Origin of the sequence: Bradyrhizobium sp., assembly GCF_035309285.1 — a bacterium.
Classification (GTDB): domain Bacteria; phylum Pseudomonadota; class Alphaproteobacteria; order Rhizobiales; family Xanthobacteraceae; genus Bradyrhizobium.
In genome coordinates this window covers 1-57041 of the sequence record NZ_DATGFH010000128.1, presented here as the reverse complement: position 1 = coordinate 57041, position 57041 = coordinate 1, and the positions used below count along the sequence as shown (strand labels likewise).

The window sequence follows — 57041 nt, the reverse complement described above, 5'->3', positions numbered from 1 at the left end:
GTGACGCCGGACATGGGCGCAAGAAGCACCGGGTTGGCGATCTCAATATCGCCTATTTTCAAAGGCTTACGGCAAAACTCGTGCGCGCCTGTCACGAACGTCTCGTCTCCTTGGCAGGCGTTTCATCGCAACTGCCGATGTCCATTTTGAGCACAAATCTTGTGCAGTCAAGTTATATGCCTACACTTTAGACAATTCTTGCAATCTTGCAAGTGCGGTGCAGCAAACTGTGCTTTTCCTCACAGCGGTCGGGACAGGTCTCTTCCTTTATGCATAACGCGTGATATGGCCTCCGGCCGACCGCATCCCTTCAAAACGCCTGAACAGTTATCAAAGTCCCATGAAATCTCCGCGTACTGCAGCCATTCTTGTTGCCGCCGGCCGCGGCCTTCGCGCCGGCGCCGGAGGGCCGAAGCAGTATCGGATGATCGGCGGCCAGACCGTGATATTCCGCGCCATGGCCGCGTTTTGCCGCCATCCTGAGGTGTCAGCGGTGCAGCCGGTGCTGCATCCCGACGACACTGCTGTCTTCAACGCCGCCTGTGACGGCCTCAAGCACCGCGCGCCCACGCCGGGCGGCGCCACGCGCCAGGCGTCCGTGCATGCGGGACTCGAGGCGTTGGCAGGCGAGAGGCCGGATGTCGTGCTGATCCACGACGCCGCGCGACCCTTTGTCTCGCCGGCGCTGATTTCCCGCGCGATCGAAGCGGCTGATCGCACCGGTGCTGCGATCCCCGCGATTGCGGTGACCGACACCATCAAGCAGGTCGATGCCGCCGGCAATATCGCGGCGACCCCGGAGCGGGCGCAGCTTCGGGTAGCCCAGACGCCGCAGGCATTCAAATACGAGGCGATCCTCGAAGCCCATCGCCGCGCCGCGCGCGAGGGACGAGACGATTTCACAGATGATGCGGCGCTTGCCGAGTGGGTGGGATTGACGGTGGCAACCTTTGAAGGCGATGGTGCGAACATGAAGCTCACCACACCCGAAGATTTTGTCCGCGAGGAAGCGCGGCTCGCCGCCCTGCTCGGCGACATCAGGACCGGCACCGGCTATGACGTGCATGCCTTCGGCGAAGGCGATCACGTGATGATCTGCGGCGTGCGCGTGCCGCATACCAAGGGCTTTCTGGCCCATTCCGACGGCGATGTCGGCCTGCATGCGCTGGTCGATGCCATCCTCGGCGCGCTGGCCGACGGCGACATCGGCTCGCACTTCCCGCCGAGCGACATGAAGTGGAAGGGTGCCTCCTCCGACCAGTTCCTGAAATATGCGGTCGAGCGCGTCACCGCGCGCGGCGGCCGCATCGCCAATCTTGAAGTCACGTTGATCTGCGAGCGGCCGAAGATCGGCCCGCTGCGAGACACCATGCGCGCGCGGATCGCGGAGATATCAGGCGTCAACATCTCCCGCGTGGCGGTGAAGGCGACCACCAGCGAGCGGCTCGGCTTCACCGGCCGCGAGGAAGGCATCGCGGCCACCGCGAGCGCCACCATCCGTCTTCCCTGGAGCGAATAGCATGGGGGGCAGCGACGCCCAGTGCCGCCGATTTGAAGTCCCCGCAGCGCCCGCCGCGAGTCCGCCCCGGAGACTTCAAATCGATAAGCGGCACTGGCAAATATATTTATGCTTGTGGAGCTGATTTGACGTTCGCATGAGGGACTCGCAGAGAGATGGCTAGCGAACGTCAAATCAGCTCCACAAGCGCTCTGGCCCGCTCGCTGCTCGACCTCTGCCGCAGCCGCAGGCTGACCATTGCCACGGCTGAATCCTGCACCGGCGGCCTCGTCGCCGGCGCGCTCACGGACATCCCCGGCTCCTCCGACGTCATCGATCGCGGCTTCATCACCTATTCGAATGAAGCCAAGCGCGAGATGCTCGGCGTCGAAGTTTCCACGCTGCAAACCTTCGGCGCCGTCAGCAAGGAGACGGCGACGCAGATGGCGGTCGGCGCGCTCGAGCGCGCCGACGTCGATCTCGCCGTCTCCATCACCGGCATCGCCGGCCCCGGCGGCGCCACGCCCGGCAAGCCGGTTGGCCTCGTGCATTTCGCGGTGGCCGCCCGCGACGGCCGCATCATCCACCGCGAGCATCGCTTCGGCGCCATCGGCCGCACGACGGTGCGTGCCCGCTCTGTCGTCGAAGCCCTGCGCATGCTGATGGAGCTCGCCCGCGGCCCGCAGCAGGTCAAGCCGAAGCGTGCCGCCGTCAGCCGCCTCCGCCCGCGCGTGGTGCGCACGCCGAGGCGGCATGTGGTGAAGCGGCGGAGGCCGCCGCGGGGGTGAGCGATGCAGGGTTGGTCTCGATATGCCACCCATCGTCATTCGTTCCTGAATGCGGCTCTCGCCGCCTCAGGGCTCGGAGAGTTGCGTTTTGCCCAACGGCAATGCCAACCCATAAGGGCTGTGCTCTCTCATGAAATCACGCCAGAAGCGCATCACCGCCTCGAAGATATGCGTTGCCGGCACCATGTGTAGTCGGCCTTCCAGCTCTCCCATGTCGACATACAGAATCGTACGGCTGCCGCCGTGGGGCACCTCGCTATAGGCGGCCCCTCCGAAAGTGCTGGTAATGTGTCGCACCCATGTTCCTTCGGGCTGGAAATGCTTGGAACCGTTAGCGAGACCCTGCATTTGAGCCTGCCAAATGCTTTGTCCGTCAAGCCACTCCCTGAGCCCGTGGATACTCTTCTTCATACCCAATTGCTTCTGTTTGGCTTCGTCCTCCTTGAGAAAGCCCTTCCATACCCAATCAGACATGTGATGCGCGGTGATGACGAAGTTCATGGCGTGACGCGCAGAGCCAGGATCGTCGCAGAAGTCGTCAAACTCCTGCACAAGCTTGCCATAGAATTGCAGAGGCGTGGTGATGCCAAACATGCGCGTAACCCGCTATGGACTGGTCACAAAAATATGAGTCAAGGCCAATTGTGTCTCATTCGCCGACGGCGCCGCCACGATTGGAGCTTCGAAAGCAACGCGGTCTTAATGCTCGACAACGATTCTAGCCAGCGAGTCACTGCGCGCTTGGCGACATACGTCCAAGTGTATCGTCTGTATTTTGAATCTAAGCCAAAGATTTCGGCGCGCTTACGGAGATAGATGGCCGTATCGGCATCTTCGAGCGCCTTCAACTCCAGTAAACTGCTTTGGTCTCGATAGGGCTGCGGGACGTAAAACCGCACAATCAAGATAATGCCAAACAGAAACGTCAAAACGGCATAAGTCAGTATAACCTTGGACCAAACCCCAAGGGTCGGATGTCGGTAGATATCTACAATGAAGTAAACGGTCACGGCTGAAGAGAACAAGAAAATTGCGACCGACAGCAAAATCACCACAGCGAAGAAAGCGCCAAATATTATGGTATTCGCGCGAGTTGGGAATATCCAATCCTCATAGACGCGCGGCATGTAAAATTTGACGCCAAAAGCACTGGGCGCAGCGATCTTGCCAAAATTGCTGAGAGCTTGATTTGGTGAGGAGAGCTCCACTAGGTGCTCAATGACAGTCAATGTGGTTTCCCGTGAAATAGCAACTATCCATGTCGCCACCGCGATAAAGCAATACAAGGTAAGCAGTATCTCTTTTACTCCAACTGCTTCTTTGAGGGTAACGCTAAAAAGCGACACAGTTGCGTCGTTACCGAAAAAGCCAACAACCTGGAATCCGGTTATTGCGAGTTGCAGGGCGAATAACTTTATGAGCCGCTCATCAAGCTGCCTTGCTTCCGTGCTGAGCCGCGTCATGTAATCGGAGGAAAAAAACGAATCTCCCTCGTCCGAAGCGTAGGCGCGGTCGAGGTCGCGCCTTATTCGCGCCTTGTAGGTTAGCCACGTGATCGGAAATCTGACCGGCTTTATCTGGTCCACGTGATCTTCACTAGTCATCCCGCATCCCCCGCGCAATCTAAGCGCGAGGGACGATCTTCGGCAATAGCTGGTGAACGATTAGCTAGTCGCTGGCAGGGACGCGAAATGCAAGCGATAACTGACCTACCTGTGTTGGTCAGTTCAGCGAATTCGTCACTTCCAACAATTTTTCCTTGTCAGCGCTTACTCGGCAGTTGAGAGGTAGCTACCGTGGTGTTCTACAAAATTCAAACGCCGGGGGTCGACCCAAGGCCGCGGCGATGATGGTGCAGCCCCATGCATCAGGGAACCGTTTGCCCGACGGGCAAATAACTTCGCTTTATCGGAATGCATGTCAAGTCCCTCTCACAAAAATATTTCTCTTTATCAGAAGCACAAATCAGTTGCATGGTTCGTCCCGTCTCGCGCCGGCCAGAGGGGCGGATCGCGATCGTCACGAACGTGGCGCGGGATGCGATGGACGCGTGGGCCGGCTTGACGAGCCTGGCCGATGCGGACGGCGAAATCGCGTGGTCCTGGCACCCCGACGCTGGTGTCAAGCTTGCGGGCGACGAACCCGCAGGCGACGGTGGCTAGAAAGCCCGGTACACCGGGGAGATCGCGTATAAGCCGTAAACCATTGCGCGGGGAACGCCGGATTGTTTCGGCTGCCCTGTTGTTGCTTGCGTGCGCAAAGTGCACATTTTTTGCACGCAAGGCTCGCGGGTGCGGCCAGCATCCGGTGTTCCCTGCGCCCTCTGACTTTCGAGGGCGACCGATGATGCAAAGCTCGGGAGCAATTGCGCCGCGGGAACGTGGATTTGCGTCGCTGTTTGACCGGTTAAATCAGAATGTCCAAGGGATCGTCTACCTGCGGGCCCACCCCGCTCCTCCTAATGAGCATGCCCCATTGCCGATGGCTTGTTCATCATGCGCAACATCATTGGGCCTCCCGTTTTCAGGAAGCGCCTGACCAGGAGCCCAGCCAGAACGAGGAAGGCGATGTCGAGCCAGGTCGTGTAATTCCAGGTGATGGACGCTTCGGCCACCAATGCATTGCGCTGAACCGGAACGAGATCAAGCATTCCGAAAATCAGTTCGATGATCAGGGCCGCGCCGGCCATTGCCACGTAGAAGGTGGCGAACAAAAAGCCTGCCATCTTCAGCCCGTAATACTTGCGATAGATGTTGAGGACTGGAAGCACGATCAGATCAGCGAAGATGAATGCGATCACGCCGCCGAAACTGATGCCGCCGTTCCAGAGTACGGCTGCGAGCGGAATGTTTCCGACGGAGCACACGAATGCAATGACGGCCACCAACGGCCCGACGGCCGGACCCCAGATCTTCGCGAGCGCCGAGTGATCCACCAGGAAGAAGGATTGCCAGAACGCGCCCGGCACCCAGGCTGCCAGTGCGCCGGCGATCAACAGCCCGCCGGCGATGTCCATCCAGACAGACGCCCAGTCCATCACGAAATAATGGCTGATCGCGGTGAAACCACGGTCCGATGTTATTCGTTGCCAAAGGCTCCCGCCTTCGGTCACCGACATGTCCATCTCGGCATGACCTTCCATCCGGCCGGCGATGCCCCTGTCCGCCTGCCTCCTCGCTTCGTCGAGAAGTGTCCTGCTGAGAAATCTCCTGAACAGCAGGACCAGCAATGCGACCATGACCGGCGCCCCCAAGAACTCCGCGATGGTCAGTTGCCAACCGAGGAACACCAGCATGATGATGCTGAGCTCGAGAACCAGGTTGGTCGATGCCATCTCGAACGCCATGGCGGCGGTGAAGTCGGCGCCCTTGCGGAACACCGAGCGGGCGATTGCGACGGCGGCATAGGAGCAGGACGAGGACGCGGCGCCGAGTGCGAGAGCCTTCGCAATCGTGCGCGGCCGGTCGTCAGGCAAGAGGTTGGCCATTTCGCGGTGGGACACGACCGCCTGAACGACTCCTGAAAGCGCAAACCCAAGGATCAACGGCCACAGGATGTCCCACCCCATGGCAAAGGCCATGCCGAGCGCGCGCAGAAGGGCTTCAGCCATCTCCATCATATTCGCCGGTCCATTCGTCAGGAACGCAGGTATTTGATGAACGCTGCGATCCCGAGCACCAGGAACGCAAAAACGAGAAGCCAGATGACTCCCATTCCGAACATCATCTCAATCGGCATTCCGATCATATCCATCATCATGCGCTACTCCTCCCGGCCCATCCGGCCGGTCGTCATGCCGCGTGCAATACTGAGCGTTTTTGGGTCCGGAAGGTTCCTGCAGTTCACCCCCTCAATCAGCTTGTAGGCGCCGTGCGGCTTCAACACCGAGCTTCGATCGTGCGGCTGATCTCCTCGGGCGCGGCAAAGATCACGTCGGCCCGATCGCCCATCATGCCTGCCGGAACCAGAGCCGGTGCCCCACTCCGCGGGCCGGCTTTGCTCGAATCCGTCTTGAGCCGCAGATTGCGCTCCCAGAACGCCCGTGTCTTGCCGTCAACTGTGGTTACCCGATAGGTGTCGTGGCAGTAGGTAATTGCTTTCACCTGCGCATTGGGCGTCAGATCCTTGAGGTTTCGTTCGCCTCCGCCGCCCATCATCCCTCCCATCGTGCCGCCCATTCCGTTCATTTGGTTCTTCGCGGTTCGCGCTGGCGCGCCCGACTTGGTAGCCTCCTTCAGGAACGCCAACAGATCGGCGCGAACGCCGGCGTCCTTGATGCCTTGGAAAGGCATCTCATTACCTGGCACCATCTGCTGTGGGTCGGCGAGCCATGCGTCGAGCGAGCGGTCATCCCAGATGATTCCGGACGACCTAAGCGCGTCGGAGTAACGCTCGAAGCTCTGCAGGCTGCCGGCCTTGCGGCCCCAGATATTTCCCAGACTTGGCCCAGTCATGTTGCGGTCGGGTTCGAGCGAATGGCATGGTGCACAGGCTTGAAAATCCTTCTGCCCGCGCATCGGATTGCCGTTCTCCGCAAGCGCAGGCGATGCGAGCACAACGATCGCGAGCGCTGTCACGATACAGCCTTTCATGGCCTCCTCCCTTGCTCTTTGTTCGGATCATTCAGCAGGCTCCGGAATCCGCTGCTTAACCGGCTTTGGTTTCTCGATTGCGGGTCGCGATGGTTTGCCGAGGTCATCGGGAGGCGGCCGGAAGCCCTTGACCAACCCGAAGATCGCCGGAATCACGATCAGCGTGAGCAGGGTCGAGGAAATCATGCCACCGATCATCGGCACGGCAATGCGCTGCATGATCTCGGAGCCGGTGCCCGTGCTCCACATGATCGGCAGCAGTCCCGCCATGATGGCGACCACAGTCATCATCTTCGGCCGAACGCGCTCGACGGCGCCCTCCATGATTGCCGCGCGAAGGTCCTCCCGGCTCAAGGCCCGCCCCTCGGCGGCGCGGCGGTCTCTGATCTCCGCGAGCGCGTGGTTGAGGTAGATCAGCATCACGACGCCAGTCTCGGCCGCGACTCCGGCGAGCGCGATGAAGCCGACGGCCACCGCTACCGATAGATTGAAGCCGAGCCACCACATCAGCCACAATCCGCCGACCAGCGCGAATGGCAGCGACAGCATGACGATCATGGTCTCGGTGACTGACCGGAAATTGAGGTACAGCAGCAGGAAGATGATCAAGAGCGTCGCCGGCACGACAATCTTCAGACGCGCCTCGGCCCGCTGCAGATATTCGTACTGGCCGCTCCAGACTACGTAGTAGCCGGGCGGAAACTGAATGCTTGCCTGCACCGCGCGCTGCGCGTCGGCCACGTAACCGCCGAGATCGCGGTCGCGGATATCGACGTACACATAGGTCGCAAGCTGCCCGTTTTCCGTCCGGATCGTGGTCGGCCCGCGCGTTAAATGGACCGACGCAATCTCTCCGAGCGGCACGGCTCCTCCCGCCGGCATGGGGACGAGGATGTCGCTCGCGATCTTCTTCGGATCATCCCTGAGATCGCGCGGGTAGCGCATGTTCACGGTGAAGCGCTGCCGGCCTTCGACCGTTGTCGTGACCGTCTGTCCTCCGAGTGCGGTCGCAATGGTGTCCTGGACGTCCTGGACCATGATGCCGTAGCGTGCGAGCGCCAAACGATCCGGCGTGATTTCGAGATAGTAGCCGCCGAGACCGCGCTCGGCATAAGCCGACGATGTGCCCGGGACCGCCTTCAGAACCTTCTCGATCTCCTTGGCGAGGCGATCGATCTCGACGAGATCGGTGCCGATGACCTTAACGCCGACCGGCGTCCGGATACCGGTCGAGAGCATGTCGATGCGCGCCTTGATCGGCATCGTCCAGGCGTTGGAGACGCCCGGGAATTGCAGCGCCTTGTCCATCTCCGCGATCAGGCCGTCGATCGTAACACCAGGCCGCCACTGCTCCTTGGGCTTGAGGTTGATGATGGTCTCGAACATCTCCATTGGTGCCGGATCGGTTGCCGTCGAGGCGCGTCCGGCTTTGCCGTAGACGGACGCTACCTCCGGAAACGACTTGATGATCCGGTCCTGCATCTGCATCAGTTCGGCGGCCTTGGTCACTGATATGCCGGGCAGCGTTGTCGGCATGTAGAGCAGCGTCCCTTCATTCAGGTTCGGCATGAACTCGGTGCCGAGCTGCCTGGCCGGCCAGATGGTGGCGGCGAGCGCAGCGATCGCGAGCAGGATGACGAGGGTTTTCGCCCGCAACACGCCATTGATGACAGGGCGGTAGATCCAGATCAGGAATCGGTTGATCCAATTCCGGTGCTCCGCGACGATCCTGCCACGCACGAAGATCACCATCAGCGCTGGCACCAGCGTTACCGACAACAAGGCAGCCGCCGCCATGGAGAAGGTTTTTGTGAACGCGAGTGGGCTGAACAGGCGTCCCTCCTGCGATTCCAGCGTAAAGATCGGCATGAATGAGACGGTGATGATCAAGAGGCTGAAGAACAGCGCCGGTCCGACCTCCGAAGCCGCATCGATCAGGATTGCGACCCGCGACTTATCGGGTTCGGCGCGTTCGAGACGCTTGTGAGCGTTCTCGATCATGACGATGGCAGCGTCCACCATGGCGCCGATGGCAATCGCGATACCGCCAAGGCTCATGATGTTGGAGCCGATCCCGAGCAGCTTCATCCCGCCGAACGCAATCAGGACACCGACCGGCAGCATCAGGATCGCGACCATGGCGCTGCGGACGTGCAGAAGGAAGACGACGCAGACCAGCGCGACGATGAGGCTTTCCTCAACCAGCGTGTGTTTGAGCGTGTCGATGGCGGCATAGATCAGGTTGGAGCGGTCGTAGACCGGCACGATCTCGACCGACTTCGGCAGGCTGGTCGCGATCTCCTTGAACCGCTTTTTGACATTCTCGATGACATCCAGGGCGTTCATCCCGAAACGTTGCAGGACAATGCCGCCGGCGACTTCTCCTTCTCCATTAAGCTCAGTGATGCCGCGCCGCTCGTCTGGGCCTAACTCGACCCGAGCGATATCACGCAGCAGGACCGGCGTCCCGCCGTCGTTCTTGAGCACGATGTTGCCGAGGTCGTTGATGCTCTTCAGATAGCCCTTGCCACGGATCACATATTCGAACTCGGACAGTTCGACTGTCCGCCCGCCGACGTCGGCATTGCTGGCACGGATCGCATCACGAATTTTCTGCATGGTGATACCGAGATCGCGCATCCGCTGCGGATCAAGGATGACGTTGTATTGCTTCACGAAGCCGCCGACACTTGCGACTTCGGCCACGCCCTTGGCCTTCGCCAAAGCGAATTTGAGGTTCCAGTCCTGGATCGTCCGCGTGTCGGCCAGGTTCAATTCCCTGGAGACCACGGCGTACTGGTAAACCCAACCCACGCCGGTAGCGTCGGGGCCAATGGTCGGTGTGACGCCCGCAGGCAGCCGTGACGAAGCGCTGTTGAGGAATTCGAGGACTCGCGAGCGCGCCCAATAGATGTCGGTGCCGTCTTCGAAGATTACGTAGACAAACGACACGCCGAAGAACGAGAAGCCACGTACGACTTTTGATTTCGGGACGGTGAGCATGGCGGTGGCGAGCGGGTACGTGACCTGGTCCTCAACCACCTGTGGCGCCTGCCCCGGGTCCTCAGTGTAGACGATCACCTGCGTATCGGAGAGGTCGGGGATCGCGTCGAGCGGCAGATGGATCAGAGCATAGATTCCGGCGGCAGCCGCAAAGCCGGTGCCGAACAGCACCAGGAGCAGGTTGCGTGCGGACCAGGCAATGACACGGGAAATCATTGGCGCTCTCCCGTGTCCTGCGCATCGCTCGATGTCGCTGACGGCTGCGGCGCGTCCGCGTCCGCAAAGCCCTTCAACGCAGCCTTCAGGTTGCTCTCGGCGTCGATGAGGAAGTTGGCTGACGTGACGACCGCCTCTCCTTCCTTGACACCGTCAGTGATCTCGATGTAGCCGCCACCGCGACGGCCGAGCTTGACCTGGCGCGGCTCGAATCGGCCCTCGCCCTTGTCGATCAGGACCGCTTGATGCGTGCCGTCGTCGAGAACGGCACTCTCTGGCACGGCGAGCACCGGGTCCGGCGTGCCAGTTTCGATCTCCGCGTCGACGTACATCTCCGGACGCAGAACTTCATCCGGATTAGGAAGCTCGACGCGGATGCGTGCGGTGCGCGTCTGGGCGTTCAGGTGCGGATAGATCAGCGCCACGGTCCCCGTGAAGGTCTGGCCGTCCAGCCCGCGCGGCCTGATCGTCACTTTCGCTCCGGCCGAGACCTGACCGAGATCGCGCTCCGCGATATCGATGAGGACCCAGACAACACGGTGATCGGCGATCCTGAACAGCACGTCTCCTGGTGCCGCCCGCATGCCGTTCACTGCGTTGCGTTCGACGATTTCGCCGTCTTGCGGCGCAAGCCAAGGAATGGAGAGTGAAATCTCGCGAGTGCGCTCCAGCTCCTTGATTGCCGGCTCGGGCGTTGCGAGGTTTTCCAGCCTCCGCCTTGCACCCTTCAACTCCTTTCCGGTAGCGCCCGCGTTGATTGCGGAGAGATATTCGGCGGCGGCGCTGGAGAGCGCAGGGCTGTACACGTACAGGAGCGGTTGGCCCTTGTGGACGTGATCGCCTGTCGTGACGTTGGCGACGCTGTCGACAAAACCCTCGAAGCGTAGCGCGACGACCGAGACCCGCCGCTCGTCCTCCTGGACAGTCCCGGGAGCTCGAATGATCGATCTGACTGGTCTGCGTGTGACAGGTTCGGACTTGGCGCCCGTGCGCTGAATCTTGCCAGGCGAGAGCTTAACCGAACCATCGTCGTTGTCCTCGCCCTCGTAGACCGGGATGTAATCCATCCCCATCGAGTCCTTCTTCGGCACCGGCGAGGTGTCTGGCAGGCCCATCGGGTTGCGGTAGTATTTGATCTTTCGCTCGCTCTTCGCCTCGACGCTCCTGTCAGAGCTCTTGGCGTCAGCCGCCGGCTCATCCGGTTCATCAAAGCTGACGTCAGCGCCCACCGGCACGGCGCGCCAGTCGCGGCCGCCCGGCGTTTTCTTCGGCGTCAGCGAATAAAAAGGCTTCCCGTCCGGATCCTGGTAATAGATCGGTACGCCGCCGTCTGCTGCCTTGGCAGCGGACACCGGGCGAGCGGTCGCATCCGGCCGCAGGCTCACGCCTGCGACGAATGCACCGGTCGCCACCGCGATTATCGCAGCGGCGCCGGTCCACGAGGCGCGTTTCATTTTTGCGCCGTGACGACAAGCTTGCTTTCGACGCTACCCGTTTCGCCCTGCACCTTGGCGCCGAGCGACAATTGCCAGCGTCCGGCCATGCTGAAGTTGGCCTTGAACCGATAGGTGCCGGGCTCCGTCGCCGGCATCGGCGTCAGCTTGGTGGCCATTTCCTGCATGCCATCCGGCGCCATGTCGAGCCGCGAGGCAAATATCACGGCGCCCGGCACGGCGTTCCCCGTCTTTTTGTTCAGCAGTTTGACGGTGATGATTTTGTCGGTGCCTGCCTGGACGGTCGGCTCGACGAGTTGGAATTCGTAATCCTTGATATCGGCGAGAGCGAGCTTCGGCGCTCCGATCACGGAAAGGCCGATCAACGCCGCGGCGAACGCGCACGCAGCAGTGGTCATCTTCATGATGTCTGTTCCTCAAAACGTCTGATGAAACCGCCGGAGCGGCATGCGACGACGCGCGCGGCCCATCGTCGGCCCGCGCGTCAATGGTCCGGCGTCGGGACGCCGATCAGACGGTCTTTCGAGGTGGGTGATCGGGTGGATGCTCGCCGAGACCGTCGATCAACTGGTCGTCCGGCAGGGCAAAAGCGTTGCGTGAGAACTGGCGATCAACCAGCCCGGCGGCATCAGGCGCGAGCAACACGAGATTGAACGCGCAGAGGGCGACGAAGGGACAAGAGCCGCAATCCTTGGCCTTTTGATCCTGCTGGTCAGGGCAGCATGGCATGTCAGCGGCCATGTCCGCATCCGCCATCTGCATCGTGTCGGCGGTCATGACCGGCCCGGCCGCCGCCGGCGTAGCCAGTGGCGCAAACGTCAAACCCGCCGTCACGAGGAGGGCGAGCAGAAGTTTGAACAAGCGTCGGGCAATCATGGCGCGACACACTCCCACAGGAAGCCGGGACTGAAAAGGTCTTCTCGTTCACAAATTCGCTGGCCATCGGGTGGCCGCGCCGGGCAACCCGCGACGCCGTCAAAGAGGGCAGACTGATTTGCCCGGCGGGCTGATTTTCCGAAATCGTGTCAAGCCCCTTTGGCAAAAATTTTTCTCTTTATCCGAAGAGCAAATCACTTGTAGGTTTCGCCCCGTCCCGCGCCTTCAAAAGGGGCGGATCGCGATCGTCACGAACGTGGCGCGGGATGCGATGGACGTGACGGCTTCCTGGACGAAGGAAGCGGTTGCGGACGAGCGAAGTCGTGTTGTCCTGATCCCCCGACGCTGGGATCAACCCCCGGGCGTTGACCCGGGGGGACGGTGGCTAGAAAGCCCGGACACCGGGGAGACCACGTATAAGCCGTAAACCATTGCGCAGGGAGTGCCGATGTGTCGGCGTACCTGTGGCGTTTCTTTTTGCATGCGAGCCGCGGGTGCGACTGGTGCATCCGGCGCTCCCTGCGCCCTTGAATTTTCGAGGGGCACGAACGAAGCATCACCCGGGCGAAATCGCGTCGCGGGAATGCTGAAACTCGTCATTGCGAGGAGCGACTTGTCCGCCGTAGCCCGAAGGGCCAAGGCGTCGCAATGACGGCGGAGTAGATGTTTGACAGGTTGAATCAGAAGCGGCTTGTCGCCGGCTATGCAGGGTGCTCGCCGTTGCCGACGCCAACGCAACCGAGGCTCCCTTCGTGAGACGGTCGTGTTGCGATTTGTTGCGGTTGATATTCCGCGGAGCTTCGCCGATAGTTTTGGGGTGATCAAAGCAATCAGATCTTGTGCCGCGCTCGCGGCGCTCGCTCTCCTTTGCTTGGCCGGACCGGCCCGGGCTCAGGAGAAGGAGCCTTTCGCGGTGGTTGAGCTTGGCGCGGCGACTGAGCATAGCTTCGACGACGGCGCCTCCAGCTTTGGGCCGTCGGCGTCGGTGGAATTTCCAATCATCAAGGATTGGCTCGAAATCGAGACCGGCATTTCGCCGCTGTTTCGACCAGGACAAACCGAATGGCAGGGCGATCTTCTGTTCAAAAAGCCTTTCACGCTGAATGAGCAGGTCGAATTCATGATCGGAGCCGGCCCGGAGCTGAGCTACGTAACGGCAGGCGGCGGTAGCAAGGTGGCCGGTGAGATCGCAGCGGAATGGATGGTCTGGCCGTCCACGGAGCACAAGTTCGGTTGGTTCGTAGAACCCACCTATAGCTATTCATTCAGCAAGGGCCACGAGCAATCCATCGGCATTGCCACTGGATTGATGGTCGCCATCCCGTGAAGGGCGTCGAGAGCAAGCTTCGTCGGCTGTTGCCCTGCGATAGCGCTGCGAACTCCCGAGAAACAGGAAATACGATCCTCGGGAAATCGTGCCGCCAGCGTGCTTTTGCGCTAAAATCCCGGGAACGCCCTCGTCAGAAATCAGTTCTATAGACATGGCACTGATGGGGAAACTCCCTCCCCGGTCAGCGTATGCGAATGGAGTTGAAGCATGCCCGGCGCCGCCGCGAGTCCATTTGCGTTCCTGATGATAGCGATCTGGTGGGCCGGTGTCGTTCTGCTCGGACTCGCCCTGGCCTATGCCATGGTGCGAGCCGGTCGCCTGCGTCGCGACGAGCGGGCGCGGCTTGATCAGACCACACAAGCGATGGTCGATGAGGAGACAAGGGCGCGGGTGCTCTCCGAACAGCAGCAAGAGGCGCGTTCGACTCCTCCGAGGTTCGGCCCGCGGCGAGATGTTTCCAACGGCTTCGCGCTGCCCGGCGTGGTCGCGTTCCTTGCGATCCTGCTGATGATCCTGGCGACGGCCCAGAGCCCAAGGCCCGCGAACCAGGTCACGACGACCGGCCGCGCGCCAGGCCAGCCTGCGCAAAACCAGGAACAACCGGTCCGATCACCGGCGACACCCGGAAACCAACCGGGCAGCGACAGCGCGCGCGGCGACAAGGAGCCACTGACCAGGCATCAGTGAGCGTTCGTCACGACGACGAGCTACACCACACGTTTCCCGTAGATCATATCCGCGCGCTTCTCGAACGCTGCGGAAAACCTCGTAAACGCCGCGTCGAACATCGCGCCCATCAGCGTCGCCAGCATCTTGCTCTTGAACTCATAGGCGATGAAGAAGCCGACATCGCAGGCCTCCTCGCCCTTGGCCTCGAAGGTCCAGCGGTTCTCGAGATTCGAGAACGGGCCCTTCAGATAGTGGACCAGGATCTTCAGATTGGCGCGGTCCAGCGTCACCTCGCTGGTAAAGGTTTCCTTCACGAGCTTGAACGACACCGTCATATCGGCGGCGACGGTCTCGGTGCCGTCGGGGTTCTTCCGGCGCTGACGAATTTTCAGCGCCTGGCACAGCGGCACGAACTCAGGATAGCGCTCGACGTCGGCGACGAGGTCGAACATCTGCTCGGCGCGGTGCTGGACGCGCCGCTTGTTGCTGAAACGTTGCATATCGGACGCTAACGGGCGGCCGCTGCGCGAGCCGCCCTCAGTTTGGCAAAATCCTCGCCCGCATGATGCGACGAACGTGTCAACGGGCTCGCCGACACCATCAGGAAGCCCTTGGTGTAGGCGACCTTCTCGAGGCCTGCGAATTCATCCGGCGGGATGTAGCGCATCACCGCATGGTGTTTTCTGGTCGGCTGCAGATATTGGCCGATGGTGAGGAAATCGACGTCCGCCGAGCGCAGATCGTCCATCACCTGCAGCACCTCATGGCGCTCCTCGCCCAGTCCCACCATGATGCCGGATTTGGTGAAGATGGCGGGGTCCATCTCCTTCACCCGCTGCAACAGCCGGATCGAATGGAAATAGCGCGCACCCGGCCGCACCGACAGATAGCGCGACGGCACGGTTTCGAGATTGTGGTTGAACACGTCGGGCTTGGCGTCGACCACCATTTCGAGCGCGCCGTCCTTGCGCAGGAAGTCGGGGGTCAGCACCTCGATCGTGGTTGTCGGGCAGCGGGCGCGGATGGCGCGGATAGTCTTTGCAAAATGCTCCGCACCGCCGTCGGCGAGGTCGTCGCGATCGACGGAGGTGACCACGATATGGTTGAGGCCGAGCTTGAAGGTTGCTTCAGCGACATGCTCGGGCTCGCCAGCATCGAGCGCGCCGGGCATTCCGGTCTTGACGTTGCAGAAGGCGCAGGCGCGGGTGCAGGTGTCGCCCATGATCATGAAGGTCGCGTGCTTCTTGTCCCAGCACTCGCCGATGTTCGGGCAGCCGGCCTCCTCGCACACCGTGTGGAGGCCGTTCTCGCGCACGATGTTGCGCGTGTCGGCATAGCCGCGCGTGTTCGGCGCGCGCACGCGGATCCAATCCGGCTTCGGCGGCGACACGGCGTCCGGCCGGTTCACCTTCTCGGGGTGACGCGGGCGCAAGGGGTTAGGGGAAACGGTGTCGATCAGGGTGACCATGGTCTTGGAAATCTCTGCGAAGCCTCTAGGTATGCCGGGCAGCGGATACTCGCAACCCGGCCCATCATGAGGCTAGCAGAACGGAGCGGATATTGGCAGCATTCGCCCCTGTTTCGTCCCCGATTCCCGCCGCTTGAAGATGCCTCCAGCCACAAGACGGGCCGCCACAGCCCCTGCCCTCGGCAAGCCGCTGAAACGCGCCTTTTTCGGACGCAGCGTGCATGAGGTCGCACCCGACCTGATCGGTGCGACGCTGCTCGTCAATGGTGTCGGCGGCATCATCGTCGAGGTCGAGGCCTATCACCACACGGATCCAGCCGCGCATTCCTATCGTGGGCCTACGCCGCGCAACAAAGTGATGTTTGGCCCGCCGGGTTTTGCCTATGTCTACCGCTCCTACGGCATCCATTGGTGTGTGAATTTCGTCTGCGAAAAGGAAGGCTCCGCGAGCGCGGTCCTGATCCGCGCGCTTGAGCCGACGTATGGGTTAGCGGCCATGCGCCGCCGCCGCGGTCTCGACGATGAGCGCGCGCTCTGCTCAGGTCCGGGCAAATTGACGGAAGCGCTCGGCATCACGCACGCGTATAACGGCCTCGCCCTCGATGCGCCGCCGATCGCGCTCTACGCGCGCAAGGACGACGTCATCGTCGCGTCAGGTGTCCGCATTGGCATCACCAAGGCGATCGATCTGCCCTGGCGCTACGGTCTGAAGGGATCGCGCTACCTGAGCAAACCGTTTCCGGCTGACTGATCAGGCATCGACGTCATGGAGGCGCTGCAGCGCCTCGATGATCTTGGCCTTGCGCGCCAGCGCGGCCTCGCGCTTTTCCTTCTCCTCCTCGACGATCTCTTCGGGAGCGTTGGCCACGAATTTCTCGTTGCCGAGCTTCGCGTCGACGCGCTTGATGTCGGCGTCGGCCTTGGCGATCTCCTTGTCGAGGCGGACCTTCTCGGCCTGAAGATCGATCACGCGCTTGAGCGGCAGCGCCGCGACCTCACCACGTACCAGAAGCTGCACCGCGCCCTCCGGCGCACGATCTGCGAAGGAAATGTCGGCGAGCCGCGCCATCCGCTTGATGACATCGTTCCAGCGCGGCAGCCGTGCCCGCGTCTCGGCAGAGGCGTCGGCCAGCACCAGCGAGGTCAGCGTCGCCGGCGCGATGTTCATCTCCGCGCGCACTGAGCGGATCGAGGTAACGAGATCGACCACCCAGCCGATCTCGGCCTCAGCCGCCGTGTCTGTGAAGTCGACGGTTTCGACCGTGAGCATCGCCGGCGGGATTCCGGGCTCGGTCGGACTCGCCGCGGACATCAGCGCCACTTCCTCGGCCGTCAGCGCCTCGGCCTTGCGCGACCAGGCAGACAGCGCGAGCAATGTCTCGCGGCGGCCGGTCACCTCCCACAGTTCCTCGGTGATGAAGGGCATAAAGGGATGCAGGAGCTTGAGGATCTCGTCGCGCGCCCAGGCGACCATGGCGCGGGTCTCGGACTTCGCGGCCCCCTCCGCGCCGAGCAGCATGGGTTTCGCGAGCTCCAGATACCAGTCGCAGTAGACGTTCCAGACGAAGCGGTAGATCGCGTTCGCCGCATCGTTGAAGCGATAGGCCTCAATCGCCTCGGTCACCTCACGCGTGGCGCGCACGGTCTCATGCGCGATCCAGCGGTTCAGCGTGTCGCTCGCCTTGGTCGGATCAAATCCCTCCGGCACCACGCAGTCGTTCATCTCCGCGAAGCGGCAGGCGTTCCAGAGCTTGGTCGCAAAGTTGCGGTTGGTCTCGACAAGCTGCGACGACAGCTTGATGTCATGGCCCTGCGCCGCGCCGCGCGCCAGCGCAAAGCGCAAGGCATCGGCACCATATTCGTCGATGACCCCGAGGGGATCGATGACGTTGCCTTTCGACTTCGACATCTTCGCACCCTTCTCGTCGCGAACGAGACGGTGGATGTAGACGGTCGAGAACGGCGCCTCCTTCATGAAATGAAGGCCCATCATCATCATCCGCGCCACCCAGAAGAAGATGATGTCGAAGCCGGTGACCAGCACGTCGGTCGGGTAGTAGCGCTTCACCTCCGGGGTGTCGGCGGGCCAGCCCAGCGTCGAGAACGGCCACAGCGCGGATGAGAACCAGGTATCGAGCACGTCCTCGTCGCGGGTGACGAAACCGGCGCGCTTCTCGCGGTCCAGCGCCATCTCGCGGCCCTGCTCGGCAGTGATGACCTCCCGCTCGACATAATAACCGAGCGCGTTGCTCACCGCCTCTTCCTCGGTCTCGGCGACGAACACCTTGCCGTCGGGCCCGTACCAGGCCGGGATCTGATGGCCCCACCAGAGCTGACGCGAGATGCACCAGGGCTGGATGTTCTCCATCCACTCGAAATAGGTCCTCGACCAATTCTCCGGTACGAACCGGGTGCGGCCGGACCGCACGGCCGCGATCGCGGGCTCGGCCAGCGTCTTGGCGTCGACATACCATTGGTCGGTCAGGTATGGCTCGATCACGACGCCGGAACGATCGCCATGCGGGACCATATGCGCATTCGGCTCGATCTTCTCGAGGAAGCCGAAGTCTTCCAGACGCGACACGATCAGCTTCCGCGCGGCGAAGCGATCGACGTTGTGCAGTTCCTGGGCGAACTCCTCCGAGCCTGAGCCTTCGGGAAGGCCGCGCATATAATCCTCGTTGCCGACCAGCGCCATGCAGCCTTCCTGGTCGAACACGTTGATCTGCGGCAGGTTGTGGCGCTTGCCGACCTCGAAGTCGTTGAAATCGTGGGCCGGCGTCACCTTCACCGCGCCCGAGCCCTTCTCCGGATCGGAGTAATCGTCGCCGACGATCGGAATCTTGCGGCCGACCAGCGGCAGGATCACGTGCCTGCCGATCAGGTGCTTGTAGCGCTCGTCGTCGGGATTCACGGCAACGCCGGTATCGCCGAGCATCGTTTCGGGACGCGTGGTGGCGACCACGATAAAGCTTGCGGGATCGTCCGGGCTGAAGGTCCTGCCCTCGATCGGATAGCGCAGATACCAGAGGCTGCCCTTGATCTCGACCTGCTGCACCTCAAGATCGGAGATGGCGGTCAAGAGCTTCGGGTCCCAGTTGACCAGCCGCTTGTCCTTATAGATCAACCCTTCGCGATAGAGCTGCACGAACACTTTCACCACCGCCCGGGACAGGCCTTCATCCATGGTGAAGCGTTCGCGCGACCAGTCGCAAGAGGCGCCGAGACGCTTCAACTGGTTGATGATCGTGCCGCCGCTCTCTTCCTTCCATTGCCAGACGCGTTCAAGGAACTTTTCGCGGCCCATGTCGCGCCGCCCGGGCTGTTGGCGTTCCATCAATTGCCGCTCGACCACCATTTGGGTCGCGATGCCGGCGTGGTCGGTTCCGGGCTGCCAGAGCACGTCGCGGCCGCGCATCCGCTCGAAGCGGCAGAGGATGTCCTGCAGGGTGTTGTTGAGTGCGTGCCCCATGTGCAGCGAGCCCGTCACATTCGGGGGCGGAATCACGATGGTGAAGGGCTTTTCGTCGCGCCGGTCGGGGCGGCCGGCCTTGAAGGCGCGGGCATCCTCCCAAACCACGGACATGCGGCCTTCAATATCGGCGGGCTGATAGTTCTTCTCGATCATGGCTTGCATTCGGACAAAACGACGGGGCTTAGAAAGCCGCCGACGCGGCCCAAGTCAACATGACTGGCACGCCAAAAATGCCATTAAATCGATCCGAAATGGCTTATTCGGGGCTGATATGGTGTCCCGGCGAGCCGACTTCTAGCGGCCGCGCGAGACGCGCTCGATTTCGGCCTTCACGATGCGCTCGACCAGTCCCGGCAGATTGTCGTCAAGCCAGGATTTCAGCATCGGCCGCAGCATTTCCTTGACCAGGTCCTCCAGCGTCCGCGCGTTGTTGCTGAGCACGGTATGCGCCAGCGTGTTGAACGCCGATTCCACCGCTGAAACGGTGCTTTGCGAAAGGATGGGCCCCGACGGAGGCGCTTGCGGCTGGGGATCGAAGGTCGGCGGCTCATAGGCCGGCGGCCGATTGACGGCGCGCGAAGCGGCCGACTCGGCAAATTCGAGATCGTCCTGGGGCTCGACCTTATGGAACGAGGGCTGCGCTGGCGGCGCGACGCTCGGCACAGCCATCTCATCGGTCAATTCGAACACTTCGCCGTCGGGCTGCGCTGGGCGAATTTCGTCCGCGGTGGTCGCTTCATCGAGCCCATTCAGAAGTGCATCGATGTCGTCCTGGCTGTTGGTCGCTCCAGGAGCGGGTGGCGGCGGTGGTGAAGGTGCTGGCGGCGGCGGCACGGACGCCACCGCCTTCTTCTCCGCAGCCGCAACCGCGGCCGGAATCTTCGACGGCGGAATGTCGGCCAACGCAGGCTTGGGCGGCGGTGGAGCCGCGGCGGGCTTCTCCGCCTTTGGCGGTGGAGGCGCAGGCGCCACGGCTGCGGGCGGTGCCTGCTTCTCGCCCGGTGGTTTTGCCTCGTCGTCGGCGATGATGCGCCGGATCGACGCCAGAATCTCCTCCATCGAGGGTTCTTGGACCTTTGCGGGCTGCGTCATCTCCGACTCCAAATCATCAACGCCCTCGCATGCGTTGTCTTACACCAAGCACGACGCGAATCGCCGGTTCCGGTTGCACGGACTTGCGCAATTTCCGCCGCAAGCCAGACTTGTCCCCAGATCACGCGGCGCGAATCATCGCGCGGCTCCGCCCTGCTCGGGGCATCGAAGCGTCGCGGTCATGCGGCCATGATGCCGCATGCGTGCCACGAATCGCTTGGCTGCCTTTCTAAAGGCTATGTCATCGCAATTAACGATTGCAAGCAACGGCCTGTGGAGGGTGTGCGATTCGCAAGAACCCACCGGCATGCGCAAAGCAGCCACGGGCGCCGATGCGCCCGCTTTCGCGTTCTGCAGGAGAGAGCTTGTCGGTCAGCGACCGTCGGGCGTACGAAGGCCGAACCAGCTATCGCGAACCTGCTGATAATGCACGCTCGGATCATAGGTCGTGGTCGGCAGGTTGAGCACCTGCGGCGACAGGCGACCGACCGAGTTCAACACTGAATAGGAGGCGACGACGCGATCGTGCTGGGCGGTGACCAGCGCTACGCGCGCGTTGACCAGCGCCTGCTGGGCGTTCAGCACGTCGAGCGTGGTGCGCTGTCCGGCCTTCGCTTCTTCGCGCACGCCGTTGAGCGCGACTTCGGACGCCGTGACCTGAGCCTGCGCCGAGCGCACCTGTGCCTTGCCGGCCTCAAGCTGACCCCAGGCGGTGACGGTGTTGGCGCGGGTCTGGTCACGCGTCGTTTCCAGGTTGAGGCGCTGCTGCGCCAGGTTTTCCTTGGACTGGCGGATCAGCGAAAATTCGGCGCCGCCCTGATAAATCGGCACCGATGCCTGGACAATAGCGGATGCGCCGAACGAGCGCGGGTTGATCATGGTCTGCTCGTAGGACTGCTGAACCGAGGCCTGCAGGCTGACGGTCGGCAACAGCGCGCCTTCGTTGATCTTGACCTGCAAAAAGTTGACGTCGATGCCGTACATCGCGGCGGTGACGTTCGGATTTTCAACGAGGCTGAGTTCCACGGCGGCGGGCAGCGTGTTCGGCAGGAAACGGTCGACGGGAGAGCCCGGTGCCAGATTTTGCGGCTCGTTGCCGATGATGCGCCGGAAGTTCGAGCGCGTGGTCGTAAGGTTGGATTCGGCGGTCAGTTCCTGCGTCCTGCCGGCGGCAAGCTGCGCTTCGGACTGTGCGACGTCGGTGCGCGTCACCTCGCCGACGTTGAAGCGGTCCTGGGTCTGCTTCAGCGTCTGCTCCAGCACGCGCACGTTGCTCTTGTTGACCTCGACGATGGCGGAATCGCGCAGGTAATCCATGTAGATGGTGGCAGCGCTCAACAGTACCGATTGTTCGAGGACGCGAAGGCCTTCGCGCGCACCGGAAACCTGACTTTCGGCAGCGCGCGTCCTGTTGGCGGTTTGGTGACCATTGAACAAGGTCTCTGTCACCGTCATGCCGACGGCGCGCGGCGGGTTCGCACCGCGCGTTTCTGTGCGCACGATCTGGGTCGGTGAGCCGCCCGCCGTCGTGAGCGTGTCGGTGTATTGATAGCCGGCACTTGCCGTCACCGCGACTTTGGGGCGATAGCCGGAAAGCGCCTGAGGAACGTTTTCGTCGATCGACCTGACTTGGGCGCGTTGTGCATTGAGCTGCGGATTATTCTGATAAGCGCGCACCAACGCGGCCTCGATGGTGTCGGCGAGTGCCGGCGCCGGGCCGATTTGTGCCAACAGAAGCACCACAGCCGAAGCTGCGGTGGCAACCTTCACCCCATACATCCCTGATAATCCATCCATTCTACCGCCAACGCGCGCGCGAGCCAGCGGCCACCTTTCTCAGCTCCCGCTTCACCATAAGCTCTGCGCAACCCGTACGGAACCATTTGCAGGCCACATTAAGCTGAAACTCTGCAAATGAGCCTTCCGGGCCACACTTTTGATCTAGAATGGAATTTTGACAGCTGAAGGCGCTCGCGCGGCGCGAAAATGTCAAGCCGCAGTTGGTTTTGCGGTATTGAGCCGGGGGAACCGAAGGCCGGCGGGAGCCCCGATGTCAAGTGCCGGCCGGCGGCTACCGTCAGAACACGAAGGCGGGAACCCGCTCGAGGCCCGGCAGGACGGGTGCTGCGGCATCGAACAGCACGCGGTGCCCGAAATCGCTCAGCGTATGGGTAACGATTGTGGCCCTCGAGGGCCGCGCGATCGCAAAGACGCCGAGCAGCCGGCCATCCTGCTTGAGCTGACGGCACAGAGCGTCGGGCATGACCTCGGTCGCGCCGTTGAGGAGGATCACGTCGTAGGGCGCGCCGGCGGGATCGCCCGCAGCCGCCTCGGCTGTCTTGAACGTCACATTCGTGAGCCCAAGGCCGGCGAGAATCTCCCTGCCTTTCGCGCACAGCGCCGAATCGCCCTCGGTCGCCGTCACTTTTGCCGCCAGCCGCGCCGCCAGCGCCGCAGCATATCCGGTCGCGGCCCCAACCACGAGCACGCTGTCGGTTTCCTTCAGGTCAGCCGCTTGCAGCAGCTTGGCCGTCAACGCCGGCTTGACCAGGAACCGCCGGGCCGAGCCGCTCTCGGCGACATCGAGGTCCAGATCGAGATAGGCCAGCGCGCGCTTGTCTTCGGGCACGAAATTCTCGCGCGGCAGCGCGAGCATCGCATCAAGGATCCTGGCATCGGTGACGTCGCTGGTGCGTACCTGACCATCGACCATCTTCTGACGCGCGGTCGAAAAACCGGACATTTTGGGCCTAACGTGACGAAGCGGGCAGACCGCGGACAAGGGTGGAAAGCGCGCCATGTTTGGTACAAGGCTTGGCAAAACGCAACATGCGCCTCGCTGCGCGGAGCCTTCTCTGGAAACCCGGATCTACTCTCGAAACCCGGATCTACCTGATCGAAGGCAGGCGCTGGCGTCTTCAGCCTGGATGTCCGCGTCGAATCACTCGGAAATCGCGCGGCAGGGGCGAATCTCCTTGGGCAGCCGGGCGGTTCAGCACCGGAACGGAGCCTCGCATGCCGTTGCCGGGCTTGCATGCAGGGGGGCGCCCCAAAGTCCAGCTTCGGGATTAGAAATGCCGTACAAGGCACTGCCGAACCACGGCTTTCGGTCTCAGGAGATATCGGCGGGCAAGCGGTGATTTCTTCTATGCAAGCGAAAGCGGCTTTGTTATACGCTGCCCGCTCGCGAACAATCGCGTCGCCTATTCCTCGGTAGCTCAGCGGTAGAGCATCCGACTGTTAATCGGATGGTCGCTGGTTCGAATCCAGCCCGGGGAGCCAGCTACGCCCATTCGGGACTTCTCAACGATCTTGTATCGACCGGAGCCGCATCATGCGTCGGCGCCTGGCCATCATGCCCGCAGTTTCCGGAAGAAGCTCCGCACCTCCGCGACGAACAACTCCGGCTGCTCGAACGCCGCGAAATGTCCGCCCTTCGGCATCTCGCTCCAGTGCTGGATGTTCGGAAAGGCGTCCTCCATCCAGCGCCGCACCGGCGGCACGATCTCCTTCGGGAATACCGCGACGCCCGTCGGCACCGTCACCTTGCCGTGCCGGCGCGCGCGGCCGAAACTTTCCCAATAGAGGCGCGCCGACGACGCCGCGGTCGCGGTGACCCAATAGAGCATGACATTGTCGAGCAGCTCGTCGCGGCTCAGGATGTTGTGGGGATCGCCGTCGCAATCGGTCCACGCCCAGAACTTCTCCAGGATCCAGGCCGCCTGCCCCGCTGGCGAATCGGTCAGGCCATAGCCGAGCGTCTGCGGCCGCGTCGATTGCTGCTTGGAATAGCCGGAGTCCCATGCGCGATAATGCTTGAGCCCCGCGAGAGCGCGCGCTTCCTCTTGTGTCGGTTGCTCGCCTGGAATCGGCCGAGAGCCCATTGCCAGCGTGACGTGAATGCCGAGGCAATGGGTAGGATCCTGCGCGCCGAGTGCCGTTGTCACCGCCGAGCCCCAGTCGCCGCCCTGGGCTGCATATCGCTCGTATCCGAGCTTTGCCATCAGCGTCGCCCAGCAAGAAGCGATGCGCTCCACGCCCCACCCCGTGATCTCTGGCTTGTCGGAAAAGCCAAAGCCCGGCAACGAGGGACAGACCAGATGAAACGCGTCGGTGGCATTGCCGCCATGCGCTGTCGGATCGGTCAGCGGCTCGATCACCTTGGTGAACTCGACGATCGAGCCGGGCCAGCCGTGGGTGATGATCAAGGGCATTGCGTCCGCGTGCGGCGAGCGCACGTGGACGAAGTGCACGCCAAGAGCGTCGACTTCGGCCCTGAACTGCGCGAAGCGATTGAGGCGCGCTTCGCGGCTTCGCCAATCATAGTCCTCGGCCCAGTAGCGGCAGATCTCGCGAATCCACTTCAGCGGAATACCCTGACTCCAGTCATCGACCAGCTCGGCTTCCGGCCAACGTGTGTTGCGCAGCCTCGCCTTAAGGTCATCGAGAATCCCGTCTTCGACGGCAATATGGAATGGAAGGGGATCGGTGCGCATGACCCGCACAGTAGTTGGGAGCGCCGCACCCGTCGAATCCCGTGCCGATGAAAAATGGTCGGCAGCGCCCGGCTCAGTCCAACGGTTCTCCGCAGCGTATCCACAGCCGGGGAATCGCAAAACCTGACCTGGCGCGAAGTACTTGCTGCGCACCCATCCACGCCTGTGGATATCGAACGATCAATAGCCGTTCTGATCCATCGCGGCGCGACAGGCCGGGCTCAGATTGCCCTTTTTTCGCTGCAGGCAGGCCGTGATGGCACGCACGTTGGGGATTTCGCCCGCACAGAGTCGATAGACATCAGGTGTGCAGGCCCGCCGCTGTTCGGGGGTGCCCTGATAGGCCGCGGCCGAACCGGCCGAAATCAGTGTGAGAGCGATCCCGAGCGCCAAGGCAGCGCGATGCGAGGCGAAATATGCAACGATCTTTACGCTCATGGGAGCGGTCCCCCTCAATGGTCCAGGCGCGTTTTTGAAAGTCTGCGCGGTGTTCCGGAGATACGCGAAACATTGCTGAGCAAATGTGAGTTTTCTCACACTTGCGGCGGTGCGGAACCGCTTAGGGTCCTGCGCCAGTAACCGGTAGGGATTCGCTAACCAAACGGCCCGCAAAGTCTCGATCGATACAATTTGAACGATCCGGGCAATTAGGCACCAAAACAGTTTTGCGACGTTGCGCTCCCCAACTGAGGGAGGGCGCTGATGAGCGAAGTTGAGTTCGATGTGTTGCTTGATGTCGTGCGGACGGCGATTGCGCCTGCCCAGGGGGAAGAGGACTTCATCATGGCCACGGTTTTCAGGACGCCGCCAAAGGCCGCCAACGACAATGATTCGCCCTGGCCGCTGATCCCGTTTCCGGAAGGCTGGCACGCCGCCTGCTGAGCTTGGCGGTTTACGCTGACGCCCGCACCTCCCTCCAGCCCGCAAGAGTCGCGGACTCTCGATGGCACGGGGTGCGGATGTGGCCGAAACGGATGCGATCGGAATGGAGGCCACGACCAGAATTGAACTGGTGTAAACGGTTTTGCAGACCGCTGCGTAACCACTCCGCCACGTGGCCCCATGGGGCCGCTTCTTATACGGCCTCCCTCATATAGGCAACCGAGACACTTAGCCCCTCTTGCGCCGCCGAAAATCGCGCTTACGACGGGGGTTGGGCCATGGCGCGAGCTCTGGGTTGGTTCCCTGCACCTGCCGAAACCGCGCCAGCATGCGCTCAAAAGCGGCGTTCAGGGTTTCGGCGATGTCGGGCCGCCTTTCGAGACCCGCGAGCAGCATTCCGGCCGCCTCGATAGTGGAGAGGCCGTCGCGGCGCGGCTCGCGCCGGAGCTCGCGGTAGCGCGATGCTCGCTTCGGCCCCAGGATGACCCGCTGGCATTTCAGCATCCACGGATTGCGCCACCACAGCGCCTTGGCCTGGCTCCAGGTGCCGTCGAGCAGCACGATGCCTTCGATACGAGCGAGGATATTGCGTTGATCGAGCTCGACCTCGCCCTTGCGGTCGATCGCGACGATGTCGCGGTCCGTGTCGAGGTTCGCGACCTTCGCCGAGCCCAGATAAAGCACTGCCCAGCGCGAGGCATCGGCAACCGGTCGTCCCAGCGCATTCGACAGGCTCGGCCAGGACAGGCCGACCTTCATCACAGCATGCTTGAAATGCCCCGCCGCGAGGCGGGCGGTGCCGAGCGCCCTGTCCTGCTCCTGCGGATGCTGCAGAATGAGAAGCGCGATGCGGTTATCGATCGGCGTGACGCTGTCGCAGATGCAGAGCGGCATCGGCTTCTGGCAATGCGGACAATCCGCAATCGCCTCTGCGCTCGCGGGTTCGGATCGGTCGGACATCAGCGGGCTATACGCCCCGTGGCTATCCGCTTCAACAAAGCCATCCTGACCACGCTGCTTTGCGCCTTTGTCGCGCTGCCGTAGCTTGCGTGCCGCAGATGCGAAGGCCGACAATACCGGCTTGGCGAGCGGCGAAACCTCCGCTTATATAACGTGAGCGCTGACCGACCGCGGGGGGCGCGCTCTGGTCCGGTGATGGCCGATGGGCCCGGCCATTCACGACACGTGCAAGAAAGGCGGACGCAGAGCCACAGCGGTTGATGGACTGCCATGGGCGACGTGATCCCGGTAACCCCGGAGACTGTGGAAGCGGTGCTGGCCGGCTTGCCGCGCCTCGTGCGGCTCGCACTCGGCTTTGCGGCAAAGCTGAAGCGCGGCACGCTCGACATAACGCTGCTCGACGGCCGCGTGGTCAGCTTCGGCGGCGTCGAGCCGGGACCGGCGGCGAAAATGGTGCTGCATAGTTACGACTTCGCCGGGCGGCTGATCAGAGGCGGCGACCTCGGCATCGCCGAAGCCTATCTCAGGGGCGATTGGGACACACCGGATCTCACGCAATTCCTCTATCTGTTCTGCCTCAATCACGACCTGATCCAGAAGATGCTCGCCGACAAGCCCCTGGTGCGTTTCTTCCAGAAGGTCCGGCACTGGTTCAACCGCAACACCAAGCACCAGGCGCGCCGCAACATCTATGCCCATTACGATATCGGCAACGCCTTCTACTCGGCCTGGCTCGATCCCAGCATGACCTACTCGTCGGCGCTGTATGAGGAGCACACGGCCGACCTCACCGCTGCGCAGCAGAACAAATATCGCAGGCTTGCCGAAGCGATCGATCTGCAGCCAGGCCAAACGCTGCTGGAGATCGGCTGCGGCTGGGGCGGCTTTGCCGAATATGTCGCCAAGACCTTTGGCGCCAGGGTCGTGGGCCTCACCATCAGCAAGGAGCAGCGCGATTTCGCGCAAAAGCGCATTCAGGCGGCCGGCCTCAACGACAAGGTCGAGATCAAGCTGCAGGACTATCGCGACGAGCGCGCGCGCTACGACCGCATCGCCTCGATCGAGATGATCGAGGCGGTCGGCGAGCAGTTCTGGCCAAAATATTTTTCGCAATTGCATGATCGGCTGCTGCCGGGCGGGCTCGCCGGCATTCAGGCCATCACCATCCGCGACTCCAGTTTCCAGCACTACCGGCGCGAGGTTGACTTCATCCAGCGCTACGTCTTTCCCGGCGGCATGCTGCCCTCGCCGCAAATCCTGAAGACGCTTGGCGAGCGGTTCGGTGTGCCTATCATTCGCGAGCGCATCTTCGGGCAAGATTATGCCAAGACGCTTGCGACCTGGCGAAATAACTTCCGCTCGGCCTGGCCAAACCTCAGGCCGCTCGGCTTCGACGAGCGTTTCCGAAGGCTGTGGGAGTATTATCTCGCCTACTGCGAGGCCGGATTCCTCTCCGAAAATATCGACGTGCGTCAGGTGATTTTTGCAAAGCCGCGGTGAAACTTAGCATTTTCGTCGGCTTGTGCTGCCCGCCATCGTTGACTAGGTTCGCCCAAGGCGTTCTAGGAAACCCCGGCGGATCCCTGACATGCAATTCAACAAGGACGTTGTCGAAGCCATCGGCAACACTCCCCTGATCAAGCTGACACGCGCCTCCGAGGCGACCGGTTGCACCATTCTGGGCAAGGCCGAATTCATGAATCCCGGCCAGTCCGTCAAGGACCGCGCCGGCAAATGGATGATCCTGGAGGCCGAAAAGCGCGGCGATCTCAAGCCCGGTGGGCTCGTGGTCGAAGCGACCGCCGGCAACACCGGCATCGGGCTTGCGGTGGTGGCCAGCGCGCGTGGCTATCGCACGCTGATCGTGATCCCGCAGACGCAGAGCCAGGAAAAGAAGGACATGCTGCGGCTGTGCGGCGCCGAGCTCATCGAGGTGCCGGCGCTGCCTTTCGCCAATCCCAACAACTACCAGCACGTCGGGCGGCGGCTTGCCGACCAGCTCCGCAAGACCGAGCCGAACGGCGTGCTGTTCGCCGATCAGTGGAACAATCTCGACAACGCCAAGGCGCATTACGACTCGACCGGGCCTGAGATCTGGCAACAGACCCAGGGGAAAATCGACGGCTTCATCTGCTCAGTGGGCACTGGCGGCACGCTCGCGGGCGCGAGCCGCTACCTGAAGGAAAAGAGCAAGAGCGTCGTGACTGCCTGTGCCGATCCGCACGGTTTTGCCATGTATGAGCTGTTCAAGCACGGCCAGGCCAAGTCGACGCCGGGCGACTCGATCACGGAAGGGATCGGGCTTGGGCGCGTCACACCCGTGATCGAGACGGCGAAGGTCGACGACGCCTTTCTCGTCTCGGATGAGGAAGCGGTGACCGTGATCTATGAGCTGCTCGAGCACGAGGGCCTGTGCCTCGGCGGCTCGACCGGCATCAATGTCGCGGGTGCGATCAAGCTCGCGAAGCAACTCGGCCCCGGCAAGACCATCGTCACGATCCTCGCCGATTCCGGCAATCGCTATCAGTCGAAGCTGTTCAATCCGGACTTCATGCGCTCGAAGAATCTGCCCGTGCCGGAGTGGCTGGAGAAACGCCCCAAGATCGACGTGCCGTTTGTGAAGGTGTGAGGCACCTTCGTCATCGCGATCGGTAGGGTGGGCAAAAGGCGCTTCGCGCCGTGCCCACCATCACTTCCGTGAGAAAATCGCTGGGCACGCTCCGCTTTGCCCATCCTACAAGAGCATCACCTCAATATCTGACTCAAGAACAGCTTTGTCCGCGCGTGCTGCGGGCTGGCGAAGAATTCCTTCGGCGTGTTGGATTCGATGATCTGGCCCGCATCCATGAACACGACGCGATTGGCGACCTCGCGGGCAAATCCCATTTCGTGAGTGACGACCAGCATGGTCATGCCTTCCTTCGCAAGGTCGACCATGGTGTCGAGCACCTCCTTGACCATTTCCGGATCGAGCGCCGAGGTCGGCTCGTCGAACAGCATCACTTTCGGACTCATGGTGAGCGCACGCGCGATGGCAACGCGCTGCTGCTGACCGCCCGACATCTGGCCCGGATATTTGTGGGCCTGATGCGGGATCTTGACCCGCTCCAGAAATTTCATCGCCGTCGCTTCCGCATCCTTCTGCGGGATGTTGCGGACCCAGATCGGCGCCAGCGTGCAGTTCTCCAGAACCGTCAGATGCGGAAACAGGTTGAAGCTCTGGAACACCATGCCGACCTCACGGCGGACCTCGTCGACGCGGCGGAGGTTCGGACCGAGATCGATGCCGTCGACCACGATCTCGCCCTCCTGGAATTCCTCCAGCGCATTGATGCAGCGGATCAGCGTCGACTTGCCCGAGCCGGACGGGCCGCAGATCACGATGCGCTCGCCCCGCCCCACCGCAAGGTCGATATCGCGCAGCACGTGAAAGTCGCCGTACCATTTGTTGAGGTGGGCAATACTGACAATCGACTCTTCCGCCATGGTCGTCCCCCATCAGTTACGTCGGTGCGCGTTCAACCTGTTCTCGGCGAAAAGCCAATAACGCGACATGCCGAAGCAGAGCGCGAAATCGATCATCCCGGTGAGGGAATGATCTGCAGAGTAACGCCGACCCGGCCCGGCCGCCAAGCCCGCGCTTCGGTCGTAACGCGAATTGCGGCGGTGGTAACCGGGATTCGATGCTCATTGCCGAATACCCGCGTAAGGCGGGGGATCAGCGGATCGGCGGTGCATACTGGATGCCGCCCTTGTTCCAGAGGTTGTTCAGCCCGCGCGCGATCTGCAGCTTGGAACCGACGCCGACATTGCGCTCGAAGGATTCGCCATAATTGCCGACCGCCTTGATGATGCGGCTGAACCAGTCCTTGGTGAGGCCGAGCTGTTCGCCGAAATTGCCGTCGACGCCGAAGGCGCGCTTCAGCTCGGGCTTGTCGGATTTGGCCATCTCGTCGACGTTCTTCTGGGTGACGCCCAACTCTTCGGCGTCCAGCATCGCAAACAGCGTCCACTTCACGATGTCGAACCACTGGCTGTCGCCATCGCGTACCATCGGACCCAGCGGCTCCTTGGAAATCACGTCCGGAAGCACGACGTGCTCGGTCGGGTTTGAGAGCTTCAGGCGGTTGGCATAAAGCCCGGACACGTCATCGGTGAAGGCGTCGCAGCGTCCAAACTCATAAGCCTTGACAGCTTCATCGTTGGTGTCGAACGCGATCACCTCATACTTCATGTTGTTGCTCTTGAAATAGTCGGCGAGGTTAAGCTCCGTCGTGGTGCCCGTCTGCACGCAGACGGTGGCGCTGGAGAGCTCGAGCGCGGAGTTCACCTTCAGCGATTTCTTCACCATGAAGCCCTGTTGGTCGTAATACGTCACGCCGGTGAAACTGGCGCCGAGCCCGACGTCGCGCGACAGCGTCCAGGTGGTATTGCGCGACAGCACGTCGATCGCGCCCGATTGCAACGCAGCGAAGCGGTCCTTGGCCGAGAGCGGCACGAATTTGACCTTGGTCGGATCATCGAAGATCTCCGCCGCAATGGCGCGGCAGACGTCGACATCGATACCGCTCCAGTTTCCGTTGTCGTCCGGGGCGGAGAAGCCCTGCAACCCCTTACTCACGCCGCAGGAGAGCTGGCCCCTGTCCTTCACCGCCTTCAGCGTTTGTGCGCCCGCAGGTTGAGCCGCGAGAGAGGCGGCAAAAGCCAGCGTGACTGCGAGGGATACGCATTTCATAAACAAGGCCTTTCAAGGAGTTCTTGGAGGTCGGCTGTAAAGGTCGGCGGTTCGGCGGCATTGTCCGTCTTGAGAACGTTCGCTGTTTGTCTGGCAACGAAAGACGGGCCCACCCCTTAATGATCCACCGAAGCAAGCGCCATACCTAAAAAGGTGGCGCTAACCGGCCAAGTGCGGATCGCAAGGTCGCAGCAAGCCCCTCAACGTGCAGCGACTGATAACTCCTTTCGGCATCACAGAACGACTGGTGACCGGGGTCAAGGGGTTGACGCGCCTGTTCCATGTCCTGTTATTAACAGTCCCGGCCCGAAGCAGCGGCGACGCGACTTGGGGACGGCAAGCGGCAACAAAAATTGGTCGATAGCGGCGCGCGCATGAATTCCTCGCAACGGCCGGGAGCACAAAACCCACAACAAGCCGAAACCAGATTGGTGACGGCGGGCCGCGACACCAAGGCACAGAAGGGCTTTGTCAATCCGCCGGTCTTCCACGGGTCGACCGTGCTTTATCCGACGGCGGAGGATCTGCACGCCCATCGCAGCGAGTTCCAATACGGCCGCCACGGCACCCCGACCACACGCGCGCTGCAGGACGTGCTGATGACCCTCGAAAGCCCACAATGCGCAGGCGTGGGCCTGGCGCCCTCTGGCTTAGCTGCAATCTCCACCACCCTGCTCGCGGTGGCCAAGGCCGGCGACCACATCCTGGTCTGCGACAACGCCTACCGTCCGACCCGCAATTTCTGCAACGGCATGCTCGCCCGCTACGGCGTCGAGACCACCTATTTCGATCCTTTGATCGGCTCAGGCATTGAAGCATTGTTCAAGCCGAACACGCGCGCGGTCCTGGTCGAAGCGCCCGGCTCGCAATCCTTCGAGATGCCCGACATTCCCGCCATTGCTGGCGTCGCGCATGCGCGCGGCGCGCTGGTCATCGACGACAATACCTGGGCGACGCCGCTGTATCATCGCTCGCTCGAGCTCGGCGTCGACATCAGCATGCAGGCTGGCACCAAATATATCGGCGGCCATTCCGACATCATGTTCGGCACCATCTCGGCCAACGCAACGGCTTGGCCGATCATAGCCGAGAACATCCGCCTGCTTGGCGTTTGCGCCGGGCCCGACGATGTCTATCTCGCGCTGCGCGGCATGCGCACGCTGTCGGTGCGGCTGGCGCAGCATTACCGCTCGGGCCTCGAGATGGCCCGGTGGCTGGCGCGGCGTCCGGAGGTGCTGCGCGTGCTGCACCCGGCACTTGAAAGCGATCCGGGGCATGCGATCTGGAAACGCGATTTCACCGGCGCCTCTGGCCTGTTCAGCATCGTGTTGCAGCCCAAGCCGCAAAAGGCCGTCGATGCCATGCTGGACAGCTTAAAGCTGTTCGGGATGGGCTTCTCCTGGGGCGGCTTTGAAAGCCTCGCCATCCCCTTCGATTGCAGCGAGTATCGCACCGCGACCAAATGGGCGCCGGGCGGGCCGACGCTTCGGCTGCACATCGGGCTTGAAAACCTCGACGACCTGAAGGCCGATCTCGATCGCGGCTTTGCCGTGTTCAACGCGGCGTAAGCCGCTCCGGCCGCTTAACTTGCCCCTTTAGTCTCGCCCCAGGGTTCGCCCGCGAGTAGCCGCCGAGCCAGCGCTGCGGCGTACGCCTCGAGCAGGGCCTCCCCTTTTTCTGCCGACGCCTTTCTCGCATCGCCGGCCACGCCGGACGCCGTAAGCTCCGCAAACGAGCGAAACCGCTTGAGTGAGGGTTGCAGCGATCCCGCAATGTCGAATACCGGGCCGTGCGCTTGGCTCAGATGGGTTCGATCGACGAGATCGGGATGCGCAGCCATCATCATGGACGTCTCGGCCTCGCACGCATGCATCACGCCTTTCTGATCCTCGAGAATTTGGGCGGCTTCCTCCACGCCTTCCATGAAATAGGTGGCCGTAGCGATCGGGGCGCCGAGTTCGCGCGTCAATTCGCCCGTGAAGGCGGCCAATGCCTGGATGTTGCCGCCATGTCCGTTGACCAGAACGATGCGCCGAAAGCCCGCCTGCAACACCGAGCGACACAAATCCCGCAGCACCGCGTAGTAGGTTGCAAGGGCAATGGAGAATGTGCCGCCAAACGCCACATGATGATCGGCCAGCCCGAACCAGACAGTGGGCGCGACCACGACCGGCTGCCCGGGAGCGAGCTTGCGCGCCGCGCGAAGGCACACTTCGCTGCACAGAAAGCTGTCCACCCCCGTTGCCAGATGCGGTCCATGTTGTTCGGTCGAGGCGACCGGCAACAACACAATGGCATCACTGGCGGCAAGGGCGCGGAGCGCGGCGGCGGACAATCGGTTCCAGGCTATTTCGGTCACGCCAGGTCTCCCATTGAGGTCCGCAGGTCAGCGATCCAGCGTCTGCGATCCCTTGCCGCGGTTCTTCCAGATCAGCATGATGTTTCTCAGATAGATGACAGTCGCCAACCCCTGTCCGAGAATTATGATCGGCTCGCGCTTTGCGATGCCGTAGGTCAACGTCATCAACCCACCGCCCATCGAGCAGAACCAGAACGCCATCGGCACCACACTATTGCCGGCACGCTCGCTCGCAATCCATTGCACCAGAAAGCGCGCGGTGAAGAACAACTGCGCGACCAGGCCGAAAGCCAGCCAGAAATCGAACTTGGCGACGAAGACGTCGTAGAGATAATCGCTCAACGCCTGGCCATATTGAATGATCATCACTTCACCTCGGTCACGTCGGGCGTCGGCTTTTTGCGACGGATCAGCCACCATACGCCGCAGAGATCCATGATCCCGATCCAGAGCCGGTCAAAGAAGCCGTAGTTGGACACGCCGGAATGGCGCGGCCGGTCAATGACGTCGACATAGTCGATCTCGAAACCTTCCCGGCGCATCAGCGCAGGCAGGAAGCGATGCAGCCCGTCGAAATACGGCATCATCAGGAACACATCGCGCCGGAACGCTTTCAGCCCGCAGCCGGTATCACGGGTGCCATCCTTCAGGATCGCTTTGCGGACCGCGTTGGCGACGCGCGACTGCAGCTTCTTGAAGCCAGTGTCCTTGCGTCCGACGCGCTGGCCGGCGATGAGGCCGACGCGAGCACCGCCTCTTTCGAGAGCCGAGATCAGATCGGGCAGGAAGACGGGATTGTTCTGGCCGTCGCCGTCGAGCGTTGCGACGATCGCACCGCGCGCCGCGCGGACCCCGCTCCGCACCGCGGCCGACTGGCCGGCGGATTTCGCGTGGCGGAGCTGGCGCAGATTGGTGCGCTCCTTCATCGCGCCCGCGAGCCGCTCGGCGGTCGCATCCGTCGAGCCGTCATTGACATAGATGATTTCGTAGGCCCAGCGGCCGTCGAGCGCGGCTGCGATCTCCGCAATCAGCGGCGCGACATTATCCGCCTCGTTCCGCACGGGGACGACGATGGAGACCGCGACTTCGGTGTCGGAGGACGGCAAGTGGAACGCTCAGGCTCATCGAGTGAGTTTGACCGGCGGCAGAGAACAGCCTCGTCCGCGCGCTTATCGCGTCCGGACGAGGCTCGCAACCCCTTGAAAGGCGCTATCGCGGGACAATTTTGCCGTTTTCGCCAATGGTAAAGCCAAGTCCACGCACTGCAAACCAATGGCGCACCGCGAGCGCGCCGACGATACCGATGACCGTGCCGCCAACAACGTCACTCGGATGATGGGCGAGCAGCACGAGACGGCTGGCTGCGATAACGACCGCATAGATAAACAGGGGGATGCGCAACCGCGGCCAGATGGCGGCCGCGCCGACAGCGAGCGCAAACGCCGCCACTGAATGCGCCGAAGGAAAGCTGAAATAAGCCTGGGTTCCCGTGAACGGCGCGAAGTTGAAAGGATTGGCCTTCCCGCCGACAAAAGGCCGGCCGCGCCCGACGATATATTTGATGACCTCTGTCGAGGCGACCGGCAACGCCACCGCGAACAGCAGAAATTCGATACGGCCCGCAAAGTGTAGCAGTTTCGCGCGCGCGTCGCCGCGCACGAATGGAAACGCCAGCGCCAGAACGGCCAGCGCGGCCGCGAGCGCCGCGATCAGGTAGGAGTCCCTACCGAAATCGGTGACGACTCGCGCCGGCCAGACGCTCGGCGCGCCGCGCGGCGGCATCAGGCCGATCTCCGTCGCGTCGAAGCCGAACATCAGCGCCACGACCAGCACGGCGCCGATTCCGATCAGCCACAGCGCCTGCCGGCGCAGGCGCTGGACCGCTTCGGCACGCTGTGGCGCAGCAGGCTTGCGCACAAGCTGCGTCGCCGAACGTCCGATCAACGCGACAAGTTGCGCGGCATAAGGCTCGGTCTCACCGATGCCGGACGGCACGCTCATCTTACTGCGTGCCTTCGGCGCGGAAGATCACGATCGAGACCGAATTGCCCCGCGAGATATTATAGCCCTCGATCCGACGCGCGACATTGTATCGTAACCCGATCGCTTCCGCCCGTTCCACGAAGGCCCGCTCGGAGCGCTGTTCCACCAGCGCGAAGCGGCAGCCTCCCTGGTTCAGGAAATCCGCGGCGCCTGAGCCGTCGGTCAACAGCGTCGAAGTATCGGTCATGAACACGAGGCTCGGCTCGTCAAAGCCGGCCGAGGCGAGTCTCGGCTTGACGCAGACGGCATAGCGTAGCGCGTGCGCGATCTCGGCGCTCGGAAACAGCGTGTTCAGCCTCGGCAGCACCACGCCGTAGACGGCGAAGGCGAGTGCAAGCGCGGCCACGATCGCGTTCAGCAGCGAGCGCTCGGCGCGGCCGTCCTCATAGAGCCACCAAGCGAACAGGCCAAGGATCATCGCGGCGGCAAATATCGGCCATGCCAGGAACAGCGGCTGGCGCCTCAAGATGACGGCGCCGACGATCGAGAGCACCGCGGCAAGCGCGGGAATTGCGAACCACCAGGCCGCCCCCCTGATCAGCCAGGAGCGCGACAGTACGCGCCGCTCCAGCACACCGGCGGTCAGGATCGCGATCGCCGGATAGAGCGGCAACACGTAATGCGGCAGCTTGGTCAGCACCAGTTCGAATACGATCCATGACGGCACCAGCCAGGCGAGCAGATATTGCGCGCCCGGCTCGCGCCGCGCGCGCCAGACCGCCGGCGCCGCCATGCCCGCAAGCGGCGCGCCAGGCCAGAACGTGATCCAGAACAGCAGCAGGTAAAGCCCGGGCGGCGCCCCATGGGACTCCTGCGCCGCGAGTTTGCTCAACATGTCGCCACCGACGGAATCGGCGAAGAAGGCATCCCCCGCGCGCATGTAGATCGCGATGAACCAGGGCAGCACCAGCACCAGCATCCACATCAGCCCCCAGACCGGGCGCAGCCGCCAGAGCCAGGAGGCGCCGCGATCGAGGATGGCGAGGGTCAGGATGGTGAGCCCCGCAAACATCAGGATCAGCGGCCCCTTGAGCAGGATGCCGCCGGCGACCGCGGTCCAGAAGATTGCCGGCCAACTCCACGGCGGATGCTCGGGATCCTCACCGCGCTGCCAGGACAGATAGACCCGCGCCAGCGCGCCCATCGCCGCCACCACGGTGAGCAGCAGCATGGCGTCGGTCTTGGCGAGCCGCGCCTCGGCGGACAGCAACACCGAACTGCACATCATCAGCGCGGCGAACACCGCACCGCGCCGCGTCACGAAGGCGAGCGCCGCCCAATAGGTCAGGAGCACGGCGCCCATCGCACCGATCAGCGATGGCAGCCGGTAGACCCAGATGCGAACTTCCGCCCTCCGCAGCCCGAGCGCCTTCAACGTCTTCACCGCCCCCGCCTGCATCCAGTAGATGCCGACTGGCTTCTTGTAGCGCACGTCGTTCTGGAAGCGGATGTCGACGAAATCGCCGGTCTCGACCATCTGCTTGGTCGCCTGCGCAAAGCGCGCCTCGTCGCGATCGACCGGCGGGATGTTGAAAAATCCCGGCAGGAAAAACAGTGCGCCGCACACAAGCAGAAACGCGATCGCACGCGCGTGGCTGGCGGTGACAAAGTCAATCATCCGCATCAGCCGGTCGCCGGGATTGACCAGGTTCTTGGACTGGTTCTTGGGCTCGCGCGGGACGCCAAAACGGGGGCGGGAATAGCTCTCGACCATGGTTCCGCATACGCTGAAACCATCGTCGGGACAACCGGTTAGGCTGCCCTCATTGGATTCTTACAACAACTGTGTCCGCAGCGCCCGTTGCGTCGATCACGGTGACCCGCGCAAAGCCGGGTCCGGGCGGATCGACCAGACGCTGCCGCCGTCCGTCGATCTGTCCGACCGCCCGCCCGTTGACCAGAACCGTCATCGGCAGCGCGCCACCCGCGACACGGACGGGCATCGGGGTGATATCAGCGGCGTTGGAACGGTCGACGTCGATCCGCGAGCCGTTCAGTGGGAACTGGATGTGCAGTGCCTGCTCACCGCCGGTCAGGAGCAATTCGCCCATGGGACGGAACCGTCGCAAGGGAAGCGGTAGCTTTGCGTTCGTTGCAATCAGCGCCCCCTTGGGTGCTTTCGGCAGCGGCGCCGGCAATCTGCCGGTGCGCGCAAAGGCGTCGAACAGGATCGGCGCCGCCGCGACGCGGCCGATCAGACCCGGCATTGGCGCACCGTCGGGACGGCCGACCCACACGCCGATGGTGAGGCGCCCGTCGAAGCCGACCGACCAGGCATCCCGATAGCCGTAGCTGGTGCCGGTCTTGAAGGCGATGCGGCCGCCGACACCGTTTTCCGGAGGCGGCGATCCCATGAGGACGTGGGCGACCTGCCAGGCCGCGACCGGATCCATCAGCCGCTGGGGTTCGCGGGTGTCAGGTCCATCGATGATTTCGCGGAGCGGCTTTGTCGTGCCGAGCCGCGGCAGCCCGGCATAGAGCAGCGCCAGATCCTGCAACGTCACGCCCACGCCGCCGAGCCCCATCGCGAGCCCCGGCGCCTCGTCCTTCGGCAGCACCAGGTTGCCGCCGGCCTGCGCCAGGCGCGCGGAGAGCCGGCTCGAACCGACACGGTCGAGCAGTTCGATGGCCGGCACGTTGAGAGAGAACTGCAGCGCGCGTTTCACCGGCACCGTACCCTGATAGGTCAAGTCGAAATTCTCCGGCGCATAGGAGCCGAAGCGGATGGGACGGTCCTCGATCAGGCTTTCCGGATTCACAAAGCCGTCCTCAAAGGCGAGGCCGTAGATGAACGGCTTCAGGGTCGAGCCCGGCGAGCGCACCGCGCGCGTCATGTCGACCTGCCCGGCCCGGCTCGCGTCGAAATAGCCGGCCGAGCCGACGCGGGCGAGCACGTCGCCGCTCGCATTGTCGATCGCGATGATCCCGACCGAGATGTTTTGACCGAGCGCAATGGCGCGATCGCGTGCCAACGACTCCAGCGCCTTCTGCAGGCTTTCGTCGAGTGTCAATCGAATGACCGGCGTATCCTTCATGATGGCGATGGCCTGGTCGGCCGAATGCGGCGCCAGGATCGGCATCGGCCGGCGCAGCTTCGGCACCGGCGCTTCCTTCGCTTCGACGGCATCCTCTTGGGTGATGCGCCTCTCCTCGACCATGCGGTCGAGCACGCGGTCGCGCGCGGCGAGTGCCGCATCCGGATAGCGGTCGAGCCGCCGCGTCTCGGGCGACTGTGGCAGCGCCACCAGAAGCGCGGCCTCCGCCAGCGACAGCCGCTTCGGCTCCTTGCCGAAATAGGCGATGGATGCCGCGCGGATTCCTTCGAGATTGCCGCCGTAGGGTGCCAGCGCGAGATAGAGGTTGAGGATCTGGTCCTTGCTGAGCTGCCGCTCAATCTCGATCGCGCGCACGATCTGCCGCAGCTTGGCATAGAAGGAGCGATGGTGGCGGGGTTCTTCCATCAGCCGGGCGAGCTGCATGGTGATGGTCGAGCCGCCCGAGACGATGTGGCCGCGGGTGACGAGCTGGAACGCCGCTCTGGCAAGTGCGAGCGGATCGACGCCGTCGTGCTCGCGAAAGCGCTGGTCTTCATAGCCGAGCAGCAGCTTGAGATAGATCGGATCGACGTCCTTCTTCGCATCGACCGGCAGCCGCCAGCGGCCATCCGCCATCGCATAGGCGCGCAGCAGCTTGCCATTGTGGTCGACCACCGTGGTGGAGACCTTTTCTGCTTCCGCAAGCGGCAACGGCCCAAGCGAAACCACCCAGGCCGCGAAGGCAGCGGCCAGGCACACCAGGGCTGCGATCGACGCGATCGCGGCTTTCCCCAGCCATCGCCGCCGCGGCGCGCCAGTCGCCGTCACCGAGCCTATCGCCATCTCGTCGCTCATTTCGCCGGGCGCACCTCGATCGCGCCGGTGCCGGTGCGGCCATAGCGCGAGGGATTATACATATCCTCAACATAGGCCTGCGGCAGCACATATTTGCCGGGCGTCACCGCGCGCACCACGTAGGCGACCGTGAACACCGATTTCGAGTTGGCGGCACGGTCGATCGCGGCCGTGAAGCGGTCGTCGCGGAACTCGGTGTTAACTGGTTCCTCCCCGTCCTGGATCCAATCCAGCGTGCCGGTGTCACCCGACGAGACCAGATGTGGGTTATCGATCTCGAGCCCTGCCGGGAGATAGTCCGACACCATGATATGGGCGTATTCCGGCGTCGGCTCGGTGATCGTCAAGACCACCGCGAAGCGGTCGTTCTGCCTGGCGGTCGAGATATCCGCCGGCTTGCCGTCGAGCGTGAAATAGTTTCGCTCGATCTTGAAGCCGTTGGAGGCCGCAGGCTCCGGCACGACAGGCGAGCCCGAGACCGAGACCACTGCCTGCACCGGCGCGTCGCCGGTGTTGGTGATCTTGAGCGGCTGACCCGCGACCTCGTCGGCCTTGTAGGTGCGGTAGAGCGCAGTCTTGATCGCACTGCCATTGAGATCAAGCGCCATGGTTTCCTTGGCGAGCGCACGCGCCGCCAGCACCATCCAGGCATTCTCCTGGGTGGAGGTGTAGGGCGAAAGCCCACGCGCGGCTTCCACCCGCAGCACGGCCTGTGTGATCGTCGCCCGCGGCGCGTTGCCTTCAGAGGCGAGCGACACCAGGGCAGCAGCATCGCGCAGCGAAGAGCCGTAGTCGACGCGGCCGAACACCAGCGACGGCTTCGGCGAGAGATCGTCGAGCGCCGAGGCATAGACCCGTTCCGCGCGGTTGCGGTCGCCGACCAGCGCCAGCGCCGCGGCGAGCTGCGCCTTGGCGATGGGCGTGGCGATGTCCTTCAGCTTGGTGTCGGCAAGATAGCGGAGATCGCCGACCGGAGCCGCACCATTTCGCGCGAGCACATAGAGGCCGTAGGCCAGATTGCGGCCGCCGTCCTTCTCCGGCTCGGCGGCGTTGACGACGGAGTTGCGGATGCGGTCGAGCGCGCTCTTGAACAGCACGTCCGGCACCGCAAAGCCCTTTTCGCGGGCGCGGGTCAGGAAATCGGTCACATAGGCGTCGAGCCAGGGGTCATCGCCGCCCGCCGACCACAGGCCGAACGATCCGTTAGAGCCCTGACGCGCCAAAAGCTTCTCGATCGCATCCTTGATGCGCTGGTCGAGATTCGCGTCCTGCGCCAGCTTGGCGCCCGCTGCAAGCTCATTGACATAGAGCAGCGGCATGGCGCGGCTCGTGATCTGCTCGGAGCAGCCATGCGGATAGCGATCGAGCGCCTGCAGGATCGTCGCCGCATCGAGCGCTGAGGAAAGCCCGACCGAGATCGACACCGTGCCGGTGCCCGGCACCAGATCACTGAACATATCCGATGTCAGCGTCAGGCTCTCGCCCTTCGCCAGGGTGCGGATCGAACGCCGCGCCAGCACCTGCGTTGCCGGCTTCACATCGAGCGCGTAATGCCGCGCCAGCGTCAGCCCGTTCGGCCCGTTGATCGAGACGTCGAGCTCCGCCTTGCCGGCGCCGCTGGCGTCGAGCCCAAGGGTCGTCGAGGCCCGCTGCTTGGCGTCGAGCTTCAGCGTGGTGGTCGGATTGCCGGCGACTTTCACCGTGCCCGACGCGTTGACGTCGATAACATAGTCGCCAGGTGCGCCCTCGACATTGTCGAGGTCCATGCTCATGGTGCCGTGGTCGCCGTTGAGCAGGAAGCGCGGCAAGGTCGCGGTCAGCACGACCGGATCGCGGACGGTCACGTCCGTGGTCGCGCGGCCGAGTTTAGTGGCGCTCCACGCCACCGCCATGACGCGCGCGGTGCCGGCGAAGTCCGGAATGTCGAAATCGACCTCGGCGGTGCCGTCGGCGGCAACCGTGACGATGCCCGAATAGAGCGCGAGCGGCTTCTGCGTCGGCGGCGAGCCCTGCAGCTCGGCGCCGGCATCGCCGCCGCTCCGGATCTGGCCGCGCGTGCCCTGCATGCCGTCGATGAGCTGGCCGTAGAGATCACGGATCTCCGCAGTGAGCTGACGCTGGCCGAAGAAATAATCATCCGGCGTCGGCGGCTTGTAGTTGGTCAGATTGAGGATGCCGACATCGACCGCCGCAATCACCACCTTGGCGTCTTCGCCGGGGTTCAGCCCGCCGATCTTGACGGGAATCTTCAGCGATGAGTTCGGCCGCACCAGCGCCAGCGGCGACAGGTTCACCTGCAGCGTCCGCGCGTCCTTGTCGATCCCGAACCATTTCAGGCCGATCGACCTGCCCGGCATGCGCTTCGCGGCCGCATCCAGCGGCCGGCGCACGGTCGCCATCACATAGGCGCCGGTGCCCCAGTCGTTGCCGATCGGGATTTTGACCTGCGAGGTGCCTTTCTTGACGTCGATACTCTGCGTCGTCAGCAGCCGGTCGCCAATCACGTTGACGGTAAGTTTGCCCGCGGCGCGCGCATTGACCGACACCACCATAGTGTCGCCGGATTTATATTGCGGCTTGTCGATCGAGGTTTCCAGCAAGTCCGGTGTGTCGGCGCTTCCGTCGGAATAGAATCCGACATCGAACTGCACCGAGGTGATCGGACCGTTCGGATCGGACGACTTGATGTCGAGACGGTAACGGCCTTCCGGCGGCGTGAAGGAGAGATGCGCCGGCGTGTCGGCGGTGATGGTGAGATCGCCGTCGGCGACCCGCTTGGTGGTCTTGACCGGCTCATAGTCCCAGGACGAGTCCTGCCGGTACCACTCGTAGCGGGATTCCAGCTTCAACAGCTCGTAGTGCAGCCCGTCCCGCGCCAACGTCTTGCCTTCCGGCGAGACGAACACGACGTCGAAATCGGCCTTGTCACCGGCCGCGATGTTCTTGTCGCCGAAGGACGGCTTGACGCCGATCTCGCTGGTCGCGGGCTGAACCGGCAGCGTGATGTTGCGCTCGACCGCGCGGCCGCCGGCCTCCGCCATGCGGATATAGATGCGCGCCTCCTGCGGCCGCGTCGAGGTCGGCGGCTTGGGCAGGCTGACCGGGAACGTCGCCTCGCCCTTGTCGTCGGACTGCGGCAGGCTGTCGATCGGGGTGCGCTCATTGGAGGCGGTTTCGGTGTCATCCACGCCGAACTGGTAGCCGGCAAAACCAGGACGCTCGTCGGCGGGCGCGACCAGGACATCGCCCTCGAGCTGGAGATTGGAAGCCGGCGCGCCATAGAGGAAATGGCCGTCGACCTTAAGCTCTACCGGAGTGTCAGCTTTGATGACCTTATCCTTTGAAGTGACATCGAATTCCAGCCGCTCCGGAATGTAGTCCTCGACCATGAAGGTGGTCTCGCCGACGGCTTCTCCCTTGGGATCGGTGAAGGCCCGCACCCGCCAGGTGCCGCTCGGGACGGCGGAATTGAGCGGCACGGCGAGCGAGCGGCCGCCCGCGCCCTGATCGGGCAGCACGGCGCGGCGGAACTCGACGCCATCGGGCCGTTCGACCACCAGCGTCAGCGGCGTGCCGGTCACGGCATTGCCTTGGCCGTCGCGCAGCAGCGCGGTGAGATAGACCGTCTCGTTGGAGCGGTAGACGCCGCGCTCGGCATAGACGAACGCATCCGCGCTGCCGTTCGGCGCCTCGCGGCCGGCCACTCCGCGGTCGGTGAAGTCGAAGGCGTTCGATTTCAGGCTGAGGAAGGCGTAGTCGGTCTTCTCGTTCGACACCGTGACCATCGCCGGCGAGAGACCGCCCTCGCCGCGCGCGAGTCCCGGCTCGAACAGGACATGACCGGATTCGTCGGTCTGCTTGGTCGCGAGGATCTCGTTGTTGCGCGCGACCAGCCGCACCTCGGCGTGCGCCACGGCTTGCGTGGTCGCCAGCGAATTGACGAAGACATGAACGCCGTCATTGCCGGAGAAGGCGGCAACGCCAAGGTCGGAGATGATGAACCATTGGGTCGCGAGCTGATAATCGTCGTCGGCGCCCGGATTCTTGGGCGCTGCCGTCATTACATAGACGCCGGGCTGCAACGCGCCGATCGCCTGGTCGACCGGAAATGCGGTCGTGACTTCCTTGTTCAGCGTGGTCGCGGTAGCCAATTCGCCGCTCCAGACCTTCATGCCGCGCTCGTTGCCGAGATTGGAAAGCTCATAGCGGCTGAGCGGCTGCTGGAAATCGTTGTCGATCACCGTGTTGATGAGGTTGCGGTCGCCGATCCGGAACACCTTGATCTTGAGCGCCGACGTGTTGACGCTGACCACGGGAATGCCCTGCTGACCGGTGCGCGGCAGCACGTAGGCGCGGCCGGTGAAATGCACGAACGGCTTTCGGTCGCGGACATAGATGTTGAACTCGGCCGATTTCGGCAACCCCTCCTTTACCGTCGAGGGCAGGCCGGCGCGCAGATTGATGTTGTAGTGCTCGCCATGCTTGAGCCCGTCGACGCAGAGCTGCTTGTCTTCCGAGGTCAAGGCCGGCTTGTCGGTCCCGGCGAGTGCGACGTAGGGCGTGAAATCAGTACGCTTGGCTAGCTCCTCGGAGAACTGGAAGCAGACCCGGGGCGAGGCCGAATCGGAATCGACGTTGTAATCGACGAGCTTGAAGCCGTGATCGTCACGCAGCTTCTCGTATTGGGCACGGACGTCGGCGACCTCCTTCTCGTCGAGCGAGAGGCGGAGCGAATCCAGTGCCGGACGCCACATCTGCCGCTCGGCAAAGGCTTTGCCCAGCACGGCGAGCGCATCCGCCTCGTCGCTCGCGCTGGCGGCGCGCTGATAGGCGATATAGGCCGCAGTCGACGCCCGCTCGAGGAAGAAAGTCTGCTCGCTGGTCGTCTGCGGCTTGATCTGGAAGATGGTGCGGGCGAGGCGCAGCCAGTTGGCGGCATCGTCCGGGGCGGTTGCGGCGATCTGGCCGAGAATCTGTAAGCCGGTGCGGAAATCGTTGCGCCTGAAGGCGGCGTCGGCATCGCTGCGCAAGGTCGCCGGCGATTTGGCAACCGGTCCGGCCTCTTTCGTGATCTGGGCTTCCAGCTTGATCGCGGCGTCGGCGAGATCGTCGCGCCTGAAGGCCTTATCGGCGGCGAGCGCCGAGGTGAGGCCAAACGCCAGCGTGGCGCAAACCAAAGCGGCGCGAACCAAACCGATCATGGGGGAGCTCCTTCGCGGAAGATATCCGCGTGTGGCGTAAAAATGCGCGAAATGGTGACGGACTGATGGCGGGAAAGCCGACAGGGAACCGGCGTAGCAAAAAGTCGCATGCGGCATGGCCGACGACGAAGTCCCGATCTGCCGCGTTCACCAGGATGAATAGCGCCCGCGGTCAGGCATTGGCGGCAGACGTGAGGACGGTCCACCACGTCCTCTTAGTCGCCGCCGCTGGGAAACCGGTTCGAGCGGTTTTCGGGCAAAAGCGCTTTTTTCATCTTGGCAATGTTAGGCCGGTCACGCGATAAGGTCGGCCGGGCAGGATATGACCCTGCCGAGGCGAAGACGGTCCCGTAGCTCAACTGGATAGAGTAGCGGATTTCTACTCCGCGGGTTGCAGGTTCGAGTCCTGCCGGGATCGCCACTAAAAACCCTCGCCAAATAAGGGTTTCTTGCACGTTACTGCTTCGTTCTGTAGCCGTTTCCGTGTTGCGCGGTGCTTCCGCCCCATACCAGCAATTTCAAGGGATTACGAACGGCTCCCGCGCGTTCCATGCAACACGGGCGCAACGCGGTCATTCGCCGTTCGCGCGCGTTCTGGGGCTAATTCTGTTGGTCGCCCACGCCTGTCTCGGCGTGCTGATTTTGATCGAATACAAGGTCGCCAGCATCTATCAACGAATGAGGGAACAAGAGAGGCCGCCGGCACCCTGAGACGCCGGCGGCAGTGTCGTCAGGCAGCGTGGGCGGCGAATGTCGCGGCTAGGTTGTGAAGATAGAAAGACCAATCCTTGCCGATCTTCTGATGCTCATCATCGACTAAGTCGTCTGAGGCGTCGGCCACGCGCACTTCCATCAGGTCCGCGCTGGACTATCGTTACCGGAGATACTCGTATTCTAAAGAACAAACCGGAACGCACTGCATTCCGTCAGGCTGGCCTAAGCGGCTTTGTGCTGGCACTGGCCTACCAGAAGACGCCGGTCCATCAGGTGGCATCATTCCTGCTTTGGCGGTGGCCTGAGATGGAGAAGTTAATATCGCTGGTCACTGGTCCCGCGCTTTACGAGCTGCCGATGAGTCGGTCGAGCAAGATGAAAGCTTTGCCGCTTTAGCGAGGAGCTGCGCTGTTAAGTCGCTTAATAGAAAAACGCCGCACGGGGTCACGCGGTGCTCGTCCGCCTCTCACCTCAGCGATGGGTTCCATCTCGGCAACTAAGTACTCAGCCAGCCTATTGAACAGCTCACGCTACCAAACTGCACAAACCCTATCGCGGGTCGATAGGCGCGAGTTTTTTCGACGCGTCTTCGCAAAATGGCACCAGCTCATCGACGATCTTTGCAAGCTCGAAGGGCTTTTCCCATCGCGCAATATGGCGATAGCGATCTGGAATTACCCCGGCGCTGTACCCGGTCGCAAAGACAAAGGGAATGCCCTGGCGCTCCAACTCATCTGCAAGAGGATACGCCAACTCGTTATGTAGATTGATGTCGATGATCGCAACGTCGAAGCCGTCATGATCGATCAAGCTCATCGCCTCGGTTCGCTGCGGCGGTCCGACATAGGCGCAGTCTCCGTTGGCTTGGCTCCCCTTATGAAAACTCCGATGCCAATCGCAGCGTTCCGGGTCAGTGGAACAAGGGGCTTCCTAACGAAAAATCGATCAAAGGTATCCTTGGGTGGGATATGCGTGAAACTGATGCGAGTTATCTCAGTTAATGGCCAAAGCTCTCTACTCGCATTAGCAAGGCCCGATGCGTCGCTCGGAAAGTCAGTCCTACCGCACGCTCGAATTGCTGTGCAGACAGCAAGCCTCAATTTGCGCCACGCCCGCCACGCGACAAGAATTGGAGCGCATGGCCGCCGAATATGCTGCGCAGGCAGATTGGTTAAACCGTCAATCGCCGGATGAGCGGACGAATGTTACCAATTGAGGCTCACGCGCGACCGTATCCTCCTTGTCCTCGCCGCGCATCACGATCCTGAGCGCGTCGTCCGGCAATGGCCGTTGCAGCGCCCTCGCCTCATCCCACGGCGCGCGCATCCAGACATCGCGCTCCTCGTCCGTCGTCAGGAGCACCGGCATGGCCTTCGGATGGATCGGCTTCACAACAGCGTTCGCTTCGGTCGTAAGGAAGCCATAGACCTAATGTGGTCCGGTGATCGGCTTCGACTTGGTGCCACGATCGCCGTTGAAGGTGGTCCAGATCCCCCGCAAAGGCAAATAGCGGCCTCTCCTCCTTCAGCGCGAACCACACCACGTCTTTCCTCTTCGTCTCAGGGTTGGTCTCCGGCGCGTACTCCGCGAAGCTGTCGGCCGGGACCAGGCTGCGGTTCTCAGGCTTGAGCCACATGCGCCAATGCGGCGACGACGTGTTGCGGATGTTGGTGACGGGCGCACCGCCCATGCGCGGCGGTGGCGGCATGCCCCATCGCATCATCGCGATCTCTGTGCCCCGCATCCGAATTGCGGATCACCGGAGCCGGATAGTCCGGGAACACGCCTGGCACCGGCGGCAGGTTGCCGACATAGCGGTTGACGACACGAAACAGCGCGGCAATCGCGGCTTGGTTCGTTGTGATGCTGTAGAGATTGCACATCGGCGTCGCTACGATCGGAACAGCGCGAAGTAGATCACGTACAGCCAGCCCAGAATGCCGTGGATGATCGCCCAGAGGATAGACTTGTTGGTGGTGTAGCTGATGGCGATAGCGAGCGCGCTGCCAAAGCCTATACCGTATTTCGTGCCCTCTGATCGCACCACGTAGTAGCGGCTTCCGTTCATCGTCGCTCCCTCATCATAATTTCACCTCTCGCCCGGCCACCACGTCGATGGCGGGCCGCTCGCCGAAATCTTGGAACGTCGAACCGCGACCCAGATGGCTGCGCTTGTATGGATAGCCGCGCACCTCCGAGCAGTCCTTGCTGCGCATGTAGCGCTCCAGCTCGTGGTCGGCGTCGAAGGTCACGTTGCGACGAAGGTCGTAGCATGCTTTCGTGTTGTTAATTGGCACGGCGCCCGGACTGGACACAAGATCAGGCCCGCCGAAATTTCCGGGCGCAGATGAAGTTCCTGACCCTTATCGCCGTGATTGCCGCGCTGGTCGCTGGAGCCGCGTTGTTTGCGGCCAACGAGTCGGCGGCCGTGTCGATGGCAAATGCCGCGGGCACCAGCGCCCAGCGCCTGAGGTAACCAGGTGGGGCGCATCGAGCGCATCCGCATGCCATGCCCCAACATTGCTGAAAAAATTAGCGGAGTGGGTGCGCGTGCTACCGGCGCCTGCCGAGGAACTCCTTTGCCAACTGCTCAGTTGATTTCAGCCCCTTACCGCGCGGAAGGAGGGCTACCATGCGCGTTCACACATATCGGGACGAAAGCCACTCCAGACACTTCGATCTTGTTGGCGGAGGCGTCCATCCATGGACAATTGATTTGGTCACCGTAACGGCCGCAGCCATGCTTGTGGTGGGCTTCGCCGGTGCCGTTGTGGCGCTGTTGTTCCACTAGAGCATGATCCGGAAAAGCCCTGCCCCGCACTTGATGCGGGTGGACACCGGTTTTCCCTCGCGACAAACGCTACGCGTTTGCGCGGAGATCATGCTCAATCAAGAATCGAGAGCGCGATGGTGATTCATCCCAATTCCATCGCGCTCCGGGCGGTGCATGGCGTCCGCGAAGGTTGCGGAGGCCGCCGGTTTGACTGTCAGCTCATGAAAGCGCGCTTCAGTACCTCGCGACGACCGGACCGCCGAACTTATAGTTCACGCCGATCCGCGCGATGCTCATGGTGGAGGAGCTCGTCACCTGCCGGTTGGCCAGCGGGAAGACCGACGTCGCCGTGCCGAGATCGAGATAGAGATATTCGACCCGTGCGGTCCAGTTTGGCGTGATGCCCCACTCGACACCGGCGCCGGCGGCCCAGCCGGTCCGGGTGGTGGAGGCGGTTTCGACGGTCCCCGCTGCTGCCGGGATCGGCGGCACGGCCGTCACCGCCGCGATCTGTGTGCGCGTGACCGATCCCTGGCTCCAGGCGAAACCGCCGGTGCCGTAGAACAGCCAGTTGTCCTGGGTGAAGCCAACGCGGCCGCGCACGGTGCCGAAATCGTCGAGCTTCGATGCGAAACTGTTGGAGCCGTCCGGCGACGTCACCGTCGACCTGGCCGAGGAAGCATCCACGTCGGCCTCGACGCCGAGCAGGACATGCGGCGCGACCATGACGTTGTAGCCGACCTGCCCGCCGCCGATCACGGCGGAATCGTCGCGACTGCCGCTGCTCACGAATGTCCCATCGAGCGCGGTGCTGGTCGATCTGCCATGGCCCCAGGAACCGCCGACATTGACGCCGATGTAGAAACCCGACCAGTCGTAGTACGGCACTGGTGGCACGACCGCCGGGCTTTTGGCGTATTCGCGCGCCGGGAGATCGGCGGCGAAGCCAGGCGCCGCGAAGGCAAGCGCGGCCAGATTTGAAATGAATGCAGCAGCAATGAGTTTGCGCACGGAATTACCCCCGAACCAATGAGTCGCCCATGTCCGAAGGTAAGCGGATCCCGGACCGAAATTCTTGGACCAGCGGGCGCTGGGATTTGGCGGACAGGCGTTGCTGCGGGCCAAGCGTGGGCTGCGCAAAGATGGAGGTGCCGCCGGTCGCATCTTCGTTGTCCAGCAAATCCACAGAAAGTTGCGGGCCTCCGCTCCTTCAAGATGCAAATTTGCATCGAACAACTCGTTGAACCCGCAAAAAGCGACTAAGCTCACTTAAGGCCGCAGATTCCTCGCGGGCAACACGGAGCAGCGAAAAATGCAGGAAGCAGAGATCGGATGGATTGCAGCGATCATCATCGGCGGCCTGGCTGGCTGGTTGGCCGAGATGTTCATGAAGAGCGGGACTGGAATCCTGATGAACATCGTCCTCGGAATTGTCGGCGCAGCGTTGGCGAACTGGCTCCTGGGACTTCTGGGAATCGCCCTTGGAGGCTGGATCGGATATCTCGTCGCGGGCTTCATCGGCGCTTGCATCATCATCGCGCTTTGGCGCGCGATCAGAGGTCGCCTCTGAGAGCGTTGGCCATGTTGCGCAGCTCCCGATGAGCCGCCAACCCTAGCGGCTTCGCACCCGGCCCGATCGGCGGAATCATAGGTGTGCCCAGCCTAACCCGCCACCCTGACGCCGCCGTGTCCATGTTCTATTCGGGTAGAGGCTACGGAATAGTTCGCGACGTCAAACTCGCATGAGAACCGCTTGCACGCGGCTTAGGAGCGTGAGCAGTCAACAACCAAGCCAACGCTACAATCGACGCTATCGCGGCGAGTAGCGCAAGGGAATGGCGCACGAGCTTGGAGCCCGCTATCACCATCACCAGGATCAAGATAAGGGCCGCCCAGGACATACTTGGCTGGTATAGCTGCGCGGCCGGATTCGCGAAATCCCTGCGACGGGCCTCGCTAAAGGTCGAATGGCGGTTCCACCCAGCGCTCCGTAAATTCTCAGCATGCGCGTTTTTTCGCTGATCACGGTTATCATCCTCTGCGCATTGATGGGGTGGCTCGTCTACATGCATCCGACATCGATGGTTGCAGACAGTGCCGTCGCTACGGTTCCCGTCTTCGTGCACCAGGTGCAGCACGCATCCTGATATAGCGCAGCCAAACAGATTGACCACAAATCCGGGGGCGTCATCTCCCGTCTTCAATCCAAGCGACAGCTGACACCGCCGCGCATGCCGCCGGGATTTGTGCCTGACGATGATACCGGCATGCGCCACTGAGGCCGGATTTTGGAACTGACGGCACCGGCTGGGCGTCGATTCGTTGCTCCCCGGATCCCCAATTGCCCCTCCGGGGAGACAACCTCACGAGCCAACGAGGTTGGCGGCCCCGCTCATCCCACCATCATGGGCGGGGCCGTTGCCTTGCGGCGGATTCGCGATTCTCCTGGACACTCGGCACCTGATTTGCAGCGGCCTCGGATCATTGAGCCAATTGTGCCAAGCCGAGGCGCGATATGCGTACAGAATCCCATTTTGAGACTTTAACCAAACGCAAGTTGCTAATTCGGGAAAGGACGCAGAAACTCATTTCCGACTTGCGTCGTATGGTCCAGTTGATTGAGGCGGACATCGAATCCGAAGAGAAGCAAGCGGGTGCCTTCGACCCTAGAAATTCGAATTATCCCATAACAGCGCGTCGACTTAGGGCTCGGCGCGACAATCTGTCGGCCACGATTTCCCGATTGGAGAGAGACGCGGGTGGATGGTTAGCTCGGAGGAGCCAAGGGTAATACTCAGGGCGCCAAGTCGTCGATCTCGACGAGCGTGTTATCCTGCGGGGTCGGGATGCGCATGGAATAGCCCTTGGGCGCTGGATCGGTTATCTCGTCGCGGGCTTCATCGGCGCTTGCATCATTATCGTGCTCTGGCGCGCGATCAGAGGTCGCCTCTGACTGGGAGACCGCCCAAAGCGTCGGCGACCATGTCAACGAAATGAGGGGTGCCGTTGGCCACCCAGGCCGCCGCGCTGCGCGCTCGGTTCGTCATCGGCGCCATCTTCGTCCGGCTGGCGGGTTTAGTGAACGGTGCAACTTGTTGGGGTGATCTGAAGCTTGCTGCAGTAGGCAAGCTGTCCGAGGATCACGCTATTATGCTCTCGCGCACCCCTGCGAAGTTGGCTCACAGCACTCGCCTGGCACGAACTTGAATTAACTCGAAAGTTCATAATGATATCGTTGTTTGGAAGTGACCAGGCAGCCCGGAGTTGATGTCGGTTCACGACACTCAGTCGCGATGTTCCAAATAGTGCCGGACTTGATTTGCCCAGCTTCGCGTCGAAATGGACGCTGCTGGTAGCCAGCGACAAATCAAATGATGCGCTACCATCGGAATTGAGCACACCAGAACCGCTGCCTCGCGTCGCGAAATTAGTCACGTTTACCGGCCGGCTACAGGTAACGACAGTGTCGAAATTGAATTGAAAATGGACCGATGATTTTTGTGCTGATGCCGGAGCTGAAACAAGTGCCATGACCGCGGCAAGCAGCAGCGACGAGCTTCGCATCGAATCGCCCCCCCCCAATATCCAAGATATTATTGGCCCCGCGAACGAAAGGTCAATCGTCCCGATCAATGACCACGTTGCGTTCTGGCGCGAATCCGCTGCCTCCCTATTTCTTATTCTCCTCGCAGAACTTCAGCGCGCCCAGCACCTCGCCGAGGCGCGGGGTCTGGATTTCGATGCTGTCGTCGTCATCGTCCTCGAAATCGAGCGTGATGCGCTTGGCTTTGGAGAGCTTGTCCAGGATTCCTTGATCGAACTCGAAGATGCCGCGCACGGTGGTCTTGTCCATGACCTCCCACTTGGCCTTCTTCATGATGTCGGCGTCGTCGGTGCCGAAATCGGCCTTGAGGATGTCGCCTGTGTTGTCCCATTCCCAGCCGTCGTAGATCACGACCATCACGATCGCCTTGTCGGAATGCGACAGCACGATGACGTATTCGCGGTTCTCGTCGCCCGCGTCCTTGTAGCCGCGGGAGGCGTTGCAATGCTGGTCCTTCGTGCGCTTCTCGACGGTCCAGTCCCCGACCTTGGTTTGTTGCGCCAGCGTCGGCGCGGCCGAAAATGCGGCAAGCAGCAGCGATGCGAACAGGATTCGCTTCATGATGGTAAGCCCTCCAGCCAGTTCCCGCCCCAAGCTGACCACCTCTCGCCTCCGCCCGCAAGGGCAAGCCGGGTCCCCTTCACAACTCCGCCAGCGCCGCGTCGCGCGCGCATCGCGACACAACTGGCCGTGGGAGGCATCGCCACGCACGTTCGCAATCGTCACACGCGACGCCTGTTTATGAGTCCAGGGCGGCCCGTTTATCAGCTGGCTGACATGGTTTTGAAAACCGCCAATTGAGCGTCGAACGCACGCTTGTAGGCGGGCCGCGCTTCGCCGCGGGCAACAAAGGCGGAGAGGTTAGGATATTCGTCCAGTATGCCCGATCCGTTCAACCTGCGCAGCACCGTCACCATCAGCAGGTCACCGGCGCTGAACTCGCCGTCGAGCCAGTCGGCATCGCCAAGATGACCGGAAAGTTCGCCCAGCCGATTACGGATGCGTCCCTCAACGAGAAGCAGGCGCTGCTCATACCAGGTCTCGCGGCCCTCCAGGAGCCTGGCGATTTCGCGATCAACGATCGGCGGCTCCATCGTGGTGAGCGCGGCAAACATCCATGTGATCGCGCGTGCCCGGGCATTCGCATCGCCTGGCAACAGACCTGCATGGCGCTCCGCGATATGGAACACGATGGCCCCCGACTCAAACAAGGCGAAATCGCCTTCTTCATAGGTCGGGATCTGCCCGAAGGGATGAAGCGCACGATGCGCAGGTTCCCTCATCTCACTGAACGAAAGCAGACGAACGTTATAAGGCTGGCCCACTTCTTCAAGTGCCCAGCGAACGCGCATGTCACGCGCCAGTCCCCTGCCCCGATCGGGCGACCGTTCAAAGGCGGTGATGGTGGGTTTCACAGGAAGGCTCCGGATCGCACTGTGGTGGGAGGGCACGACACTATCAGATCACGTGACCTCTAACTTTTTTCGCCCGCTTTTGTCCCCTTCCGGACGGCCGGACCAGCGCCGAGCGCCGGCAGCGCGTTTGCAACTCCGGCACGGCAGTGGTAACCGAGATGCCCAGCGCTTTGGCAGGTCGGGATGCGCGAATTCGTCCGAAATAGTATCGCGTTGCGCCGTCTCTATTACCGGTATCGGCTGCTGCGTCCCGGCTCGGAGGCCGATGAACGCGAGATCCTGTCGAAGCTGACGGAGGCTGCGCCGAAGACCTTTGTCGAGTTTGGATTTCATCCGATCGAATTCAACTGCATCGAGTTCGCCAGGAATCCGGAATGGTCGGGCCTCCTGATCGACGGCAGCAAGAGGCAGGTCGACGATGCCCGCGCGCTTTGGCCGTCGCGCGTCGAGTTTGTCGAGAGATTCCTGACGCTGGACAATCTCGATTTCATTCGAGAGCGCTTCCCGAAGCTTGGCGTCCTGTCGATCGACGTCGACGGCAATGACTACTGGTTTCTCAAAGCCCTCATCGACACGTCGCCGGCAGTCATCAGCGTCGAATACAATTCGACGCTCGGCTTTGAACCGATCACGGTGCCCTATGACGCGGGCTTTGACCGGCACCAGAAGCACCCGCGCGGATGGTACCACGGCGCCTCCCTGACCGCGCTTACGAAACTGTGTGCACAACACGGTTACGGACTGGCCGCAGGTTCGGACGGAAGCTGCAATGCCTTCTTCACCCGGACTGGGACGCTTCGCCCCGAGGATGTCTGGAAACCCAAAACGCTTCGTGCGCAGCTGTCCGGCATCCCGCACCAACGTCAGTGGGACGAGATCAAGGATTTGCCCTTCGTGACGGTCTGACGTGTGCCCCGAAGACTTGATCCACTATTCCACCTTCGCCGGCTCCCGCTCGAGCGAGGCATTGGCAATCTGCGCCGCGTGGGCGACGCCGGCGAGCGCCGCCGCTGCCTTCTTCGGATCGCCATTGGAGCCGGGCTGCACCACGCCGCAGGACATGATCAAGGTCGCGGCGTCCTCGGTGCTCATCTCGACCTCGATGACCTTGCTCTTCGGCACATAAAAGAAAAAGCCGGTGGTCGGGTTCGGCGCGCAGGGCAAGAACACCGAGATGTGGTCCTCCTGGCCCGGCAGGCTGCGTGCCACGTCGATGCTCGGCTCCTGCGAGATCAGCACGATCGACCACATCCCCGGCGAGGGAAACTCGACGAGCCCGACACGGCGGAAGCTCGAGCCCTTGCCCGAGAACAGCGTCTCGAACACCTGCTTCAGGCCGCGATAGATCGCGCGTACTGCGGGAATCCGTCCGAGCAGGCGGTCGCCAAGATCGACCAGGCTGCGGCCGATCAGGTTGGCAGTGAGGAAGCCCAGAAGCGTCAGCGCGACCACGGCGACGATCAGGCCCGACCCCGGCAGGCCGAACGGCAGATAGGTCTCCGGCCGGTAGGCGATGGGAACGAACGGGCGCACCAAGCCGTCGACCCAGGTCACAAACCACCAGGTCAGATAAAGCGTAATCGCAACGGGGCCAGCCACGACCAGGCCGGTCAGGAAATAATTCCGAAACCGCGCCATGATCCCGTGCGAGGTCGTGTCCGGCGCCGGTTCGGGCGGCGAAACGTCAGTCGGCGGCAGTTTTTCGCGGGAGCTCATCAAGGTTCCAGGCCGGGTACAAAATATCAGCTAGGTGTTCTAGCAGATTTTTGAAGGGCGCGGGCACGCGACGCAGGCCCCGCGCCTCGCCTATTCGGCAGAAACCCTACTCAACCGTCACCGATTTTGCGAGATTGCGCGGCTGGTCGACGTCGGTGCCCATCACCACCGCGGTGTGATAGGCCAAAAGTTGCACGGGAACGGCATAGACCATGGGGGTGAAGGTTGCCGCCATGTCCGGCAGCACGATCGTCACCAGCGAGTTCACGGTCGCTTCCGCCGCGCCCCTGGCATCCGTCATCAGGATGATGTTGCCGCCGCGGGCGGCGACCTCCTGCATGTTCGAGACGGTCTTTTCGAAAACCCGGTCGTGCGGCGCGATCACGACGACGGGCGTCGTCTCGTCGATCAGCGCAATCGGTCCGTGCTTGAGCTCGCCGGCGGCATAGCCCTCGGCGTGGATATAGGAGATTTCCTTCAGCTTCAGCGCGCCCTCGAGCGCAAGCGGGTACGAGGTGCCGCGGCCGAGATAGAGCACGTCGCGGCTCTTGGCGATGTCGCGCGCGAGCTTCTCGATCTGCGGCTCGGCCGCAAGTGCAGCGGCCATCAGCCGCGGGACCTCGATGAGACCGCGCACAAGCTTCGCCTCCTCCGCATCCGCAAGTTCGCCGCGCGCCTTGCCGGCCGCGATCGCGAGCGCCGCCAGCGCCATGAGCTGGCAGGTGAACGCCTTGGTCGAGGCGACGCCGATCTCCGGCCCCGCGAGCGTCGGCATCACGGTCTCGCTCTCGCGCGCAATCGTGGAAGACGGCACGTTGACGACGGAGAGTGTGTGCGCGCCTTCCGCCTTGGCGTAACGAAGTGCCGCAAGCGTGTCCGCGGTCTCGCCGGACTGCGAGATGAAGACCGCAAGATCGCCCTTGTGCAGCGGCGCCTCGCGATAGCGGAACTCGGAGGCGATATCGATCTCGACGGGAATCCGCGACAGCCGCTCGAACCAGTATTTGGCGACATAGCCGGCGTAGTTCGCCGTGCCGCAGGCCGTGATCGAGATGTGACGAATGTCCTTGAAGTCGAACGGCAGCGCGATCGGCAGCTTGACGCGCTCGGTCGCCATGTCGACGTAGCGCGCCAGCGTATGGCCGACCACCTCCGGCTGCTCGTGGATCTCCTTGGCCATGAAGTGGCGGAAATTCGCCTTGTCGACCAGGGAGGCGGACGCGCTCTGCTTGTGGGCGTCGCGCTGCACGACCGCGCCGTTCCGGTCATAGATGGTCGCGCCCTTGCGCGTCATCACGACCCAATCGCCATCCTCGAGATAGGCCACCGTGTCGGTGAAGGGCCCGAGCGCAATGGCGTCGGAGCCGAGATACATCTCACCGTCGCCGAAGCCGATGGCGAGCGGCGGGCCGTTGCGGGCGCCGATCATGAGATCATTGTCGCCGGAAAAAATGAAGCCGAGCGCAAACGCGCCGCGAAGCTGCGACAGCGCGGTCTTCACCGCCTCGACGGGCTTGATGCCCCGCTGCAGCATGTCGTCGACCAGATGCAGCACGATCTCGGTGTCGGTCTCGGTCTTGAAGACCGTGCCCTTGTTCTCGAGCGCCTCGCGCAGCTCGCGGAAATTCTCGATGATGCCGTTATGAACGATGGCGACGCGGGCGGTGGCGTGCGGATGGGCATTGGATTCGGTGGGCGCGCCATGGGTGGCCCAGCGCGTGTGGCCGATGCCGACGGTCCCGCCTAGGGGCTCCGCCGCCAGCAGGGCGTCCAGGTTTCCCAGCTTGCCTTC

50 protein-coding genes, 3 tRNA genes and 2 pseudogenes (1 of these 55 running past the window's edge) are annotated in these 57041 nt (G+C 62.6%); 17 read left to right on the top strand and 38 right to left on the bottom strand.

Going from position 1 to position 57041, the window contains the following annotated elements; genetic code table 11:
* Positions 1-14, bottom strand: partial view of a tRNA dihydrouridine synthase DusB gene (gene dusB / locus VKR55_RS24030; RefSeq protein ID WP_324407218.1) — the beginning only. It extends 940 nt beyond the left edge of the window; the window shows 14 of its 954 coding nt (coding positions 1-14); its start codon is at positions 12-14; its stop codon lies beyond the left edge, outside the window.
* A gap of 326 nt (positions 15-340) precedes the next feature.
* Between dusB and VKR55_RS24025 the strand changes: the two genes are divergently transcribed.
* The gene (locus VKR55_RS24025; protein ID WP_324407217.1) at positions 341-1519 is read left to right on the top strand and encodes a bifunctional 2-C-methyl-D-erythritol 4-phosphate cytidylyltransferase/2-C-methyl-D-erythritol 2,4-cyclodiphosphate synthase; all 1179 of its coding nucleotides are present in this window, start codon (positions 341-343) and stop codon (positions 1517-1519) included.
* A 155-nt stretch (positions 1520-1674) separates the two neighbouring features.
* Complete coding sequence (locus VKR55_RS24020; RefSeq protein ID WP_324407216.1) at positions 1675-2286, top strand: CinA family protein; 612 nt, start codon at positions 1675-1677, stop codon at positions 2284-2286.
* Between the two features lie 66 nt (positions 2287-2352).
* Here the strand turns inward: VKR55_RS24020 and VKR55_RS24015 are convergent, their stop codons facing one another.
* Positions 2353-2880: a hypothetical protein gene (locus tag VKR55_RS24015; protein WP_324407214.1), complete on the bottom strand. Its 528-nt coding sequence runs from the start codon at positions 2878-2880 to the stop codon at positions 2353-2355.
* Positions 2881-2918: 38 nt separating this feature from the next.
* On the bottom strand, positions 2919-3890 hold the full coding sequence (locus VKR55_RS24010; RefSeq protein WP_324407213.1) for a hypothetical protein: 972 nt from the start codon (positions 3888-3890) through the stop codon (positions 2919-2921).
* 369 nt (positions 3891-4259) lie between these two features.
* On the opposite strand from VKR55_RS24010, the gene VKR55_RS24005 reads away from it, so the two are divergent.
* Positions 4260-4448: a hypothetical protein gene (locus VKR55_RS24005; protein ID WP_324407211.1), complete on the top strand. Its 189-nt coding sequence runs from the start codon at positions 4260-4262 to the stop codon at positions 4446-4448.
* Positions 4449-4744: 296 nt separating this feature from the next.
* On the opposite strand, the gene VKR55_RS24000 is transcribed toward VKR55_RS24005, so the two are convergent.
* The 7 genes from VKR55_RS24000 to VKR55_RS23970 all read right to left on the bottom strand — a co-directional run bounded on the left by VKR55_RS24000 (position 4745) and on the right by VKR55_RS23970 (position 12328).
* Entirely contained in the window at positions 4745-5896 is a 1152-nt protein-coding gene (locus VKR55_RS24000; protein WP_324407210.1) for a permease, read from the bottom strand.
* A 26-nt stretch (positions 5897-5922) separates the two neighbouring features.
* Positions 5923-6045 (bottom strand): hypothetical protein, encoded by a 123-nt coding sequence (locus VKR55_RS23995; RefSeq protein WP_324407208.1) that lies wholly within the window; start codon positions 6043-6045, stop codon positions 5923-5925.
* Between the two features lie 119 nt (positions 6046-6164).
* On the bottom strand, positions 6165-6863 hold the full coding sequence (locus tag VKR55_RS23990) for a c-type cytochrome (protein WP_324407206.1): 699 nt from the start codon (positions 6861-6863) through the stop codon (positions 6165-6167).
* Between the two features lie 42 nt (positions 6864-6905).
* Complete coding sequence (locus tag VKR55_RS23985; RefSeq protein ID WP_324407205.1) at positions 6906-10097, bottom strand: efflux RND transporter permease subunit; 3192 nt, start codon at positions 10095-10097, stop codon at positions 6906-6908.
* Entirely contained in the window at positions 10094-11551 is a 1458-nt protein-coding gene (locus VKR55_RS23980) for an efflux RND transporter periplasmic adaptor subunit (protein ID WP_324407203.1), read from the bottom strand. The genes VKR55_RS23985 and VKR55_RS23980 overlap by 4 nt, the downstream gene beginning before the upstream one ends.
* Positions 11548-11955, bottom strand: coding sequence for a FixH family protein (locus VKR55_RS23975; RefSeq protein ID WP_324407202.1), 408 nt, complete (start codon positions 11953-11955; stop codon positions 11548-11550). The genes VKR55_RS23980 and VKR55_RS23975 overlap by 4 nt, the downstream gene beginning before the upstream one ends.
* A 106-nt stretch (positions 11956-12061) precedes the next feature.
* Positions 12062-12328: a hypothetical protein gene (locus VKR55_RS23970; protein ID WP_324407200.1), complete on the bottom strand. Its 267-nt coding sequence runs from the start codon at positions 12326-12328 to the stop codon at positions 12062-12064.
* Between the two features lie 862 nt (positions 12329-13190).
* Here VKR55_RS23970 and VKR55_RS23965 point away from each other — a divergent pair.
* Complete coding sequence (locus VKR55_RS23965) at positions 13191-13754, top strand: hypothetical protein (RefSeq protein ID WP_324407199.1); 564 nt, start codon at positions 13191-13193, stop codon at positions 13752-13754.
* A 210-nt stretch (positions 13755-13964) separates the two neighbouring features.
* Positions 13965-14444, top strand: coding sequence for a hypothetical protein (locus tag VKR55_RS23960; protein ID WP_324407197.1), 480 nt, complete (start codon positions 13965-13967; stop codon positions 14442-14444).
* A 20-nt stretch (positions 14445-14464) separates the two neighbouring features.
* On the opposite strand, the gene VKR55_RS23955 is transcribed toward VKR55_RS23960, so the two are convergent.
* Together VKR55_RS23955 and lipA are read right to left on the bottom strand one after the other, a co-directional pair.
* Positions 14465-14926: a type II toxin-antitoxin system RatA family toxin gene (locus VKR55_RS23955; protein WP_324407196.1), complete on the bottom strand. Its 462-nt coding sequence runs from the start codon at positions 14924-14926 to the stop codon at positions 14465-14467.
* Between the two features lie 8 nt (positions 14927-14934).
* Positions 14935-15894 carry a lipoyl synthase gene (lipA, locus tag VKR55_RS23950; RefSeq protein WP_324407195.1) on the bottom strand — a complete coding sequence of 320 codons (960 nt, stop codon included), beginning with the start codon at positions 15892-15894 and terminating at the stop codon, positions 14935-14937.
* 139 nt (positions 15895-16033) lie between these two features.
* Between lipA and VKR55_RS23945 the strand changes: the two genes are divergently transcribed.
* Entirely contained in the window at positions 16034-16645 is a 612-nt protein-coding gene (locus tag VKR55_RS23945; protein ID WP_324407285.1) for a DNA-3-methyladenine glycosylase, read from the top strand.
* Here VKR55_RS23945 and VKR55_RS23940 read toward each other — a convergent pair whose 3' ends face one another.
* The 4 genes from VKR55_RS23940 to VKR55_RS23925 form a co-directional block, all read right to left on the bottom strand.
* Positions 16646-19522, bottom strand: a complete 2877-nt coding sequence (locus tag VKR55_RS23940; RefSeq protein ID WP_324407194.1) for a valine--tRNA ligase — start codon at positions 19520-19522, stop codon at positions 16646-16648.
* 141 nt (positions 19523-19663) lie between these two features.
* Positions 19664-20461 carry a PopZ family protein gene (locus tag VKR55_RS23935; RefSeq protein WP_324407193.1) on the bottom strand — a complete coding sequence of 266 codons (798 nt, stop codon included), beginning with the start codon at positions 20459-20461 and terminating at the stop codon, positions 19664-19666.
* Between the two features lie 372 nt (positions 20462-20833).
* On the bottom strand, positions 20834-22240 hold the full coding sequence (locus tag VKR55_RS23930; RefSeq protein ID WP_324407191.1) for a TolC family outer membrane protein: 1407 nt from the start codon (positions 22238-22240) through the stop codon (positions 20834-20836).
* Between the two features lie 298 nt (positions 22241-22538).
* A complete protein-coding gene (locus tag VKR55_RS23925; RefSeq protein ID WP_324407190.1) occupies positions 22539-23204 on the bottom strand; it encodes a protein-L-isoaspartate O-methyltransferase family protein in 666 nt (221 codons plus the stop codon).
* Positions 23205-23668: 464 nt separating this feature from the next.
* Between VKR55_RS23925 and VKR55_RS23920 the strand changes: the two genes are divergently transcribed.
* Positions 23669-23743: transfer RNA gene (locus tag VKR55_RS23920), tRNA-Asn, on the top strand.
* Positions 23744-23814: 71 nt separating this feature from the next.
* On the opposite strand, the gene VKR55_RS23915 is transcribed toward VKR55_RS23920, so the two are convergent.
* Complete coding sequence (locus tag VKR55_RS23915; protein WP_324407189.1) at positions 23815-24957, bottom strand: epoxide hydrolase family protein; 1143 nt, start codon at positions 24955-24957, stop codon at positions 23815-23817.
* A gap of 180 nt (positions 24958-25137) precedes the next feature.
* Positions 25138-25395 (bottom strand): hypothetical protein, encoded by a 258-nt coding sequence (locus VKR55_RS23910; RefSeq protein WP_324407188.1) that lies wholly within the window; start codon positions 25393-25395, stop codon positions 25138-25140.
* Between the two features lie 264 nt (positions 25396-25659).
* On the opposite strand from VKR55_RS23910, the gene VKR55_RS23905 reads away from it, so the two are divergent.
* Positions 25660-25839: a hypothetical protein gene (locus tag VKR55_RS23905; RefSeq protein ID WP_324407187.1), complete on the top strand. Its 180-nt coding sequence runs from the start codon at positions 25660-25662 to the stop codon at positions 25837-25839.
* Between the two features lie 104 nt (positions 25840-25943).
* Here VKR55_RS23905 and VKR55_RS23900 read toward each other — a convergent pair.
* A tRNA-Cys gene (locus tag VKR55_RS23900) sits at positions 25944-26017 on the bottom strand.
* Positions 26018-26067: 50 nt separating this feature from the next.
* Positions 26068-26799: a tRNA-uridine aminocarboxypropyltransferase gene (locus VKR55_RS23895; RefSeq protein WP_324407185.1), complete on the bottom strand. Its 732-nt coding sequence runs from the start codon at positions 26797-26799 to the stop codon at positions 26068-26070.
* Between the two features lie 270 nt (positions 26800-27069).
* Here VKR55_RS23895 and VKR55_RS23890 point away from each other — a divergent pair, with 270 nt between their 5' ends.
* Both VKR55_RS23890 and VKR55_RS23885 read left to right on the top strand, forming a co-directional pair.
* Complete coding sequence (locus VKR55_RS23890; protein WP_324407184.1) at positions 27070-28299, top strand: cyclopropane-fatty-acyl-phospholipid synthase family protein; 1230 nt, start codon at positions 27070-27072, stop codon at positions 28297-28299.
* An 88-nt stretch (positions 28300-28387) separates the two neighbouring features.
* Positions 28388-29428, top strand: coding sequence for a cysteine synthase A (locus VKR55_RS23885; RefSeq protein ID WP_324407183.1), 1041 nt, complete (start codon positions 28388-28390; stop codon positions 29426-29428).
* 116 nt (positions 29429-29544) lie between these two features.
* Here the strand turns inward: VKR55_RS23885 and VKR55_RS23880 are convergent, their stop codons facing one another.
* Positions 29545-30285 (bottom strand): amino acid ABC transporter ATP-binding protein, encoded by a 741-nt coding sequence (locus VKR55_RS23880; protein ID WP_324407181.1) that lies wholly within the window; start codon positions 30283-30285, stop codon positions 29545-29547.
* A gap of 232 nt (positions 30286-30517) precedes the next feature.
* Positions 30518-31534: an amino acid ABC transporter substrate-binding protein gene (locus VKR55_RS23875; RefSeq protein ID WP_324407179.1), complete on the bottom strand. Its 1017-nt coding sequence runs from the start codon at positions 31532-31534 to the stop codon at positions 30518-30520.
* A 374-nt stretch (positions 31535-31908) separates the two neighbouring features.
* On the opposite strand from VKR55_RS23875, the gene metC reads away from it, so the two are divergent.
* Positions 31909-33102, top strand: coding sequence for a cystathionine beta-lyase (metC, locus tag VKR55_RS23870; RefSeq protein ID WP_324407178.1), 1194 nt, complete (start codon positions 31909-31911; stop codon positions 33100-33102).
* A 14-nt stretch (positions 33103-33116) separates the two neighbouring features.
* Here the strand turns inward: metC and VKR55_RS23865 are convergent, their stop codons facing one another.
* The 7 genes from VKR55_RS23865 to VKR55_RS23835 form a co-directional block, all read right to left on the bottom strand.
* Positions 33117-33893, bottom strand: coding sequence for a creatininase family protein (locus VKR55_RS23865; protein ID WP_324407177.1), 777 nt, complete (start codon positions 33891-33893; stop codon positions 33117-33119).
* 27 nt (positions 33894-33920) lie between these two features.
* Positions 33921-34259: a lipid-A-disaccharide synthase N-terminal domain-containing protein gene (locus VKR55_RS23860; RefSeq protein ID WP_324407175.1), complete on the bottom strand. Its 339-nt coding sequence runs from the start codon at positions 34257-34259 to the stop codon at positions 33921-33923.
* Positions 34259-34999: a glycosyltransferase family 2 protein gene (locus tag VKR55_RS23855; RefSeq protein WP_324407173.1), complete on the bottom strand. Its 741-nt coding sequence runs from the start codon at positions 34997-34999 to the stop codon at positions 34259-34261. The genes VKR55_RS23860 and VKR55_RS23855 overlap by 1 nt, the downstream gene beginning before the upstream one ends.
* A 103-nt stretch (positions 35000-35102) precedes the next feature.
* Positions 35103-35894: a phosphatase PAP2 family protein gene (locus VKR55_RS23850; RefSeq protein WP_324407171.1), complete on the bottom strand. Its 792-nt coding sequence runs from the start codon at positions 35892-35894 to the stop codon at positions 35103-35105.
* A 1-nt stretch (position 35895) separates the two neighbouring features.
* A complete protein-coding gene (locus VKR55_RS23845; RefSeq protein WP_324407169.1) occupies positions 35896-37650 on the bottom strand; it encodes an ArnT family glycosyltransferase in 1755 nt (584 codons plus the stop codon).
* A gap of 49 nt (positions 37651-37699) precedes the next feature.
* Positions 37700-39826 (bottom strand): penicillin-binding protein 1C, encoded by a 2127-nt coding sequence (gene pbpC, locus VKR55_RS23840; protein ID WP_324407168.1) that lies wholly within the window; start codon positions 39824-39826, stop codon positions 37700-37702.
* Positions 39823-45027, bottom strand: a complete 5205-nt coding sequence (locus VKR55_RS23835) for an alpha-2-macroglobulin family protein (protein WP_324407166.1) — start codon at positions 45025-45027, stop codon at positions 39823-39825. The genes pbpC and VKR55_RS23835 overlap by 4 nt, the downstream gene beginning before the upstream one ends.
* A gap of 344 nt (positions 45028-45371) precedes the next feature.
* Here VKR55_RS23835 and VKR55_RS23830 point away from each other — a divergent pair.
* Together VKR55_RS23830 and VKR55_RS23825 are read left to right on the top strand one after the other, a co-directional pair.
* A tRNA-Arg gene (locus tag VKR55_RS23830) sits at positions 45372-45448 on the top strand.
* Between the two features lie 329 nt (positions 45449-45777).
* Positions 45778-46137 (top strand): PIN-like domain-containing protein, encoded by a 360-nt coding sequence (locus tag VKR55_RS23825; protein WP_324407165.1) that lies wholly within the window; start codon positions 45778-45780, stop codon positions 46135-46137.
* A 153-nt stretch (positions 46138-46290) separates the two neighbouring features.
* Here the strand turns inward: VKR55_RS23825 and VKR55_RS23820 are convergent, their stop codons facing one another.
* From VKR55_RS23820 to VKR55_RS23805, 4 genes and pseudogenes are all read right to left on the bottom strand, one after another.
* A complete protein-coding gene (locus VKR55_RS23820) occupies positions 46291-46557 on the bottom strand; it encodes a response regulator (protein ID WP_324407164.1) in 267 nt (88 codons plus the stop codon).
* A gap of 363 nt (positions 46558-46920) precedes the next feature.
* Positions 46921-47624 (bottom strand): annotated as a pseudogene (locus VKR55_RS23815) (SOS response-associated peptidase).
* Positions 47625-47632: 8 nt separating this feature from the next.
* A complete protein-coding gene (locus VKR55_RS23810) occupies positions 47633-47788 on the bottom strand; it encodes a hypothetical protein (protein WP_324407162.1) in 156 nt (51 codons plus the stop codon).
* A 34-nt stretch (positions 47789-47822) separates the two neighbouring features.
* Positions 47823-47993, bottom strand: a complete 171-nt coding sequence (locus VKR55_RS23805; protein ID WP_324407293.1) for a hypothetical protein — start codon at positions 47991-47993, stop codon at positions 47823-47825.
* A gap of 95 nt (positions 47994-48088) precedes the next feature.
* On the opposite strand from VKR55_RS23805, the gene VKR55_RS23800 reads away from it, so the two are divergent.
* Entirely contained in the window at positions 48089-48217 is a 129-nt protein-coding gene (locus VKR55_RS23800; RefSeq protein WP_324407161.1) for a hypothetical protein, read from the top strand.
* Positions 48218-48748: 531 nt separating this feature from the next.
* Here VKR55_RS23800 and VKR55_RS23795 read toward each other — a convergent pair.
* A complete protein-coding gene (locus VKR55_RS23795) occupies positions 48749-49525 on the bottom strand; it encodes an outer membrane protein (RefSeq protein WP_324407160.1) in 777 nt (258 codons plus the stop codon).
* A gap of 301 nt (positions 49526-49826) precedes the next feature.
* Here VKR55_RS23795 and VKR55_RS23790 point away from each other — a divergent pair, with 301 nt between their 5' ends.
* Together VKR55_RS23790 and VKR55_RS23785 are read left to right on the top strand one after the other, a co-directional pair.
* Entirely contained in the window at positions 49827-50084 is a 258-nt protein-coding gene (locus VKR55_RS23790) for a GlsB/YeaQ/YmgE family stress response membrane protein (protein WP_324407159.1), read from the top strand.
* Between the two features lie 1284 nt (positions 50085-51368).
* A pseudogene (locus VKR55_RS23785) lies at positions 51369-51467 on the top strand (GlsB/YeaQ/YmgE family stress response membrane protein); the annotation flags it as partial.
* Positions 51468-52184: 717 nt separating this feature from the next.
* Here VKR55_RS23785 and VKR55_RS23780 read toward each other — a convergent pair.
* Both VKR55_RS23780 and VKR55_RS23775 read right to left on the bottom strand, forming a co-directional pair.
* A complete protein-coding gene (locus VKR55_RS23780) occupies positions 52185-52679 on the bottom strand; it encodes a hypothetical protein (RefSeq protein WP_324407158.1) in 495 nt (164 codons plus the stop codon).
* 203 nt (positions 52680-52882) lie between these two features.
* Positions 52883-53533: a glutathione S-transferase family protein gene (locus tag VKR55_RS23775; protein WP_324407156.1), complete on the bottom strand. Its 651-nt coding sequence runs from the start codon at positions 53531-53533 to the stop codon at positions 52883-52885.
* Between the two features lie 183 nt (positions 53534-53716).
* Between VKR55_RS23775 and VKR55_RS23770 the strand changes: the two genes are divergently transcribed.
* Positions 53717-54439 (top strand): hypothetical protein, encoded by a 723-nt coding sequence (locus VKR55_RS23770; RefSeq protein ID WP_324407154.1) that lies wholly within the window; start codon positions 53717-53719, stop codon positions 54437-54439.
* A gap of 24 nt (positions 54440-54463) precedes the next feature.
* On the opposite strand, the gene VKR55_RS23765 is transcribed toward VKR55_RS23770, so the two are convergent.
* Both VKR55_RS23765 and glmS read right to left on the bottom strand, forming a co-directional pair.
* Positions 54464-55249, bottom strand: a complete 786-nt coding sequence (locus VKR55_RS23765) for a DUF502 domain-containing protein (RefSeq protein ID WP_324407153.1) — start codon at positions 55247-55249, stop codon at positions 54464-54466.
* 106 nt (positions 55250-55355) lie between these two features.
* Positions 55356-57041 (bottom strand): glutamine--fructose-6-phosphate transaminase (isomerizing) (glmS, locus tag VKR55_RS23760; RefSeq protein ID WP_324407152.1); only part of this gene is annotated, 1686 nt, incomplete at its 5' end.

Excerpts from the sequence above, each read along its gene's own strand:
- VKR55_RS23875 (WP_324407179.1), bottom strand. The coding sequence starts at position 31,534 with ATGAAATGCGTATCCCTCGCAGTCACGCTGGCTTTTGCCGCCTCTCTC.
- VKR55_RS23820 (WP_324407164.1), bottom strand. The coding sequence starts at position 46,557 with ATGAGCTTGATCGATCATGACGGCTTCGACGTTGCGATCATCGACATC.
- VKR55_RS24015 (WP_324407214.1), bottom strand. The coding sequence starts at position 2,880 with ATGTTTGGCATCACCACGCCTCTGCAATTCTATGGCAAGCTTGTGCAG.
- VKR55_RS24005 (WP_324407211.1), top strand. The coding sequence starts at position 4,260 with ATGGTTCGTCCCGTCTCGCGCCGGCCAGAGGGGCGGATCGCGATCGTC.
- VKR55_RS23945 (WP_324407285.1), top strand. The coding sequence starts at position 16,034 with ATGCCTCCAGCCACAAGACGGGCCGCCACAGCCCCTGCCCTCGGCAAG.
- VKR55_RS23770 (WP_324407154.1), top strand. The coding sequence starts at position 53,717 with ATGCGCGAATTCGTCCGAAATAGTATCGCGTTGCGCCGTCTCTATTAC.
- VKR55_RS23935 (WP_324407193.1), bottom strand. The coding sequence starts at position 20,461 with ATGACGCAGCCCGCAAAGGTCCAAGAACCCTCGATGGAGGAGATTCTG.
- VKR55_RS23985 (WP_324407205.1), bottom strand. The coding sequence starts at position 10,097 with ATGATTTCCCGTGTCATTGCCTGGTCCGCACGCAACCTGCTCCTGGTG.
- VKR55_RS23995 (WP_324407208.1), bottom strand. The coding sequence starts at position 6,045 with ATGATGATGGATATGATCGGAATGCCGATTGAGATGATGTTCGGAATG.
- VKR55_RS23905 (WP_324407187.1), top strand. The coding sequence starts at position 25,660 with ATGAGCGAAGTTGAGTTCGATGTGTTGCTTGATGTCGTGCGGACGGCG.
- VKR55_RS24025 (WP_324407217.1), top strand. The coding sequence starts at position 341 with ATGAAATCTCCGCGTACTGCAGCCATTCTTGTTGCCGCCGGCCGCGGC.
- VKR55_RS23895 (WP_324407185.1), bottom strand. The coding sequence starts at position 26,799 with ATGTCCGACCGATCCGAACCCGCGAGCGCAGAGGCGATTGCGGATTGT.
- VKR55_RS23960 (WP_324407197.1), top strand. The coding sequence starts at position 13,965 with ATGCCCGGCGCCGCCGCGAGTCCATTTGCGTTCCTGATGATAGCGATC.
- VKR55_RS23800 (WP_324407161.1), top strand. The coding sequence starts at position 48,089 with ATGAAGTTCCTGACCCTTATCGCCGTGATTGCCGCGCTGGTCGCTGGA.
- lipA (WP_324407195.1), bottom strand. The coding sequence starts at position 15,894 with ATGGTCACCCTGATCGACACCGTTTCCCCTAACCCCTTGCGCCCGCGT.
- VKR55_RS23930 (WP_324407191.1), bottom strand. The coding sequence starts at position 22,240 with ATGTATGGGGTGAAGGTTGCCACCGCAGCTTCGGCTGTGGTGCTTCTG.
- VKR55_RS23790 (WP_324407159.1), top strand. The coding sequence starts at position 49,827 with ATGCAGGAAGCAGAGATCGGATGGATTGCAGCGATCATCATCGGCGGC.
- VKR55_RS23880 (WP_324407181.1), bottom strand. The coding sequence starts at position 30,285 with ATGGCGGAAGAGTCGATTGTCAGTATTGCCCACCTCAACAAATGGTAC.
- VKR55_RS23845 (WP_324407169.1), bottom strand. The coding sequence starts at position 37,650 with ATGGTCGAGAGCTATTCCCGCCCCCGTTTTGGCGTCCCGCGCGAGCCC.
- VKR55_RS23975 (WP_324407202.1), bottom strand. The coding sequence starts at position 11,955 with ATGAAGATGACCACTGCTGCGTGCGCGTTCGCCGCGGCGTTGATCGGC.
- VKR55_RS23780 (WP_324407158.1), bottom strand. The coding sequence starts at position 52,679 with ATGAAGCGAATCCTGTTCGCATCGCTGCTGCTTGCCGCATTTTCGGCC.
- VKR55_RS23835 (WP_324407166.1), bottom strand. The coding sequence starts at position 45,027 with ATGATCGGTTTGGTTCGCGCCGCTTTGGTTTGCGCCACGCTGGCGTTT.
- VKR55_RS24010 (WP_324407213.1), bottom strand. The coding sequence starts at position 3,890 with ATGACTAGTGAAGATCACGTGGACCAGATAAAGCCGGTCAGATTTCCG.
- VKR55_RS23955 (WP_324407196.1), bottom strand. The coding sequence starts at position 14,926 with ATGCAACGTTTCAGCAACAAGCGGCGCGTCCAGCACCGCGCCGAGCAG.
- pbpC (WP_324407168.1), bottom strand. The coding sequence starts at position 39,826 with ATGAGCGACGAGATGGCGATAGGCTCGGTGACGGCGACTGGCGCGCCG.
- VKR55_RS23940 (WP_324407194.1), bottom strand. The coding sequence starts at position 19,522 with ATGATCGAGAAGAACTATCAGCCCGCCGATATTGAAGGCCGCATGTCC.
- VKR55_RS24000 (WP_324407210.1), bottom strand. The coding sequence starts at position 5,896 with ATGGCTGAAGCCCTTCTGCGCGCGCTCGGCATGGCCTTTGCCATGGGG.
- VKR55_RS23915 (WP_324407189.1), bottom strand. The coding sequence starts at position 24,957 with ATGCGCACCGATCCCCTTCCATTCCATATTGCCGTCGAAGACGGGATT.
- VKR55_RS23765 (WP_324407153.1), bottom strand. The coding sequence starts at position 55,249 with ATGAGCTCCCGCGAAAAACTGCCGCCGACTGACGTTTCGCCGCCCGAA.
- VKR55_RS23890 (WP_324407184.1), top strand. The coding sequence starts at position 27,070 with ATGGGCGACGTGATCCCGGTAACCCCGGAGACTGTGGAAGCGGTGCTG.
- VKR55_RS23980 (WP_324407203.1), bottom strand. The coding sequence starts at position 11,551 with ATGAAACGCGCCTCGTGGACCGGCGCCGCTGCGATAATCGCGGTGGCG.
- VKR55_RS23825 (WP_324407165.1), top strand. The coding sequence starts at position 45,778 with ATGTCGCGGCTAGGTTGTGAAGATAGAAAGACCAATCCTTGCCGATCT.
- VKR55_RS23885 (WP_324407183.1), top strand. The coding sequence starts at position 28,388 with ATGCAATTCAACAAGGACGTTGTCGAAGCCATCGGCAACACTCCCCTG.
- VKR55_RS23860 (WP_324407175.1), bottom strand. The coding sequence starts at position 34,259 with ATGATCATTCAATATGGCCAGGCGTTGAGCGATTATCTCTACGACGTC.
- VKR55_RS23850 (WP_324407171.1), bottom strand. The coding sequence starts at position 35,894 with ATGAGCGTGCCGTCCGGCATCGGTGAGACCGAGCCTTATGCCGCGCAA.
- VKR55_RS23910 (WP_324407188.1), bottom strand. The coding sequence starts at position 25,395 with ATGAGCGTAAAGATCGTTGCATATTTCGCCTCGCATCGCGCTGCCTTG.
- VKR55_RS23925 (WP_324407190.1), bottom strand. The coding sequence starts at position 23,204 with ATGTCCGGTTTTTCGACCGCGCGTCAGAAGATGGTCGATGGTCAGGTA.
- VKR55_RS24020 (WP_324407216.1), top strand. The coding sequence starts at position 1,675 with ATGGCTAGCGAACGTCAAATCAGCTCCACAAGCGCTCTGGCCCGCTCG.
- VKR55_RS23970 (WP_324407200.1), bottom strand. The coding sequence starts at position 12,328 with ATGACCGCCGACACGATGCAGATGGCGGATGCGGACATGGCCGCTGAC.
- metC (WP_324407178.1), top strand. The coding sequence starts at position 31,909 with ATGAATTCCTCGCAACGGCCGGGAGCACAAAACCCACAACAAGCCGAA.